Source organism: Chryseobacterium kimseyorum, from assembly GCF_025971945.1.
Classification (GTDB): domain Bacteria; phylum Bacteroidota; class Bacteroidia; order Flavobacteriales; family Weeksellaceae; genus Chryseobacterium; species Chryseobacterium kimseyorum.
Genome location: NZ_JAPDHW010000012.1, coordinates 1 through 57,671 on the forward strand (window position 1 = coordinate 1; position 57,671 = coordinate 57,671).

At 36.4% G+C, this 57,671-nt stretch carries 61 protein-coding genes and 1 pseudogene (1 of these 62 running past the window's edge); 24 read left to right on the forward strand and 38 right to left on the reverse strand.

Annotated features, from left to right (window positions below):
• The 4 genes from OMO38_RS15405 to OMO38_RS15420 all read right to left on the reverse strand — a co-directional run.
• Window positions 1-214 (reverse strand): hypothetical protein (locus tag OMO38_RS15405; protein ID WP_264751077.1); only part of this gene is annotated, 214 nt, incomplete at its 3' end.
• 423 nt (window positions 215-637) lie between these two features.
• Window positions 638-1,402, reverse strand: coding sequence for a succinate dehydrogenase/fumarate reductase iron-sulfur subunit (locus OMO38_RS15410; protein WP_264751078.1), 765 nt, complete (start codon window positions 1,400-1,402; stop codon window positions 638-640).
• A 268-nt stretch (window positions 1,403-1,670) separates the two neighbouring features.
• On the reverse strand, window positions 1,671-1,838 hold the full coding sequence (locus OMO38_RS15415; RefSeq protein WP_264751079.1) for a hypothetical protein: 168 nt from the start codon (window positions 1,836-1,838) through the stop codon (window positions 1,671-1,673).
• A 263-nt stretch (window positions 1,839-2,101) separates the two neighbouring features.
• Window positions 2,102-2,299 (reverse strand): hypothetical protein, encoded by a 198-nt coding sequence (locus tag OMO38_RS15420; RefSeq protein WP_264751080.1) that lies wholly within the window; start codon window positions 2,297-2,299, stop codon window positions 2,102-2,104.
• Between the two features lie 506 nt (window positions 2,300-2,805).
• Here OMO38_RS15420 and OMO38_RS15425 point away from each other — a divergent pair.
• Window positions 2,806-3,402, forward strand: coding sequence for a Crp/Fnr family transcriptional regulator (locus OMO38_RS15425; RefSeq protein WP_264751081.1), 597 nt, complete (start codon window positions 2,806-2,808; stop codon window positions 3,400-3,402).
• Window positions 3,403-3,778: 376 nt separating this feature from the next.
• On the forward strand, window positions 3,779-5,233 hold the full coding sequence (gene ccoG / locus OMO38_RS15430; protein ID WP_264751082.1) for a cytochrome c oxidase accessory protein CcoG: 1,455 nt from the start codon (window positions 3,779-3,781) through the stop codon (window positions 5,231-5,233).
• Window positions 5,234-5,370: 137 nt separating this feature from the next.
• Here ccoG and OMO38_RS15435 read toward each other — a convergent pair whose 3' ends face one another.
• On the reverse strand, window positions 5,371-5,718 hold the full coding sequence (locus OMO38_RS15435; RefSeq protein ID WP_264751083.1) for a CCC motif membrane protein: 348 nt from the start codon (window positions 5,716-5,718) through the stop codon (window positions 5,371-5,373).
• 163 nt (window positions 5,719-5,881) lie between these two features.
• Here OMO38_RS15435 and OMO38_RS15440 point away from each other — a divergent pair, with 163 nt between their 5' ends.
• The 3 genes from OMO38_RS15440 (at window position 5,882) to OMO38_RS15450 (ending at window position 7,452) form a co-directional block, all read left to right on the forward strand.
• On the forward strand, window positions 5,882-6,025 hold the full coding sequence (locus OMO38_RS15440) for a hypothetical protein (RefSeq protein WP_264751084.1): 144 nt from the start codon (window positions 5,882-5,884) through the stop codon (window positions 6,023-6,025).
• 159 nt (window positions 6,026-6,184) lie between these two features.
• The gene (locus OMO38_RS15445; RefSeq protein ID WP_264751085.1) at window positions 6,185-6,589 is read left to right on the forward strand and encodes a hypothetical protein; all 405 of its coding nucleotides are present in this window, start codon (window positions 6,185-6,187) and stop codon (window positions 6,587-6,589) included.
• 206 nt (window positions 6,590-6,795) lie between these two features.
• Complete coding sequence (locus tag OMO38_RS15450; protein WP_264751086.1) at window positions 6,796-7,452, forward strand: 3-keto-disaccharide hydrolase; 657 nt, start codon at window positions 6,796-6,798, stop codon at window positions 7,450-7,452.
• A gap of 104 nt (window positions 7,453-7,556) precedes the next feature.
• Here the strand turns inward: OMO38_RS15450 and OMO38_RS15455 are convergent, their stop codons facing one another.
• From OMO38_RS15455 to OMO38_RS15505, 11 genes are all read right to left on the reverse strand, one after another.
• Window positions 7,557-8,432, reverse strand: coding sequence for a pirin family protein (locus OMO38_RS15455; protein WP_264751087.1), 876 nt, complete (start codon window positions 8,430-8,432; stop codon window positions 7,557-7,559).
• Between the two features lie 316 nt (window positions 8,433-8,748).
• Window positions 8,749-9,333, reverse strand: a complete 585-nt coding sequence (locus OMO38_RS15460; RefSeq protein ID WP_264751088.1) for a Crp/Fnr family transcriptional regulator — start codon at window positions 9,331-9,333, stop codon at window positions 8,749-8,751.
• A gap of 9 nt (window positions 9,334-9,342) precedes the next feature.
• On the reverse strand, window positions 9,343-9,654 hold the full coding sequence (locus tag OMO38_RS15465) for a hypothetical protein (protein ID WP_264751089.1): 312 nt from the start codon (window positions 9,652-9,654) through the stop codon (window positions 9,343-9,345).
• A 154-nt stretch (window positions 9,655-9,808) separates the two neighbouring features.
• Complete coding sequence (locus OMO38_RS15470) at window positions 9,809-11,419, reverse strand: Na+/H+ antiporter (RefSeq protein WP_264751090.1); 1,611 nt, start codon at window positions 11,417-11,419, stop codon at window positions 9,809-9,811.
• A 102-nt stretch (window positions 11,420-11,521) separates the two neighbouring features.
• Window positions 11,522-11,809: a cupin domain-containing protein gene (locus OMO38_RS15475; protein ID WP_264751091.1), complete on the reverse strand. Its 288-nt coding sequence runs from the start codon at window positions 11,807-11,809 to the stop codon at window positions 11,522-11,524.
• 233 nt (window positions 11,810-12,042) lie between these two features.
• On the reverse strand, window positions 12,043-12,390 hold the full coding sequence (locus OMO38_RS15480; protein ID WP_264751092.1) for a cupin domain-containing protein: 348 nt from the start codon (window positions 12,388-12,390) through the stop codon (window positions 12,043-12,045).
• A 233-nt stretch (window positions 12,391-12,623) separates the two neighbouring features.
• Window positions 12,624-12,971 carry a cupin domain-containing protein gene (locus OMO38_RS15485; RefSeq protein ID WP_264751093.1) on the reverse strand — a complete coding sequence of 116 codons (348 nt, stop codon included), beginning with the start codon at window positions 12,969-12,971 and terminating at the stop codon, window positions 12,624-12,626.
• Window positions 12,972-13,097: 126 nt separating this feature from the next.
• Entirely contained in the window at window positions 13,098-13,718 is a 621-nt protein-coding gene (locus OMO38_RS15490) for an alpha/beta hydrolase (protein WP_264751094.1), read from the reverse strand.
• Window positions 13,719-13,723: 5 nt separating this feature from the next.
• Window positions 13,724-14,674 carry a VOC family protein gene (locus tag OMO38_RS15495; RefSeq protein WP_264751095.1) on the reverse strand — a complete coding sequence of 317 codons (951 nt, stop codon included), beginning with the start codon at window positions 14,672-14,674 and terminating at the stop codon, window positions 13,724-13,726.
• Window positions 14,675-14,787: 113 nt separating this feature from the next.
• Window positions 14,788-15,720, reverse strand: coding sequence for a ring-cleaving dioxygenase (locus OMO38_RS15500; protein WP_264751096.1), 933 nt, complete (start codon window positions 15,718-15,720; stop codon window positions 14,788-14,790).
• 222 nt (window positions 15,721-15,942) lie between these two features.
• Complete coding sequence (locus OMO38_RS15505) at window positions 15,943-16,713, reverse strand: glycosyltransferase family 32 protein (protein ID WP_264751097.1); 771 nt, start codon at window positions 16,711-16,713, stop codon at window positions 15,943-15,945.
• 223 nt (window positions 16,714-16,936) lie between these two features.
• Here OMO38_RS15505 and OMO38_RS15510 point away from each other — a divergent pair, with 223 nt between their 5' ends.
• A complete protein-coding gene (locus OMO38_RS15510) occupies window positions 16,937-18,262 on the forward strand; it encodes an alpha-amylase family glycosyl hydrolase (RefSeq protein ID WP_264751098.1) in 1,326 nt (441 codons plus the stop codon).
• 41 nt (window positions 18,263-18,303) lie between these two features.
• Here the strand turns inward: OMO38_RS15510 and OMO38_RS15515 are convergent, their stop codons facing one another.
• Complete coding sequence (locus OMO38_RS15515) at window positions 18,304-19,695, reverse strand: sensor histidine kinase (protein WP_264751099.1); 1,392 nt, start codon at window positions 19,693-19,695, stop codon at window positions 18,304-18,306.
• Window positions 19,692-20,381, reverse strand: coding sequence for a response regulator transcription factor (locus OMO38_RS15520; RefSeq protein WP_264751100.1), 690 nt, complete (start codon window positions 20,379-20,381; stop codon window positions 19,692-19,694). The genes OMO38_RS15515 and OMO38_RS15520 overlap by 4 nt, the downstream gene beginning before the upstream one ends.
• 243 nt (window positions 20,382-20,624) lie before the next feature.
• Between OMO38_RS15520 and OMO38_RS15525 the strand changes: the two genes are divergently transcribed.
• The 3 genes from OMO38_RS15525 to OMO38_RS15535 all read left to right on the forward strand — a co-directional run bounded on the left by OMO38_RS15525 (window position 20,625) and on the right by OMO38_RS15535 (window position 23,048).
• On the forward strand, window positions 20,625-21,953 hold the full coding sequence (locus OMO38_RS15525) for a hypothetical protein (protein ID WP_264751101.1): 1,329 nt from the start codon (window positions 20,625-20,627) through the stop codon (window positions 21,951-21,953).
• 163 nt (window positions 21,954-22,116) lie between these two features.
• Window positions 22,117-22,536: a Dabb family protein gene (locus tag OMO38_RS15530; protein WP_264751102.1), complete on the forward strand. Its 420-nt coding sequence runs from the start codon at window positions 22,117-22,119 to the stop codon at window positions 22,534-22,536.
• A gap of 17 nt (window positions 22,537-22,553) precedes the next feature.
• The gene (locus tag OMO38_RS15535; protein ID WP_264751103.1) at window positions 22,554-23,048 is read left to right on the forward strand and encodes a cupin domain-containing protein; all 495 of its coding nucleotides are present in this window, start codon (window positions 22,554-22,556) and stop codon (window positions 23,046-23,048) included.
• Between the two features lie 322 nt (window positions 23,049-23,370).
• Here the strand turns inward: OMO38_RS15535 and OMO38_RS15540 are convergent, their stop codons facing one another.
• Window positions 23,371-23,655 (reverse strand): hypothetical protein, encoded by a 285-nt coding sequence (locus OMO38_RS15540; protein WP_264751104.1) that lies wholly within the window; start codon window positions 23,653-23,655, stop codon window positions 23,371-23,373.
• A gap of 319 nt (window positions 23,656-23,974) precedes the next feature.
• Window positions 23,975-25,000 carry a rod shape-determining protein gene (locus OMO38_RS15545; protein WP_264751105.1) on the reverse strand — a complete coding sequence of 342 codons (1,026 nt, stop codon included), beginning with the start codon at window positions 24,998-25,000 and terminating at the stop codon, window positions 23,975-23,977.
• 350 nt (window positions 25,001-25,350) lie between these two features.
• Here OMO38_RS15545 and OMO38_RS15550 point away from each other — a divergent pair, with 350 nt between their 5' ends.
• The 10 genes and pseudogenes from OMO38_RS15550 to OMO38_RS15595 all read left to right on the forward strand — a co-directional run bounded on the left by OMO38_RS15550 (window position 25,351) and on the right by OMO38_RS15595 (window position 32,822).
• On the forward strand, window positions 25,351-26,004 hold the full coding sequence (locus OMO38_RS15550; protein ID WP_264751106.1) for a TetR family transcriptional regulator C-terminal domain-containing protein: 654 nt from the start codon (window positions 25,351-25,353) through the stop codon (window positions 26,002-26,004).
• Window positions 26,005-26,094: 90 nt separating this feature from the next.
• Entirely contained in the window at window positions 26,095-27,417 is a 1,323-nt protein-coding gene (locus OMO38_RS15555) for an ABC1 kinase family protein (protein ID WP_264751107.1), read from the forward strand.
• 1 nt (window position 27,418) lies between these two features.
• Window positions 27,419-27,562 carry a DUF2256 domain-containing protein gene (locus OMO38_RS15560; RefSeq protein WP_264751108.1) on the forward strand — a complete coding sequence of 48 codons (144 nt, stop codon included), beginning with the start codon at window positions 27,419-27,421 and terminating at the stop codon, window positions 27,560-27,562.
• A 17-nt stretch (window positions 27,563-27,579) separates the two neighbouring features.
• Window positions 27,580-29,061: pseudogene (locus OMO38_RS20340) on the forward strand (cryptochrome/photolyase family protein).
• Entirely contained in the window at window positions 29,058-29,339 is a 282-nt protein-coding gene (locus OMO38_RS15570; protein ID WP_264751109.1) for a TIGR03643 family protein, read from the forward strand. The pseudogene OMO38_RS20340 and the gene OMO38_RS15570 overlap by 4 nt, the downstream one beginning before the upstream one ends.
• A 29-nt stretch (window positions 29,340-29,368) precedes the next feature.
• Window positions 29,369-30,067 (forward strand): SDR family NAD(P)-dependent oxidoreductase, encoded by a 699-nt coding sequence (locus tag OMO38_RS15575; RefSeq protein WP_264751110.1) that lies wholly within the window; start codon window positions 29,369-29,371, stop codon window positions 30,065-30,067.
• Window positions 30,068-30,112: 45 nt separating this feature from the next.
• Window positions 30,113-30,763, forward strand: a complete 651-nt coding sequence (locus OMO38_RS15580) for a MarR family winged helix-turn-helix transcriptional regulator (RefSeq protein ID WP_264751111.1) — start codon at window positions 30,113-30,115, stop codon at window positions 30,761-30,763.
• A 152-nt stretch (window positions 30,764-30,915) separates the two neighbouring features.
• Entirely contained in the window at window positions 30,916-31,131 is a 216-nt protein-coding gene (locus OMO38_RS15585) for a hypothetical protein (protein ID WP_264751112.1), read from the forward strand.
• Between the two features lie 107 nt (window positions 31,132-31,238).
• Window positions 31,239-32,258 (forward strand): LLM class flavin-dependent oxidoreductase, encoded by a 1,020-nt coding sequence (locus OMO38_RS15590; RefSeq protein WP_264751113.1) that lies wholly within the window; start codon window positions 31,239-31,241, stop codon window positions 32,256-32,258.
• Between the two features lie 201 nt (window positions 32,259-32,459).
• On the forward strand, window positions 32,460-32,822 hold the full coding sequence (locus OMO38_RS15595; RefSeq protein WP_264751114.1) for a response regulator: 363 nt from the start codon (window positions 32,460-32,462) through the stop codon (window positions 32,820-32,822).
• 62 nt (window positions 32,823-32,884) lie between these two features.
• On the opposite strand, the gene OMO38_RS15600 is transcribed toward OMO38_RS15595, so the two are convergent.
• The 4 genes from OMO38_RS15600 to egtB are packed head-to-tail and all read right to left on the reverse strand — an operon-like array spanning window position 32,885 to window position 37,732.
• Entirely contained in the window at window positions 32,885-34,054 is a 1,170-nt protein-coding gene (locus OMO38_RS15600) for a MalY/PatB family protein (RefSeq protein ID WP_264751115.1), read from the reverse strand.
• A 7-nt stretch (window positions 34,055-34,061) separates the two neighbouring features.
• Window positions 34,062-35,630, reverse strand: coding sequence for an ABC transporter permease/substrate-binding protein (locus tag OMO38_RS15605; RefSeq protein WP_264751116.1), 1,569 nt, complete (start codon window positions 35,628-35,630; stop codon window positions 34,062-34,064).
• Window positions 35,627-36,547, reverse strand: a complete 921-nt coding sequence (locus OMO38_RS15610; protein WP_264751117.1) for an ABC transporter ATP-binding protein — start codon at window positions 36,545-36,547, stop codon at window positions 35,627-35,629. Before OMO38_RS15610 ends, OMO38_RS15605 begins: the two co-directional genes overlap by 4 nt.
• A gap of 6 nt (window positions 36,548-36,553) precedes the next feature.
• Entirely contained in the window at window positions 36,554-37,732 is a 1,179-nt protein-coding gene (gene egtB, locus OMO38_RS15615; RefSeq protein ID WP_264751118.1) for an ergothioneine biosynthesis protein EgtB, read from the reverse strand.
• A gap of 420 nt (window positions 37,733-38,152) precedes the next feature.
• On the opposite strand from egtB, the gene OMO38_RS15620 reads away from it, so the two are divergent.
• On the forward strand, window positions 38,153-38,560 hold the full coding sequence (locus OMO38_RS15620) for a hypothetical protein (RefSeq protein WP_264751119.1): 408 nt from the start codon (window positions 38,153-38,155) through the stop codon (window positions 38,558-38,560).
• A 73-nt stretch (window positions 38,561-38,633) separates the two neighbouring features.
• Here the strand turns inward: OMO38_RS15620 and OMO38_RS15625 are convergent, their stop codons facing one another.
• The gene (locus OMO38_RS15625) at window positions 38,634-38,852 is read right to left on the reverse strand and encodes a hypothetical protein (protein ID WP_047442973.1); all 219 of its coding nucleotides are present in this window, start codon (window positions 38,850-38,852) and stop codon (window positions 38,634-38,636) included.
• Between the two features lie 394 nt (window positions 38,853-39,246).
• On the opposite strand from OMO38_RS15625, the gene OMO38_RS15630 reads away from it, so the two are divergent.
• Window positions 39,247-40,068: an alpha/beta fold hydrolase gene (locus tag OMO38_RS15630; RefSeq protein ID WP_264751120.1), complete on the forward strand. Its 822-nt coding sequence runs from the start codon at window positions 39,247-39,249 to the stop codon at window positions 40,066-40,068.
• A 91-nt stretch (window positions 40,069-40,159) separates the two neighbouring features.
• Here OMO38_RS15630 and OMO38_RS15635 read toward each other — a convergent pair whose 3' ends face one another.
• The 13 genes from OMO38_RS15635 to OMO38_RS15695 form a co-directional block, all read right to left on the reverse strand.
• Window positions 40,160-40,858, reverse strand: coding sequence for an SDR family oxidoreductase (locus OMO38_RS15635; protein ID WP_264751121.1), 699 nt, complete (start codon window positions 40,856-40,858; stop codon window positions 40,160-40,162).
• A gap of 152 nt (window positions 40,859-41,010) precedes the next feature.
• Complete coding sequence (locus tag OMO38_RS15640; RefSeq protein WP_264751122.1) at window positions 41,011-42,738, reverse strand: HAMP domain-containing sensor histidine kinase; 1,728 nt, start codon at window positions 42,736-42,738, stop codon at window positions 41,011-41,013.
• Entirely contained in the window at window positions 42,738-43,862 is a 1,125-nt protein-coding gene (locus OMO38_RS15645; RefSeq protein ID WP_264751123.1) for a sensor protein KdpD, read from the reverse strand. Before OMO38_RS15645 ends, OMO38_RS15640 begins: the two co-directional genes overlap by 1 nt.
• A gap of 63 nt (window positions 43,863-43,925) precedes the next feature.
• Complete coding sequence (locus tag OMO38_RS15650; protein WP_264751124.1) at window positions 43,926-45,005, reverse strand: porin; 1,080 nt, start codon at window positions 45,003-45,005, stop codon at window positions 43,926-43,928.
• A gap of 39 nt (window positions 45,006-45,044) precedes the next feature.
• Window positions 45,045-45,611, reverse strand: coding sequence for a K(+)-transporting ATPase subunit C (locus tag OMO38_RS15655; protein WP_264751125.1), 567 nt, complete (start codon window positions 45,609-45,611; stop codon window positions 45,045-45,047).
• An 11-nt stretch (window positions 45,612-45,622) separates the two neighbouring features.
• Window positions 45,623-47,629 carry a potassium-transporting ATPase subunit KdpB gene (kdpB, locus tag OMO38_RS15660; protein WP_264751126.1) on the reverse strand — a complete coding sequence of 669 codons (2,007 nt, stop codon included), beginning with the start codon at window positions 47,627-47,629 and terminating at the stop codon, window positions 45,623-45,625.
• A gap of 123 nt (window positions 47,630-47,752) precedes the next feature.
• On the reverse strand, window positions 47,753-49,441 hold the full coding sequence (gene kdpA / locus OMO38_RS15665) for a potassium-transporting ATPase subunit KdpA (RefSeq protein ID WP_264751127.1): 1,689 nt from the start codon (window positions 49,439-49,441) through the stop codon (window positions 47,753-47,755).
• Between the two features lie 333 nt (window positions 49,442-49,774).
• The gene (locus OMO38_RS15670) at window positions 49,775-49,915 is read right to left on the reverse strand and encodes a hypothetical protein (protein WP_264751128.1); all 141 of its coding nucleotides are present in this window, start codon (window positions 49,913-49,915) and stop codon (window positions 49,775-49,777) included.
• A gap of 97 nt (window positions 49,916-50,012) precedes the next feature.
• Window positions 50,013-50,372 (reverse strand): DUF7674 family protein, encoded by a 360-nt coding sequence (locus tag OMO38_RS15675; protein ID WP_264751129.1) that lies wholly within the window; start codon window positions 50,370-50,372, stop codon window positions 50,013-50,015.
• Window positions 50,373-50,534: 162 nt separating this feature from the next.
• Window positions 50,535-51,887 carry a sigma-54-dependent transcriptional regulator gene (locus OMO38_RS15680; RefSeq protein WP_264751130.1) on the reverse strand — a complete coding sequence of 451 codons (1,353 nt, stop codon included), beginning with the start codon at window positions 51,885-51,887 and terminating at the stop codon, window positions 50,535-50,537.
• A 120-nt stretch (window positions 51,888-52,007) separates the two neighbouring features.
• Entirely contained in the window at window positions 52,008-52,808 is an 801-nt protein-coding gene (locus OMO38_RS15685; RefSeq protein ID WP_264751131.1) for a Cof-type HAD-IIB family hydrolase, read from the reverse strand.
• Between the two features lie 101 nt (window positions 52,809-52,909).
• Window positions 52,910-53,632 carry an NUDIX hydrolase gene (locus OMO38_RS15690; RefSeq protein WP_264751132.1) on the reverse strand — a complete coding sequence of 241 codons (723 nt, stop codon included), beginning with the start codon at window positions 53,630-53,632 and terminating at the stop codon, window positions 52,910-52,912.
• Between the two features lie 632 nt (window positions 53,633-54,264).
• Complete coding sequence (locus OMO38_RS15695; RefSeq protein WP_264751133.1) at window positions 54,265-55,401, reverse strand: 1-acyl-sn-glycerol-3-phosphate acyltransferase; 1,137 nt, start codon at window positions 55,399-55,401, stop codon at window positions 54,265-54,267.
• A 287-nt stretch (window positions 55,402-55,688) separates the two neighbouring features.
• Here OMO38_RS15695 and OMO38_RS15700 point away from each other — a divergent pair, with 287 nt between their 5' ends.
• The 3 genes from OMO38_RS15700 to OMO38_RS15710 form a co-directional block, all read left to right on the forward strand.
• Window positions 55,689-56,279, forward strand: coding sequence for a class I SAM-dependent methyltransferase (locus OMO38_RS15700; RefSeq protein ID WP_264751134.1), 591 nt, complete (start codon window positions 55,689-55,691; stop codon window positions 56,277-56,279).
• Window positions 56,276-56,779 carry a hypothetical protein gene (locus OMO38_RS15705; protein WP_264751135.1) on the forward strand — a complete coding sequence of 168 codons (504 nt, stop codon included), beginning with the start codon at window positions 56,276-56,278 and terminating at the stop codon, window positions 56,777-56,779. Before OMO38_RS15700 ends, OMO38_RS15705 begins: the two co-directional genes overlap by 4 nt.
• Before the next feature lie 196 nt (window positions 56,780-56,975).
• A protein-coding gene (locus tag OMO38_RS15710; RefSeq protein WP_264751136.1) for a hypothetical protein crosses the window boundary here: on the forward strand, window positions 56,976-57,671 show its start. 1,788 nt of this gene lie beyond the right edge of the window; only the first 696 of its 2,484 coding nucleotides appear in the window; its start codon is at window positions 56,976-56,978; the stop codon falls past the right edge of the window.

Genomic DNA, 57,671 nt, shown 5'->3' on the forward strand with positions numbered 1-57,671 from the left:
TACGGTCTGCGGTCGTCTCATTATGATTGGTAACCAACAGTTGAACAATTGAAACGCCATCCTGCATATCGACAATATACATGTCTGAATCTCCAATTTTTGGTTCCTCGAAATAGAATACCTGATAATTTTTTGAAAACCTTGTCAGAAGGTGTTGAGGTCGCTGGAATACAAAATTCCACGACAGATGACTAAAACATAGTAAGTTCTGCATTTATAATGTGATTTAATTGTTAACAATTTAGTCTTAAAACGCATTCTTTACTATGACTTAAATCATAGAGATGAAATCCTTTTATGATCAGGAATTAAGGCTTTATTTAGAGATAAAATATTACTAATTAAACACTTAGATGTGTGAGAGGGATTATTCACAATAGTGGTACATACACTGGACTACACTTTCGGTCACAAAGAACCGTCGAGGCGAGCCATTATTATGGAAGTGGCATTACGCAACTAAAGGTTTTACGCAAAATTCTAAATGATAATTTCAGTACACAATATCGGCTGAATACTGAATATGATGAGAGAAAAATTTCAGGAAAAGAACTGTTATCAATGTGCGTTTCGAGTTTATGAAATATTTTAATTTGAGCTTTTATCTTTAAAAACTGATAAACATGGCAAAACAATTTTATTTATCTAAAAACGCTGACATATACTCACGGTTCATTCTCGCAATATTATCCAGTGAAATATGTTTCGGGCACTCCACTTCACAGGCTCCAATTACTGAGCAGTTTCCAAAACCTTCATCATCCATTGCTTTTACCATATTCAGAACTCTTCTTTTAGCCTCCACTTTTCCCTGCGGTAATAAAGCTAAATGTGACACTTTCGCACCTACAAATAACATTGCTGCGCCGTTCGGGCAACTTGCTACGCAGGCTCCACAGCTGATGCAGGCTGCAGCATCCATGGCTTTATCCGCATCATCTTTGTCAACAGGAATCGAGTTTGCATCCAAAGTATTTCCTGATGTATTAATGGATATAAATCCTCCGGCTGCCATTATACGGTCAAAAGAGCTGCGGTCAACCATTAAATCTTTGATCACCGGAAATGCAGTACTCCTGAATGGTTCTATCACAATAGTCTGTCCGTCGCTGAACATTCGCATGTGAAGCTGGCAAGTCGCAATTCCGGTATCCGGACCATGTGCTCTTCCATTGATAAATAAGGAACACATCCCACAGATACCTTCCCTACAGTCATGATCAAATGCAATGGGTTCAAGATTTTCGGCAATGAGGTTAGCATTCAGCATGTCAAGCATTTCCAGAAAAGAAGATTCTGTAGAAACTTCGGATATTTTGTAGATATCGAAGCGACCTTTAGTTTTGCTGTTTTTCTGTCTCCAGATCTTCAGCGTCAAATTTAATTTTTTCTTTATGTTCATAATAATCGTGTTTATCGTAAAATGCAAAAGTATTTGAGATAAAGCTACAACGCAGATAAATGCTTTACTATGAGGTAAGTCATACAAAGTGCAGTTATTAGTAATTATTTTTACTGAAAAATACAGGATTAGCTGCTTTTAAGAAAATAAATGAATGAAAGCCGTTAAAATGTAAGTTGTGTATTATTATAGAATTATTTGATTTATTTAAGAAAGAGAGCAGCCGTTTGGCTGCTCTCTTTGATTTTTTTTCGGATCTGGTTAGATTTTACTGATCAGGTCTTACAGGCTGAACGTCACCGGTAGGCATTGACTGAAACAGTGATGGAAAGACCATCTGCAGGATAAAATATACCAATATTGTTAAAGGTATTAATGAAAATAATACGATAATTAAGACGTTGGGTCTGTTCTTCTTTGTTGATTTGGGTTCCATAAAATTTTATTTAAATATTTGTGAGTAATGCTCTTAGAATGTATCAACTCAATAATCATTTACTTGATTGCTGAATTGCAGTTGTAATTACTTTAACTTATCAATTTACTGACCAATTTTCACAAAATTATTTTTCTTGTCCTTTAATGAGGTTTGAAGATTTTGAATAACTAGGTTGTCAGTCACTCTGTTCCACTAATCAAATCATTCGTTATCGCAATTGGTGGAAATCAATAATCGTTAATGGATGCATTATTCAGTTGCTAATCTTGATGCTGTGTGCTGTTATTTGGCTCGGATGTCTGGCGACTCAGCGTATCGGAGATTTCGGGCACTGTTTTAATGGTATCTGATCTTTTATCATTGACTGTTTCTTTCGAATTTTTCCCGTTCTGATATTGGGTTTCAGATTTTGTACAGCCTGTCAGGGCAAGCAGGCATAGGGTGACAGCTAATTTCATATTAGTAATTTTTTGGTTGCTTCAAACTTACAACAGATACAGGTACCTGTTTATGATAATAATCACAAGACTGCTTTTTGCAGTTTTAGATATAAATAAACGACTCTATTGTTTGCACTTTACCTTTCAGTACCAAGATCCGTCTTCCTTTAAAAATAAAGTGATCAAAGATTTGTAATTAGAATTTAAATAACGACAAATGTGATTTAAATCATAAGATGCTGTCAACTATCAGTGTAGATTTGTTATACCACTGACTACGATTAAATGTCGTCTCCGTTTTAACAGGGAACAAACAGTCAGCCTCACGATCAAGTCGTCTCATAAATATCAGTAAAGAGACAGTACATTTATTTTTCATGTCAATTTCCACTATTCTTCTCAATGGATTGCTGTTAGCGATGGCCGATTGCATACAGCACATTACGATCACCGTCGTAATCTGATTATTCTTTGATAGCATTAGGTATGGAATCTACTCAACCAACCATAAAAATTTCTTAAACATGTCTATTAGAGAAGATCTTTTGTACGCCGTAGGTGCAACAGAAGAACATTACAGTGCCGGCGATTATATTTTTCGTGAGAGCACTATGCCCCAATTTTATTATCAAGTCTTAACAGGTGAGGTTAAACTCAACAATTATATGGATGACGGCAAAGAATTTATACAAAATATACTGAGAAGGGAAGAATCTTTCGGAACGTCGATGTTATTTATTCATAAAGTATACCCTGTCAATGCGGTTGCGATCTCAAAATGCATCATTATCAAATTACGCAAAGAAAGTTTTTTCAAACTTCTGGAAGATCAGCCTCATTTATATCTTGAAGTTTTTAAATCTCTGTCAGAAAGATTATACAAGAAATTTGTTCTGATGAGAAAAATTTCCTGTCATAATGCCTCAGAGAGGTTGAAAGAAGTTATGCAGCTGATGAAGCAGGAACAGGACAATCAGTCTCCATTTTCGTTTGAAGTACCGCTGACGAGACAGCAGTTGGCATCGCTCACGGGCCTCTGCATTGAAACAACCATACGCACCATCAAAAAAATGGAACGCGAAAAAATCCTCCGTATTAAAGACCGAAAAATTTTATACTAAATTCTTTTACGTGTGATTCAAAGCATAAGAATGTTTGTATTCATTCTCTACATTTGTACAGATTGATACGTAGCAATACGTATAAATTTTTTTTCATCATTTGTGTTTTTACCTTCTCTTCGGAGAAGGTTTTTTTATTTGAGATATTTCACAAAATTTGAAACGGAACAGTATAACTAAAGATTTAAGTCAGCCTTATTATCTTCTTTATTATTGACTATGATTAAGGTCATAAGAGAGTTTCTGGTATAAAGATAGCTTTACTTAAAGACGTTAAGCCTGAAATGATACGATCTGCCAACTTAATTTTTAAAGATTAATTTTTTATAAAAACAGTCAATCAGGCAATAATAAACCACCACAAGTAAAAATACCTATGTCAGAAAAAGAAGAAACAGAATTTAGAGGTGGCCAGGGACAGGTTCTTGACCCTGAAACCTACCGTGACTCTATAGGAACCATGGAGCAGTCTGGCAAAAGAAAATGGATTTTCCCCAAAAAACCAAAAGGCCGCTACACCAATTACAGAAATATTGTGGCTTACACCCTTCTGCTATTTTATTTTGCAGTGCCTTTTATTACGATCAACGGAAATCCTTTTTTGCAGTTTGATTTAATTAACCGTCAGTTTTTCATCGTTGGTCTTCCTTTTTATCCACAGGATTTTTACCTCTTGACTATAGGCGCAATTGTGTCACTCATCTGCATTATTATTTTTACCATCGCATTCGGAAGAATTTTTTGTGGCTGGATCTGCCCTCAAACAATCTTTCTCGAAAGTGTCTTCAGAAAAATTGAATACCTCATCGAAGGTGACCGTAACCGTCAGATGAAACTGGACAGACAGGAGTGGAATAGCGAGAAAATCTGGAAAAGAGCTTTGAAGTGGACAATCTACGTCATTCTGTCTCTTATTTTTACTCACTTTATGTTTATGTACGTTGTTGGATATAAAGAGGTTATCAGAATTGTTTCTGAAGGACCCCTTGCGCATCCGACTAATTTTATTGTCATGATTTTACTGAGTGCTGCATTCTATTTTGTTTTTGCGTGGTTCAGAGAACAGGTTTGTACATTGGTCTGCCCTTACGGAAGACTTCAGGGAGTTTTGATTGACAAAGAAACCATTAATGTTTTTTACGATTATAACAGAGGAGAAAACAGAGCAAAATGGAGAAAAGGTGAAGACAGGAAAGCTGCAGGCAAAGGAGACTGTATCGACTGCTACCAATGTGTGGTGGTCTGCCCTACCGGGATTGACATCAGAGATGGGCAGCAGTTGGAATGTGTAAATTGTACAGCATGTATCGATGCGTGCGATGAAGTAATGGATAAGGTGGGATTGCCAAGAGGATTGGTTCGCTATGCTACAGAAAAGGAAATTGAAACTCAAATTCCTACAAAATTTACGACCAGAATGATGACCTTTCTGATTATCCTGATCGGATTGCAGATATTTTTAGGTTTTATGCTGTACAACCGTCCGGAGATGGAAGTAAAATTTATAAAACCCGCAGGAAGCACATTCTTTGTTAGAAATAATCATATCACCAACACTTACAGCTATACTTTTTTAAATAAAACCAACGAGAAAAAAACAGTAACTATTAAAGTGTTAGAACCTGCGAATGGCCAAATTGGTTACAGTTCTTCCAGCAAAATTGTTGTTCAGAGAGATAAAATTACCAAAGGCTCTGTAACCATCAGCTTTCCGGAGACAGAAATGAAATTATCTAAGCAAAATATCAGCATTGGAGTCTACGATGAAAAAGGCGAACTGCTCGACACGTATGACACTTACTTTGAAGGTCCGTTCAAATTGCAGTTTTAAAAATGATTCAGAAACATTTGCACGATTGAGCTTATGCACAATAAGTCACTTTTATTTGAACATTTATGTTTAAGTTGACTGTAAACTCTTTTTCAAAATACTCTGAATTATTTGGACGTAATCAAATGAATATAAACTTATTTTTTACTTAAATTTTCAAATAAAAGTTTAGGATTTGAAAGTGCATCCATTCCGTACATATTAAGAACTACAATCAGGTAAATTATGTAGGTTGCACTCATCGCAATCCCAATAATACTGAGTGTACGTCCTGTCTTAAGGCTATCGAAGTTATTAAAACCGTCTTTATTTTTAACATATACTGCATAGTCTTTGCGATAGAGTATTAATGCAATAATTCCTGTAGCAATTCCCGGAATACCATAACAGCAGCACAGTGCTATTGAGGAAATTCCTAAAACGAGTACAGCTGTTGCGTAAGGAAGTTTAGATTTTCCTTGGCCGGAAGATTTCGAAAGATCCATTTTTTAGATTAGGTTTAAATAAAATTTTAAAAAAACAATCACTTAATTTCGCCGTCAGTTGCTCTCATTTTGTTGAAAACTTTGAATATAACCGGCAGTGTTTGACATAATTATTTTACAAAGTATCAAATGTAAATGGATATTCCCTCATTTTTCTATGACAATGATCATAAGAAAATTGGTGGATGGAGATTTTGCGTTCGACAGTTATCAAATTATCTTGGCCGAAGAAGCAAGACATATCCGTGTATCATCATTAAATTTGGTCATCTGCAAATTAAAAATTTTGTTAATTCCATCAGGATAATTGCGAGCAACCGCTTAAATATAATTTCCTTTCTGGCCATTGCTTATACAACATTAATGATAGTGCAAATTAATTAATATGAATATTTGTCATTTTCAGGATGTTAAAGTTTAACCTTTATCATTACCTTTACATTCCACCGAACTAATCTTGATTACCATGAAAAAATTAATACTTTTTCTTTTGCTTGCATTTACTGTGATTTCCTGTGGTGAAGAGTGCTACAATGCACCTCAGCCGATCCTTTTTGAGTTCGTTGATGCTAACGACCAGAATCTGATTACCAATGGTACTCTAAATCCTTTTTCAATCAGTGATGAAAATCAAGTTGGAGTACAGCTTACAAAAACTGATGATGGAAAAGTCATCCTGGAAAATGTGGGTGCTTTTAACGGTATAAAAAATTACAAATTTTATTCTCCGAGCAGAATTTTTGATTTTTCAATAGAGTCCTCAGAATTCAAAGGAGGCTGCGATGGTTATGAGATTAATAAACTAACATTTAAAGGTATCAATATTGACGTCAAAGATGAAAGCGGCTACTATAAAATTATCCTGAAGTAGTAACTCACCTGTTCTTTATCACAAATTGCCCGTTTCGGTAAATATTATTTTTATTGTGCACAAATTATCTTACTTATTATTAAGACAAACTGACATCAATTTTATAAAATATTCATTAAAGTTTCTGCAAAATATTTTTAAAACATAATATCTTAGAGTTACCTTTGTCCTACAATTTCCTTTCTAGATTTATTTAAAACTCATCAATGCTCAAAAAAATCACTTTTGTTTTTGGATTTCTTTTTATATTAAATTCCTGTACGGTTCAACAAAAAATAGCATCAGAAAATAACTGGTACGCTTTTTTAAAAACGAATTCAGAGAAACTGGAATCCTCAAAAATCTATGAATTCTCCGACGGAATGATTAGAATGCATGGCGGAAATATTGGCTATCTGATGTCTCAAAAAAGTTATCGCAATTTTGAACTGAGCTTAGAATACCGATGGAATATGGATGAAAAATATACAGGCAAAGGCAAAAAAAACAGTGGCGTGATGTACAACATTCCATCAGATTCTCCTGACAAAGTCTGGCCTAAAGGAATACAGTTTCAAATAAAAGAGAATACCACCGGAGATTTTATCTTTTTAGATCAGATTACGGCTAAGGTAAACGGAAAAGCAACCGAAGCCGGAGCAAGCGTTACCTCTCCCAAATTCACCGATAATGAAAGACCTTACGGTGAATGGAATTCTGTTGTTGTAAGATCATTCAACGGCCACATCAAACAGTTCTTAAATGGAAAATTGGTTAACGAATGTACAGATGCTACTTCTGCTGAAGGACGGATCTCTCTGAATTACGAAGGTTCTGCCATTGATTTTAAAAATATTGTAGTTAAAAAAATATCGAAAAACTAATCGCTGATTTATATAACCCAATACATATGATAAGTTTTCTTTTATTATTAAAAGAGATCAGAACATTACGATTGTAGCCAAAAATTTACTTAAAAAACTTCAAGTTACATTGTCATTGGAACGTCCATCAGTAAAATTTCTGTACCTTCTGTGGTTGATTTAATATGTAATTCTGAAATATCCCAAACTCCGAAGCCGTCCCTTGTTTCCACTGTCTGTCCTTCAATTTCTGCGCTTCCCTTTAAAACAAAAACATAAACGCCGTTTCCTTTTTTTCTGATTTGATAAGTTGTTTCAACATTATTTTCAAAGTTTCCCAGGTGAAACCATGCATCCTGATGAATCCAAACACCTTCATCATCAGCACTGGGAGACAGAATCTGTTGAAATTTATTCTGACTTTTTCCTTTGTCTAAACTGATCTGGTCATATCTTGGTGCCACATTCCTTTTGTTTGGATAGACCCAAATCTGCAGAAACTTCACTGAGCTGTCACTATTTTTATTGAATTCGCTGTGCATAATTCCGGTTCCGGCACTCATCACCTGAATATCTCCACTTCTGATGATTGCGGAATTTCCCATACTGTCTTTGTGTTCCAAATCACCTTCCAAAGGAATACTGATGATCTCCATGTTATCGTGGGGATGCGTCCCGAAACCTCTACCCGCTTCCACTATATCATCATTCAAAACTCTGAGCACACCAAAATGCATTCTTTCAGGATTATGATAATTTGCAAAGCTGAATGTGTGATTGCTTACCAGCCAACCGTGATCAGCCTTCCCTCGGGAATCTGCTTTGTGAATCACAGAATTGTCTTTGATTTTGGACTCTGGATTGGGCAAATGATTGTATCCAATCGGTTCTAGCGGCTCAATTTCGTCGATTTCATTTTTCATTGTATTTCCCAGTGATGCAGTTGCTACGAACATCCCTGTTCCCAATAATCCTTTCTTTAAAAAATCTTTTCTGTCCATATCTTTTGGTAATTAATCTGTTATTGATCGTACAAATCTATGGTGATTGAAATTGCTGGGCATTTAACTAGTTTAATAAATTAAATTTTTTGTCATCCAATTAAAGATTCGACGTAATTAAACAAAAATTCAAGACTTAGAAACTTGTGCTAAAAATTTAAAATTAATTCTAAAACTCCCAAAATCGTGAAAATTCATAGTCAGTTATCATTAGAATATCTGTCTCACGCGGCGGAGAGTGGGAATATTTTTTATTATTGAATTAATTCGGCGAATTCTTTTTCTCGATTTCATAAGGAGAAAAATGATCCGTTTTTTATTTTTCTTTTGTCGCCAAACGCTTTCTGATCGTGCTTACAAATTCTTTAGAAACTCCGAGATAAGAAGCAATGTAATATTGAGCAACACGCTGCGGAATCGTTGGATATACTTTGATAAACTCCAGATATCGGTCTGATGCACTTTTTGAAATAGTGTTCACCAAACGGTTTTGAAGTGTAAACAGGTTTCGCTGAACCAGCATACGGAAAACTCTTTCGAATTTTGGGATTTCCTGCAGCAACTTTTCTTTGGTCGTCGGATTCAGCATAAAAATTTCTGAATCTTCAATTGTTTCGATATACAAATTGGAAGGTTTCTGATCCTGAAACGAAGCGATATCACTGATCCACCAATCTTCGATAGCAAACAGAATCGTCACTTCAAAACCATTATCATCAAGATAATACGCCCTCAGACAGCCTTTATGAATAAAACCTTCAAACTGGCAAACTTCCCCTTCCCGCAACAAAACTGTTTTCTTCGGGATGGTTTCACAAACCAACAGATCAGTGAATATTTTCTCTTCTTCGCTGCTCAGACTGATAAAACGGGTAACGTTCTTGATGATATTTTCAAACATAAATTAAGTTTACGGCTGCAAATTAGGGAAAAGCGCGTAAACTTCGTTCTTTAAAAGTCCGCTTCCACCGCCGTAATGGTCGATCACCTTAACATCTTTATCCAAATTCTGGCAGAAAACTTTTATTTCATTTTCAAATTCCTCATCCAAACCGGAACTCAAAAGCACAATATCTACCTGATTAGCTTTAATATAATCATAGCAGACCGTTTCATCACTTTTGATTTCTGCGTTCCAGCCTTCATTATTTTCGATAATTCTTTTTAATGTATCAAGTATCTCCTGATTTTTTCCAATGACTAAAAAATTTAAGCTTTCCATTTGATATTTGTTGTATTGAAGTTAATTTTCAGGAGCTTCATCCTGCTAGTAATTTATGCTGAGCTTGTAGAAGTGCTATATATTTTTTCCGCCGACAATGCCAACCGCAAAAGAAAGGACGCAATACCTATCGTGGCTAAGGATTTGGTCTGAATTATAAATGTTTGGTACCCGTAATTTTCAGTTCGTTAAGATCCAGTTGTGATTCCGCTTTTCTTACTTCATCCTCACTGAACAGATTTTCACGTTTTATCTTGAACAGTTCTTTTCTCTGCAATGCGAAAATATCCAGCATAATTTCGTGGTATTCATTTAAATCATTCCGTCTGTTGGTGCACATTTCCAGAGATTCAAGGTGACCTTGTTGCTGCAAAATATCGTTTTCGATCGTTTGTTTAAAATTTTCAACCAAACTGTTGGTTTCCAGATTGGACTGGTATTTTTCATTCAGTAGGTCCACCGCAAGATTATCCAATCTAATTTGAATACTCGCCTGTTGTTCGTGGGAAGGCAGGATGTTATCAATTTCACCAATTTTCGTTAATTTAATAATCAGTGGCAATGTCAAACCCTGAAAAACCAACGTCACAAAAATCACTACAAACGTTATAAAGATAATCAAATTCCGGTGCGGAAATTCCGCCTGTTCATTCATCATCACCGGAATGGATAAAGCCGTTGCCAGAGAAACCACGCCGCGCATTCCTGCCCAACCGATTATCAATGGGTTTTTCCAACCCGGACTCGGATCTTTACGCACTTTTTTGCTCAGCCATCTCGGTATGTGCGCCACAGGATAAATCCACAACATCCGAACAACAATTACAATTAAGCTGATAATTAAACCATATTTAATTCCATCCATCAGAGATGTTTCGCCTAATCCATCCACAATATCGGGAAGTTCTAAACCAATCAGAACAAAAACCAATGCATTCATCACGAAAATCAATGTATTCCAGACGCCGGTCATATTCATTCTTGTGGTTCCGGTCTTAAAGATTTCGTGCGACCGGAACGAAATAAAAAGTCCTCCACTCACTACAGCCATTACTCCCGAAAAATGAAAATGCTCCGCCGAAAGAAATAAAATATAAGGTGTCATGACTGTTAACGCTGCATCAATTGCCGGCGTTGTTGGCAAAAATCTGTGAATGGCGTAAAAAATATGCGCTCCTACAATTCCGACTACAACACCCATCCCCGCAACAAGGAAAAACTGACCCGTTGCTTCCTGCATAGAAAATACTCCTGTCATGACTGCCGCCAAAGCAAATCTGAAAACAATTAGCGATGACGCATCATTGATGAGACTTTCACCTTCCAGCATTGCAATCGTCCGTTTGGGAACTTTTAAACCTTTCAAAACTGTTGTCGCTGCAATCGCGTCAGGTGGCGAAACAATTCCGCCCAGCAAAAACCCCATCGCCAAAGTGAATCCCGGAATCAAAGCCTGTGAAGCAAATGCCACAACAATCGAAGTCAGAAAAACCAATCCAAAAGCCAACAGCCCGATGGTGCGTTTCCATTTCCAGAAATCGTTCCACGAGGTGTACCAGGCGGCTTCATACAATAATGGCGGTAAAAAAATAAGGAAAATAATATCAGGATCCAGTTTCAAAACGGGAACTCCGGGAATTAAACTGATTCCCAGTCCTGCCAATACCAAAAATATTGGATAAGCGATTTTGATTCGCTGCGCCAGCATGACCAGCAGCATTACGACCAACAGGAGTCCGAGTATGAGTAGTAAATCTTCGTGCATAGTTATTTGTTTAGAAGTTTGATGTGAGATGCCAGATCTGCAATTTTGTGTTTATATAAAATATCTTGTATCTTGTATCTTTTATCTTTTATCCTTTATCTTTTATAAATGTAAAAAAAGTGAAGTTCTTTCCATTGTTTCAAGGTTTTTAGTTTTGTGACCTTTTCCGGAAACATCTTCTACCAAAAGGATTTCACCGGTCTGAAATTTCCGGATTTCTCCAAGCGAAGTTTCAATTTCCACACCGCCATCCAAAAGTACGATATATTGCTTTTGCGGAGCGTGGTGAAAACCGTAATCATAATCAGCAGAAACTTTTCTGAATGGAATTTCGAGGTCTTCGAAATGTGATTCACCGCGTTCGTCACTGAATATTCTTGTGATTTTCATATTATTTTATTGAAATTTCTTTTGTCTTGAAACAAAAGAAACAAAAATTCAAGACTTGGAACTCTAATGCTAAAAATTAAAATTTAATCCTAAAATTCCCAAAACTTGCGCGAATTCAGTATTCATCCTTCGATTCAAAATTTATGTCGCGCTTCGAACAGTAGGAATTTTTTGACGGATTAATTTTAAATTTTCTTAACGCTTCATTTTCCAATGTCGATTTAATTTCTAATTTATAAATGTAAAAAAAGTGAAGTCCTTTCCTTTTTTTCAAGGTTTGTAGTTTTGTGACCTTTTCCGGAAATATCTTCTACCAAAAGGATTTCACCGGTCTGAAATTTCCGGATTTCTCCAAGCGAAGTTTCAATTTCCACACCGCCATCCAAAAGTACGATATATTGCTTTTGCGGAGCGTGGTGAAAACCGTAATCATAATCAGCAGAAACTTTTCTGAACTGCAGTTTTTTGACATTGATATCTTCTGAGAGAAATCCAATTTCACCCTGATTGATTAATGGAATTTCGAGGTCTTCGAAAAGAGATTCACCGTTGTCGTCACTGAATATTTTTGTGATTTTCATATTATTTTATTGAAATTTCTTTTGTCTTGAAACAAAAGAAACAAAAATTCAAGACTTGGAACTCTAATGCTAAAAATTTAAATTTAATCCTAAAATTTCCAAAACTTGCGCGAATTCAGTTTTCATCCTTCGATTCAAAATTTATGTCGCGCTTCGAACAGTGGGAATTTTTTGACGGATTAATTTTAAATTTTCTTAACGCTTCAGTTTCCAATGTCGATTTAATTTCTAATTTATAAACGTAAAAAAACTGATGTCCTTTCCTTTGTTTCAAGGTTTTTGGTTTTGTGGCCTTTCCCGGAAATATCTTCTACCAAAAGGATTTCACCGGTCTGGAATTTCCGAATTTCTCCAAGCGAAGTTTCAATTTCCACACCGCCATCCAAAAGTACGATATATTGCTTTTGCGGAGCTTGATGAAAACCGTAATCATAATCAGCAGAAACTTTTCTGAACTGCAGTTTTTTGACATTGATATCTTCTGACAGAAATCCAATTTCACCTTGGTTTATTAATGGAATTTCGAGGTCTTCGAAATGAGATTCACCGTTTTCGTCACTAAATATTTTTGTGATTTTCATAGCTTATAGGATTTGGCAAAAGCCAATTGAATTATTTTAATTGATAAAACGGGCTAAAGCCCGTTCCTATTGATTCCAAAATGGTGTTTATTTGTGAAAACATTCGTGTTAATTTGTGTTTAGAAATTATTTAAAAACAATTGAATTCGCCAGTTCAATTTCCTCCTCGTTAATAGAATGTCCGAAATTGGCGTACACTTTTTCTGTAACATCAGCGTTCATTTCTTTCAAAATATTGGCAGTTGCATACACTCTTTCCACAGGAACGTGGAAATCAGGATTACTTGTACCAAGGAAAATCGGGGTTTGAGCAAAATCACCCCTGTAATTTTCACGGTTAATTTTATCACCAATTACCCCACCGATGATAGCCACTGCCCCACCAAATTTCTGTGCGTTTCTTGCCAGAAATTCTAAACTGAGACAGGCACCCTGCGAAAATCCAAAAAAGTAAATATTCTCAGCTTTAATTCCTGCATCCAATGCCGTTTTCACGGTTTTACCTACAGTTTCAATCGCTGAAGACAGCCATGGTTCATTTTGTTCAACCGGAGCAATGAAAGAAAATGGATACCAACTTCCATTCGTTGCCTGTGGTGCCAACAAAGCATAATCTTCAACACTTAAATGTTGGGACAGGCTCAATATATCCTGCGCACTTCCTCCTCTACCGTGAATCATTATTAAGACTTTCTCAGCCTGTTCAAGCGGTTTTCCTGATGTTTTTATATCTAGTGTATGACTCATTTTATCTAAAATTTTTCTGTTGGATAATTAATTTTTGGAAGAATGTCTATCAAATGTTCTCTCTTTTCTTCAAACTGTTCAGGCAACATTAAATCTTCCCCTAGTGAAGCCAGTTCCTCATCGACATCGAATCCCGGACCTGAAGTTGCGATTTCAAATAAAACGCCGCCCGGTTCTTTAAAATATACGGATGTAAAATATTTCCTGTCTTTCACTTCGGTATGTTCCAGCCCAAATCTGTTTAATTTTTCAGTCATTTCAAGCTGAGTTTGTGCATTAGGTGTTGCAAAGGCGACATGATGTACAGTTCCTCTTCCCGCCAGTCCTTTCAGAGAATCAGGCATTGTCAGCAGATCCACATACTTTCCGGGAATATCTTCCGTACCTAAACGGATTCTATTAGATGACTCCGAAATAATTTTGTGATCCATCTGCGTGGTCAAAAGTGCTGCTGTTCTTGTATAATCATTCAGCCAAATTTCAACGTGATGAAGACCTTTGATGGCGTTGTCTTTCGGGATAAATCCATTATCATAGCCTTTTCGCTCATCCTTGTTATTGAAAACCAATTCCAAACCGAGTCCGTCAAAATCCTCCAGATAAATGAAAGCTTCACCCGAAAATCTTTCCTGTGGCTGTTTGTAAGGAATATTAAATTCATCAAAACGATTTAACCAATAATCCATCGCATCCATTGAAACCGAAAATGCGGTTGTGTTAAGCATTCCTTTGCCGTGTCTTCCGTTTGCCAGACCTTTTCCATACGGAAAGGTAGTCATGATGGTTCCGGGAGTTCCAAATTCGTCCCCGAAATAGAAGTGATAAACGTCAGAATATTCAAAATTAACGGTTTTCTTAATCAGTCGAAGTCCTAAAACTCCGGTGTAGAAATCTATATTTTCCTGGGTATCGCCTGTGATTGCGGTTACGTGGTGAAGTCCTGTGATGAGTTTCATAGCTATTGGATTACTGATTTTGATTATTGATTATTGATTATTGATTATTGATTATTGATTATTGATTATTGATTATTGCTAAGATATTGTCTTTGTGAAATTTGGGCGATGACCTATGATAACTTCGGTAAAACCTGTTCGATTTTTTCACGTAAAGCTTCGTGCTGTTTTGGAAGTTTAAGATTTTGTCCCAATTCATTCAAAGGCTCATCCACAGTAAATCCCGGATTATCAGTTGCAATTTCGAATAAAACCCCACCCGGTTCGCGGAAGTACAGTGAGTAGAAATAATCTCTGTCGATTTTTGGTGTGATGCTGAAGCCTGCAGACAGTACTTTTTCACGGAATTCCATCAAGACCTGATCATCTTTCACCCGGAAGGCAACGTGGTGGTTGGTTCCCGCTGCATTTCTGCCAGCTGCAATTTTATCGCTCTCGATAATATCGACAAGATTTGCTGTTTCAATAGCATCTGTTGCAAAACGGTATCTTTCGTTTTCCTGTTTTTGAAGATCATAACCAAAAATATCGGTCAGTACCTTGATCGTTGGATCTGCTTTCTTTAAAGTTAAAGTGATGTTATGGAAACCTTTTAAAGCATTTTCATCTTTAATATCATCCGTGGTCCACACTTTTCTGTCATCAGGACTTTCAGATTCGATGAACTGTAATTGTAAGCCGTCCGGATCCTGGAATGAAATCAATTTTTCACCAAAAATTTCACCTTCCTCAAAAGAAATATTCAATTGCTGAAATCTGCCTTTCCAGAATTCCAGGCTTCCTTTCGGAACTGAATAACCGATATGTGTTGCTAAACCGGAACCATTGGTGCCTTTACCAATTCCTTCCCATGGAAAGAAAGTCAGGATCGTTCCGGGACTTCCTTCTTCATTTCCGAAATAAAAATGATAAGTTCCAGGATCATCAAAGTTCACCGTTTTCTTTACCAGTCTTACTCCCAAAACCTGAGTATAAAAATCTAAGTTTCTTTTTGCGTTGTCTGCGATCGCTGTGATGTGGTGCAGTCCTAATATTCTATTTTCCATTTTTTATCTGTTTAATTTTGATATAACAAATGTATGGCGGATAGAAATGCTGGACATTTAACTAGTTTAATAAATACACCCATTGAGCAAACTCCTTTCGCAAGCAAAAAATCAATTCAAGTTTAATTTATTTTTATGATAAATTATAGCAGGCAATTATTATATAAAAAAAAGCAAACTGAATTTTAACTCAGTTTGCTTCTATACGTGAAACTATTGTTTCTAATTTTCTAAATATTTTTTGATCTTATCTTTTGGAATTAAGTCCAATAAAGTATTAACATCAATTATTTTATGTTCATTAATAATACTTTCAACTGATTTGGCAGCACCTTTCTGATTGATAAGCTGTTCTAAAAGTCCATACACATTCACCATTTTTTTGTGCGTATTCTCCTCGTCACCGCCAAACCAAGAGCCGTTAAAATAGTGACTGACATAATTTTTCGGCAAGTCCTGTGAGAAATACACGGAAGGATAAAGCGTAACATCATGCTTCAGCTTTTGAATAGTATCACTGTAACGGTCTGCGCCGTAATCTTTCTCAAGCATTTCAGAGAAAATATCGGTATTGATACGTTCTACAAAACCCTCCTGTTTATCATAATATGCTACAAAATCTTTCGATAACTGGTGGTTGGGTTCTGCCATCCAGAAAGCGGAATATGGAACTCCTTTTACTTCAAATCCGCAAACGGCCTTTTCATCAAGAAATTCATCGAGAGGAAGTTTTAATTCCATATCGGTGTCCATATAAATCCCTCCATGTTCATACATTATTTTTGAGCGGACATAATCTGAAACGAAAGCCCATTTTTTCTGAGCGAAAGCTTCTTTCACATAATTATTATCTTCCAGTGGCGCATTGGTTTCATTCCATTCAACGATTTCAAAATCCGGATGAATCTTTTTCCATGAGGCAATGCAGTGCTCTGCCAATTCATCTTTTGGATGGTTACCAAACCAACAGTAATGTATTTTTTTAGGAATCATATATTTATTTTTTAATTATTAATCTTGATGGTCACAAAGCGTCTGACACTTTCCAACTGATTGCAAATATTAAACCTTAGTGGATTCTCACTTAAAATATTTTATTATTTTGAAAAAATTATCAGATTTAGAATATATCACTGCAATTACTGATTGAATGGCACATTTATTCCTTTCATAATAGCTGTCTTACAATCACACCAGTATTCATTAAAATATTTCTATGAAACAGAAAACAAATAATCGTTACCAGCCTAAAAAATATGTAGAAATCACCAATCCAGAATGGGTAAAGAATGCTACACTCTATGAACTGAATATTCGTCAGTTTTCAGAAGAGAGAACTTTCAAAGCGATTGAAAAGCATCTTCCAAGGCTAAAAAAAATGGGTATCGATATTATTTGGCTGATGCCGGTACAACCCATCGGTCTTACCAACCGCAAAGGAAGTCTGGGAAGTTACTATTCTGTAAAAGATTATTTAGGAATCAATGAAGAATTTGGAACCGAAAAAGATTTTAGACATCTTGTAGAAGCCATTCATAAAAAAGGAATGTACGTGATCATCGATTGGGTAGCCAATCATACAAGCTGGGATAATGACATGGTTACTCAGCATCCTGAATGGTACATGAAATCACGGAAGGGAATGTTTCAGTCAACTCCCTGGAGAGATTATGATGACATCATCGATTTAGACTACAGCCATCCAGACCTCAGAAAATATATGACGGACGCTTTGAAATTTTGGATTAAAGAATATGATATTGATGGATACCGCTGTGATATTGCGAGTTTTGTGCCGATCGACTTCTGGGAAAATGTGCGTAAGGAATTAGATGCTGTAAAGCCTGTTTTTATGTTGGCAGAGGCAGAAGACAAGGAACTTCACCGAAAAGCATTCGATTCTACATACAACTGGACGCTCTGGAATATCCTTCACCTCATTGCAACCAACGGAATTAGTGTAAAAATGCTCAGTGAAGCCTACATTGCCGAGCACGTTTCTATCTTCCCAAAAGAAGGGATGCGTATGAATTTCATCGACAACCACGATAAAAACTCATGGGAAGGAAATCAGTACAGTAACTTCGGAGATGCATTGAAAGCAGCAACGGTTTTCACTGTGATGATGGACGGAATTCCATTGGTGTACAGTGGGCAGGAAGCAGGACTGGACCGCTCATTAGAGTTTTTTGAGAAAGATCCCATCGATTGGAAACTTCACGAAAATGAAACTTTGTATACCACACTTTTCGAACTGAAACATCAGAATCAGGCGCTTTGGAATGGCAGCTATGGTGGCGAAATGGTCAGAATTATGAATGACCAGATGGATCAGGTCATTTCCTTTGTACGCGAAAAAAATGGAGATAAAGTTCTGGCATTTTTTAATTTAAGCAAAGAAGCAGTCAGTGTACAGTTTGACACGTCTTTCGACACCGGAATTTATACCGATCTTTTTACGGGGCAACAACAGGCAGTCTCTGAAAAGATGTTACTGGCGATGAATCCCTGGGAATATGTGATATTGCATCTTTCAGAATAAAATCAAATAAGATTTATCTTAAATTTTTAAAGATTGAGATGTTAGGAGGACAAATTCGTTTTTGTATGGGAAGGCATTTTCACTTTAAATATACTTCCCTTTAAAAGTTCAGATTCTACTTCTAAAACGCCCTGATGAATTTCAATAATTCTTTTGACAATAGATAAACCGATACCGTTTCCTGAGTTGTAATTTTTATTATTTCCGCGATAAAACAAGTCAAAGATCTTCAGTTGATCTTCTTCAGAAATCCCAATTCCCCTGTCGATGAATCTAATTTCAATTTCTTTATTCTGAATTTCGATTTCAACATTACACTGCTTCTCTTCAGAATACTTACAGGCATTTTCCATCAGATTAAGAAACGCAATCTGCAACAGATAAGGATTTCCATGAAAATCGTAATTACTCTCGTCCTGATCTGCTGCATGATCCATATAATGAATTCCTACCTTGTAATCTGAATTCTTCTGCAACAAATTCACTTTTGCATCTGCTAGAACCTCATCTAATCTCAATTCAGTAAAACTGATTTGTGATTTATCATAACTCGCCCTTGCAAAATCTAAAAGTGCGGAAGATAGCTCTGAGGCGTGGTTCGCATCCTGCAAAGCGTTATCGACAGAAATTTTGTAGTCATCAACCGTTGTATTGAGATCTTTCGCCAGTTCAAGCTCCGAAATCAATGTTGAAAGTGGCGTCCTGAATTCATGCGAAATAGTAGTAACAAACTGTCGGTGATTGTTAAATGATTTTTCCAAACGGTTGAAAGTGGAATTAAATGTCTCGGTCAGCTCATAAATTTCATCCTTCGCTTTAGGAATCACGAGTCTTTTATGAAGATTATGTTCAGAAATGTCACGAATCTGAACGATAATATCTTTTAAGGGTTTCAACGTATAGTAGGAAAACATAAAACCGACAATAAAAATGATAATGATTGAAATAAAATAAATAACAATAATATCTTCCTTAAATTCAGCCACATGAGCTCTGCCAGTAATATCTACCGCACTTCCGATGATGTAATAACTGATGCCGTCAAACTCATATCTCATTGCCATGTATTGGCGTTCCCTTCTCACCCAGGTGATTTTATTCTGTCCACTTTTTATAAATCGGTCTAAATTTTTCTGATTTTGCGAAGAAGGCGGAATATCCGTAAAAAGCAGTTCTTTGTTATGATTATAGACACTGATATCGGCTTCGTTCAGAATTTTTTTATTTCTTAAATGAAGTTCTTTGATCTTAGCACTGTCAATTTTAGCATCAAAAATAAACTCAGATCTCCAGATAATTTTATATCCTAAACGGTCATTAAACTCATCTTCCCTGTTTTTCTCAGAAACATAATACAACACATACGCAAAAACAAAAAGAATTCCTGCAGTGAGAATGGCATAGCTGAGAGCTGTTCTGGTGGCGATTTTCATGAGAGTTTTGTAAAGATAAATCCAACGCCAGGTTTGGTATGAATCAGTTTTTCATTAAAATTTTTATCGATTTTTTTTCTGAGATAAGCGATATAAACGTCAATATAATTTGTGCCGGTATCAAAGTGATTTCCCCAGACATTTTCAGCAATTTCATCACGGCTTAAGATTCGTTCTGCATTGCTCATCAGGAAAAACAGCAGTTTAAATTCTTTCGGAGTCAGATCAATCTCTTGTCCGTTTCTGAAAACACGGTTTGTATTTTTATTAATGGTCAAATCCTCATATTCCAAAACACTGGACTCTTCTTTTTTCGAATGAACGATGGGTTTCCTGAGTAAAATCGCTTTTACCCTTGCATAAAGTTCTCTGATCTCAAAAGGTTTTACCATATAATCATCTGCGCCGGCATCAAAACCTTCAATTTTTTCATCAATCGTTCCCAATGCCGTCAGCATAATAATGGGAAGTTCAGGATGTTTCTGCTTGATCAGTTTGCTCAGTTCGATACCGTTCATCTGTGGAAGCATAATATCTGTAATGATCAGATCAAAACTGATTCTTTCTACCATAACCAAAGCATCTTCCGCATCTTCAGAGATGTAAATTTCATAACCCTGACTTTCCAATCCTCTTTTCATAAGGCTGGAAACGCGCAGATTATCTTCTATGATTAAAATTTTCATGCAGAGAAATATTTAGAAATTAAGCAAAATCTAATGCCCAAAAGAATATTCAGTTTATTCAGATTCCACTGTTCTTTTAAGCTTCTACAAAGGTATCGTATATTTTTATTTAAAGATAAATGAATAATTTTTTTAATGAATTTCTATAGATTTTCTAATAGTTTTCTAACGATGTTCCCGGTTTTCCAAAACTAATTTTGTCCCGTTGAAATCAACCAACAGAATAGTTTAAGAATCAATATTATGAACAGAAAATATTTTAAAGTCGCAGTCATTTTAGTTTCTGCAATGAATGTTTTTTCCAAAGTAGAAGCTCAGAAAAAGAACGATTTTAATAATCCCGCGCTAACTCATTACCTTAATGATGACCACACAAGATTTATTTCTTTAAGCGGCTACGCAGAGTTGTGGGCAAGATATACCCAGCTGAATCCCGGAAGTTTAATCAACAATGAAGCAAAATCAGATGTTTCAGATTTGTCTTTGCGAAGAGTTCGTGTAAAAATGACTTACAAACCGACAGAGAAACTGATGTTTGTCTTGCAGGGCGGAACGACCAACGTCAATGTCAATGCAAAAGGCAGTAACTATTTTGATTTGTTGGATGCTTACGCTGAATACGCATTTAATGATAAAATACAGTTTGGTGCAGGACGTTCTACTTGGAGAGGTTTATCGAGATTTACGACAGGGCCCTTGAATACTTTGCTGTACGATCTGCCGGCTTATGCAACATCCAATGCAGGCGCAACAGACTACACAGTAAGGGAACTGGGAGCTTATATCAAGGGTCAGCTGGGAAAATTTGATTACCGTTTGGTGGTTGCAGATCCGTACACGATGTCTACTTCTGATCCTAAGGTCAATGTGGCTTCTTTCAGCAAAAATTCTCCCAATAAAGACTTCTCAGGATATTTCAGATATGCATTTTTAGATACAGAAAATATTTCGACGCCGTTTAATTCGGGCACGTATGTCGGGAAGAAAAATGTACTGAGTCTCGGAGCAGGTTTCGATTATATTCATGATGCAATGTGGCACCAGGATTTGGATAAAAACACCATCAATGACGATATGAAAAGCTTTGCCGTTGATTTATTTTATGACGCTCCGCTGAATAAAGAAAAAGGAACTTCGGTAAGTGCTTACGGAATGGCGATGCATAACGATTACGGCCCCAATTATGTTCGTTACGTGGGAACCAATAATCCTGCAACTTCAGTGGATGTGACGCAGGCAAGCTTAAATGGTGCCGGAAATGCAATGCCCGTGATTGGAACCGGGAATACCTATTACGTTCAGTTGGGCGGAACACTTCCCTATCTGAATAAGGAGAAGAAAAATCTTCAGCTTCAACCTGCAGTTGGAATGCAGTTATCTGATTTGAAGGGATTACACGACAACGCGGTAATCTACGATGCCGGAATTTCTCTGCTGATGAACGGTATGTCTTCCCGACTTACTTTTGACGCTCAGAACAGACCCGTTTTTACAGGAGATCCAAGCAATAATGCAGTGGTTTCCGACAGACAGTGGCAGTTTGTTTTAAAATACAGAATCGATTTTAATTAAATAACAATCTATTATGCATTGGGAATCTTGTATTCTTTAAATAAGCGAAACGCCTTTGTTTAGCGCAAGGATCATCAACAAACCACTTCGATTATTACAGAATTACAGTGATTGAATTCACTTTACTTAAAATTTATAATGCAAAAAGTTTAACAAAAATAATATGGAAAGAAGAAAATTTTTATTCCGATCAGTACAGGCTTCGGCTTTGCTGCTGGTTTCGGGAAATATGTTCGCATCAGTTTTACCCAAGTTTAATCCTAAAAAAAATAATAAAGTGTACGCACACAATTTATTCTTCTGGCTCAGAAAAGATCTTTCTGCTGCCGAAGTCAAAGATTTTGAAAATTTCTTTGAAGGTCTTAAAAAACTTCCTTACCAGAAAAATCTACGCTATGGGAAACCGGCAGGATCAAGCCCGCGAAACGTTTTAGACAGCACATATTCTTATAACGCTGCTATGGAATTTGACAGTCTTGAAGAGCTCGAAGCCTACGGACAACTTCCCGAGCATTTGGCTTTGGTTAAAAAATACAAACCCTCTTTCGAAAAAATGTTGGTGTACGACACCGTTTACAATTAATAAAGATTATATTTAAAATGAAAAATTTTATCAAAGGAATTTGCCTCGTATTGGCATTAAGCTCATTCGGAATGAAAGCACAGGAAAAAGAAAACAAAAACCTCAGCATCAAAGTCAATAAAGAGGAATCGAAAGAATACATCCCTGCAGTAAGGCTGATGAATAACCCTGACGGCTCATGTACTTTTGAGAAAGGCAGAATTCCTACGCTGAAACATTTAAACACCACTACGTTCTGGATGAGCAATAAGACGGAAGAATGGGAAAAAAATGCTCATCCCGCTCCCAGAAGACAGTATGTAATCACTTTGAAAGGAAATATCAGATTTAAAGTGACAGACGGCTCTACTTTTATCATCAAACCCGGAACTATACTTTTAGCTGAAGATTTAAAAGGAAAAGGACACAGCTGGAATATGGTGAGAAGCAAATCCTGGGAAAGACTTTATATTCCGATTTCAGAAGATGCAGACGATTATTTTGTATCTGATAAAGATAGAGAACGTGATTAGTAATTAAAAACAACAATAAACAGTTGGTAAATGCTCTCAGTAAATGAGAGGAGAGAATATTGATTTAAAAGAAAAAGAGATTTGCCCAGCCGGTAAATCTCTTTTTATTTTATTTTAATGACTTATTTAATGCTATTTTGGCCTTTATTCTATTGAAAATCTCGTCACTTCGAGTAGATTTTGAAAAAACCGTATTGAGAAGTCTAGGCTTAACTATTCGTCTTTCATTCCCGGGTTCTCGATACATTTTTCTTTTCTTTGCGTCCAAAAAACACCTGAACTGACGGAAACTACACTTTCTGAGATCTATTCGCTTTTGATTTTAAAACGCCTTCAGTTGCTCATCGTAATATGAAATTGCATCATCAATCACAGAAGTGATTCTCGGAAAATTGTTGTAGCGTTCCCCAAAAACTTCCAGTCCGGTAAATTCTGTAGAGATATTGCTGGCAAAAATACTTGTCAGATTGATCGTTCTCAACACCTGACTTACCTGAATCAAAGTATTGATTTTATTGTCAACAGATAACTGTGGCGTCAGGTGTTTTCTTAAACCTTTCAGTTCATCCAACTGCTCCTTCGTTACCTTTTTATTCTTCTTTCCCATGAGGTAAAATTACATCTTTTCGGTTGGCAAAATTTTTATTTAGTGTTAACAAATTGTTACGGGAAAAGCGTTGATGAAAATTAGATTCTTTACTTATCTTCACTTTAAAATTATTAACTTAAGTAAAAAATATTCAGTCACTGACGGCGAACATTCGCGAAAAATTTATGGCAGGTGGTTATTTACCCAAGCTTAAATAAATTTTCAAACATTCTGTTCTTCAATTATTACATTAAATATTTAAATAAAAAAAAACCGCCAATAGATTCTAATGGCAGTCTTGAACTTTATGCTCGGTAATTCCCGGATTTATTATTTTCTATTTCGTTAAAAATCTAAATTTATTAAGATTTTTCAGAGCGATACCAGTTCCACGAACGACAGCTCTTAAAGGATCTTCAGCTACAAAAACCGGTAAGCCTGTTTTTCGATGAAGTCTTTCTGACAGCCCGTTAAGCAATGCACCGCCTCCTGCCAGAAAAATTCCTGTTTTATAAATATCAGTGGCAAGTTCGGGTGGAGTTATGGAAAGGGTCTCCATGATGGCATCTTCAATGCGGATAATGGATTTGTCGAGCGCTTTAAAAATCTCTCTGTAATTAACCATAATCTCTTTTGGTTTACCGGTAAGAAGATCTTTTCCACGGACAGAAATATCTTCCAAAGGAAAATCCAGTTCTTCCAGAGCAGAACCGATTTCTATTTTTATTCTTTCGGCAGTTCTCTCACCGATATCCAGATTATGTTGAGATCTGATAAAATAAGAAATATCATTGGTAAACACGTCGCCCGCCAACTTTAAAGATCTGTCTACCACAATGCCGCCCAAAGCGATAACCGCAATTTCTGTGGTTCCACCTCCGATATCTACGATCATATTTCCTTCCGGACTTTCAACATCGATTCCTGCTCCAATTGCAGCGGCCATTGGCTCGTAAATCAATATAACTTCTTTTGCATTTACTTTTTGTGCAGAATCCCGAACTGCCCTACGTTCAACTTCAGTGATTCCTGACGGAATACAGATAACGATTCGCAGTGCAGGCTGTATTAATTTACCCTTGATTTCAGTAATCTGTTTGATAAATTCTTTAATCATGTGCTCTGATGCATGAAAATCTGCGATAACACCATCCTTCAGCGGCCTTATGACTCTAATATTTTCGTGTGTTTTGCCCTGCATCAGTTTTGCCTGGGTACCGACAGCAATGGCTTTACCGGTAAGGCGGTCAATCGCAACAATCGAGGGTTCGTCAACAACAATTTTATTATTATGTATGATCAGGGTATTGGCCGTTCCTAAATCAATTGCAATCTCTTCCGTAAACATATCAAATATCCCCATCGTACATAAATTATTAGGTGCCAAATGTACGCCTATTACTTTTATCTACCTGCCAAAATAAACTCTTCAGGTAGTTAAACATACGTTAAAAAAATTGTGGAAAATATAGTTTAGAGAGCGATTTCCGAATAACTAATTAAAAAAATTATTAACTCTACTGCTTCCATTCAGGTGTTGTTTCTACTTTAATAATATGATATTCAAATTTTTAAAAAGTTTGATGAAAAACAGACATGCCATCATAGAGTTTTCTATTATTGAAAAACTAAATGTATTGTATTTAAATTTAATATACTATATTATATTTATTAGTAAACTTAATTACTAAATTTGTTTAATAAAATTTAAAAATGGAAAAAGAAAATCTGATTACTCAGGACAGAATATTTGAACTTTATGGAGATTATATCCTGAATCATGGCGAAAAGCCAAAAAGCATTTACCGTTTTGCGAAAGACAATGAGTTTGAGGAAAGAGACTTCTACGACTATTTTGCAAGCTTTGAACAGATCGAAAGAATGATGCTGGTTAATCTTTTTGATAAGTCCGTGGACTTGGCATCTGAAGTGAACAGTTCTAATGAAATCAGTTCAAAAGAACAATTGCTCAATGTTTATTTTATCTTCTTTGAAAATATGACCATGAACAGATCATTGGTTTTAATGATTCTCGGGAACGATAAATTACAGTCAGCAAAAATTTCAAAACAACTGAAGGACACGCACAGAGAATTTATAAGAACATTGGATTTTAATGACTGGCAATTAATAAAGAAAGCTAAAAATGATGTGAAAAATTTTCACGAAAAAGCGAGAGAAGAAGCATTGTGGCTGCATTTTATTTCATCGATCGAGTTTTGGAAAAAAGACACATCGCCTGCGTTTGAAAAGACAGATCTTTATATTGAAAAAACAATTGATACCGGATTTGAACTTATAGACAATGAACCACTGAGAAAACTGGTGGATTTAGGCAAATTTCTATTTAAAGAAAAATTTAAATAGTGAGCTAAGATCATCATTTCCGATAAAAAGAGAATCAGAATTCGTGGAACTGGATATTCTGTCCGACCATAGTAAACAATAAATATATAGATGAAAACACTTAATACAATACCGACCGGTAAATTAGAAAGAACGAGCAGTTTGCTGAAAGCTGGAGCAAAAGTGGGTGTAAACTACATCAAATATTACGGAAATAAAATTACAAAAGATAAAAATGAAGTTGATGCGCGAAAGACATTAAATGAAGACAATGCCTCAGACATTTACGATTCTTTAAAGGAGCTGAAAGGTTCTGCTCTGAAAGTTGCACAGATGCTGAGTATGGAAAAAAATATTCTGCCACAGGCTTATGTAGAGAAATTTTCTCTGTCGCAATTCTCTGTACCTCCTCTTTCCGGGGCGCTGGTCAAGAAGACTTTCAGAAAATATTTTGGCAAAAATCCTGAAGATATGTTTGATGAATTTACAACAGAATCTGTCAATGCTGCGAGCATCGGCCAGGTGCACAAAGCAAAGAAGGATGATAAAAACTTTGCTGTAAAAATTCAGTATCCAGGTGTAAGAGAAAGTATTTCAAGTGATCTGAAAATGGTAAAACCGATTGCGATGAAAATGTTTAACATAAAAAAGGAAGGTTCTGAATCTTATTTTCAGGAAGTGGAAAATAAACTGTTTGAGGAAACTGATTACGATCTTGAGCTTAAAAGAAGTCAGGAAATTTCTGAAAAATGCAGTCATCTACCCAACATTCAGTTTCCGAAATATTATCCTGAATTTTCCTGTGAAAGAATCATCACCATGGATTGGTTAAACGGAAAACATTTTTCAGAATTTACCAAAGAAGATCATTCTCAGGAAGATTTAAACAAAATAGGTCAGACTCTTTGGGATTTCTACATGTATCAGATGCATATTTTGAAGCAGGTGCATGCAGACCCTCATCCCGGAAATTTTCTTATTTCTGATGACCAAAAGCTTTTGGTAATCGACTTTGGCTGTATCAAAGAAATTCCAGCTGATTTTTACAGACCTTATTTTGAGCTGGCTAAAAAGGAAAATTTAAATAATCCCGATATTTTTGGTGAGAAATTATATCAGCTTGAGATTCTGCGTCACGATGACTCGCCGCAGGAACAGAAGTTTTTTACCAAATTATTTTACGAGCTTCTGGAATTATTCACAAGACCGTTCAATGCTGAGAATTTTGATTTTTCTGATGAATCATTCTTTCAGGAAATTGCAGATCTTGGGCAGCGTTATGCAAAACTCAGCGATATGAAAGGAATGAATACCAACCGGGGTTCTAAGCATTTTATCTATCTGAACAGAACATTTTTTGGTCTCTACAATATGATGCACAATCTGAAAGCTAAAGATATTACCATCAATCAGTATAAAAAATTTATTATTTAAAATGCCCAATGCTTTACCATCCAAGATCTGCGAGGTTTGCGGACTTTCTTTTAACTGGAGAAAAAAATGGAAGAAAAACTGGGACGAAGTAAAATATTGCAGCGAAAGATGCCGGAAAAATAGAAAATCGAAATCTCCTGAATAATTAAATCTTAATAAGTGATGACGTCTAAAAAATCTTTAACTGCACAATTGATATTTCCGCATCAGCTTTTTAAGGATGCGGATTATCTTGATAGGAGTCAACCGGTTTTCTTGATCGAAGAATTTCTGTTTTTTAAACAGTATAAATTTCATCAGCAGAAAATTGCACTTCACAGAGCGAGTATGAAGTTTTACGAAGATTATTTAACTCAAGCAAAATTTAAAGTTGAATATATTGAAAGCACTTCCCCGCTTTCTGATATTAGAAATTTAATCAAACACTTACAGAAAGAAAAGTTTGACAGAATTCTTATCACGGATGTATGTGATCACTAGCTTGAAAAAAGAATTAAAGAAACCCATCTTGAAGTGGAAATTCTCGAATGCCCACTATTTATTAATACCAGAGATGATCTGAAAGAATATTTTGAAGATAAAAAATCTTACCATCAAACCGATTTTTATAAGCAGCAGAGAATTTCGCGAAATATTCTGATGAAAGCCGGAAAACCTTTGGGCGGAAAATGGACTTTTGATACAGAAAACCGAAAGAAATATCCTAAAAATAAAAAAACGCCATCAGTTTATTTTCCTGAGAACAGTAAGTATTATGATGAGGCGAAAAAATATGTCGGGGAAAATTTCAGTGAAAATTATGGAAGTCTAACCGCTTATCAGCTGTATCCAGTGACGTTTGAAGAAGCTGAAAATTGGTTTAATCAGTTTTTGGAAAACCGTTTCTCAGAATTTGGAGTTTATGAAGACAGCATCCTGGAACATGAGCATTATCTTCATCACAGTGTGCTTTCGCCGTTACTCAATATCGGGCTTTTGACTGCTGATGATGTATTGCAGGATTCAGTCAACTATGCAAAGGAATTTGATATTCCTATAAATTCTTTAGAAGGATTTGTGCGTCAGATTTTGGGCTGGAGAGAATTTGTGCGGGGAATATATCTTTATCAGGGAACTTATCAACGGAACAGAAATTACTGGAAACACGAAAATCCACTCCCTGAATCTTTTTATACGGCAAAGACAGAAATTAAACCAATTGACAGTACGGTTCTAAAAATATTGAAAACAGGCTATGCCCATCATATTGAAAGACTTATGATTTTGGCCAACTTTATGAATCTTCTGAAAATCAATCATGATGAAGTTTACCAATGGTTTATGGAAATGTTTATCGATTCCTACGACTGGGTGATGGTTCCAAATGTTTATGGCATGAGCAGCTTTTCAGATGGTGGAAAAATGAGCACAAAACCGTACGTCAGCGGAAGTAATTATATTAAAAAAATGAGCGATTATTCTGATGGCGGCTGGACCGAAAAATGGGATGCGCTCTTCTGGAATTTTGTAAACGATAACCGTCAGTTTTTCGAAACCAATCCCAGGCTGGCAATGATGGTGAGAACATGGGACAAAATGCCGGAGGAGAAAAAATCTGAACATCTCAAAATTGCGAAACAAACCATTAAAAATTTAACAAGATGACGAAAGAATTTAATTTAGAAGAAAAAGACCGGATTATTGAAATGGCTTGGGAAGACCGAACTCCTTTCGAAGCGATTGAATATCAGTTTGCAATTAACGAATCTGAAGTGATTGAACTGATGAGAACCGAACTGAAACCATCAAGCTTTCGGCTTTGGAGAAAAAGAGTGAATTCCGGAGTGAGCCAGAAACATTTAAGAAAAAGAAACCCTGAAATTGAAAGGTTCAGATGTTCCAGACAGAGAACAATCAGCCATAATAAAATTTCTAAACGGTAATAATTTAGTTAATTCTAACATTTAAACAGATGAAAAACATTGTCATCATTGGTTGCGGACAGGGAATTGGATTTGCTTCTGCAAAACTTCTTTCAAAGGAAAATAAAGTTATTGGCATCTCAAAAAGCGAAAACACTGAGATCAATGAACTGGATATTGAATTTCATCAGATGGATATTCTCACCGGAAATCTTGATGAAATAGATTTTCCTGAGGTTGTTGACGGACTGATTTATGCACCGGGAAGTATTAATCTGAAACCATTTAACCGTTTAACAGACGATGATTTTAAAAATGATTTTGAGATCAATGTATTAGGCGCCGTGAAAACAATCCGAAAACTTCTTCCTCATTTTAAAAAATCAGAAAGCGCATCTGTTGTACTGTTCAGTTCGGCCGCTGCAAAACTGGGAATGCCTTTTCACGCATCGGTTTCTGCCAGCAAAAGTGCCGTTGAAGGTTTAACGAAAAGTCTCGCTGCAGAATTGTCAACTCATAAAATTAGAGTGAATGCAGTTGCCCCTTCTCTTACAGATACCAATCTAGCTTATCAACTGCTGTCAACTCCCGAGAAGCGCGAAGCTTCCGCCAAAAGACATCCTCTGCAGAGAATTGGAAATGCGGAAGAAATTGCTAAAATGACAGCATTTTTACTTTCGCCGGATGCATCCTGGATTACGGGACAAATCATTGCAGTTGATGGTGGAATGAGTAATTTGAAATTATAATTTTCATCAAAAAAAACAAAACTAATATCTTTGCCAAAATCAATTATGCAAACCGACTTTTTTATTAATCTGCTTCAGCAAGTCAAAGAATTTGAAAATTCTGATGCCTGCAAACCCAATTCTACAGTTGAGGATTTTCGGGTGTGGATGAATGATAAAAAGTATTCAGCTGAAAGCCCCACCAAGCTTTTTAAAAATGAAAATCATCAGGTATCATTCACAGAGAACGAAATTTGCAAGCAGATTCTTCTGTTGGGAAGGTACTCGAAACTGCTGATCAGAAAAGGACTGGGAGATTTTCCCGAACTGGCCAATGAAGAATTTACCTACATCTACCGCCTGAAAGATGAGCCTCATTTAACAAAAATTCAACTGATTGAGAAAAACGGTCATGAAAAGCAGACCGGAACACAGATTATTAAACGCCTTTTGGATGCAGGATTTTTAGAAGAAAAAAATGATGAAGATGATAAAAGAAGTAAAAGAATCAACCTGACAAAAATAGGCGAAAAAGTATTTCACAAATCCGTTGCAAAAGTCAATCAGACATCTAAGGTCTTATCTGCAACTCTAAATGATAATGAGAAAAACAATCTGCTGAAAATGCTTCAAAAACTGAATGAATTTCACGCTCATGTTTACTCCAATTATAAAGGAGCAGATATCGACAAAATCAGTGAACTGACTGGTGGCTGATTGTATATTTCTTTATTTTTTTATCTAAAAATCTGTGACACTAAGAATTACAATCATCTTTAAAATAATTAGTGCTATCTCTTTCGAACGGTCGGATGATTGTGATATAAGTTTATCTTTGCAGTCACTGACAAATTAAACATAAAAGGACTATGGATTCTGTAGAAATGGAAAATACAATACTCGAAATAGTAAAGAAAAAGCATGATGACACAGGTGGAAATAATGGAAATTTTTTCGGCGATTTTGATCACATCCTGAATATGCCAATTCCTGAAAGAAATGCTTTTCTGCAAAATATGGTTAACAGAAAACTGATTGTTATCCGTGAAGGCGGAAATGCCAAAATGATAATGCTTCCCAAATAAAAAAGGTGCATCAGATAGAAATTTAATACTAATCACTTCATACACTGTTATTGTTAGTTACTTTTTGTAACTTTGCAATAGTATTTAATTTTAAAAATTAATCTCTTATGAAGAATTCTGTATCCTACTCTATTTTGGAACTTGCAATTGTATCGGCAGGAAATACATTTAAGCAGACTCTGAACAATTCACTGGCATTGGCAAAGGTCGCAGAAGACTTTGATTATAAGAGATATTGGTTTGCCGAGCATCACAACTCAGAATCGGTCGGAAGCAGCGCCACATCTATCCTAATTGGATATGTTGCAGAAAATACAGAAAAAATAAGAGTTGGTTCAGGCGGAATTATGCTTCCTAATCATTCACCTCTGATCATTGCAGAACAGTTTGGAACTCTGGCACATTTGTATCCTCACAGAATTGATTTAGGTTTAGGCAGAGCGCCCGGTACAGATACTCTGACGGCACAGGCGATCAGGATAGATTTTATGAAAGCCGCACATTCTTTTCCTGCAGAAGTCGAAAAAATTGAAAATTACTTTTCAGTAGAAAACAAGACATCGAAAGTACGTGCTGCCATCGCTGAGGGAACCGATGTCCCGATTTATATCTTAGGCTCGAGCACAGACAGTGCGCATCTCGCAGCAGGTAAAGGTTTACCGTACGCTTTTGCCAGTCATTTTGAATCTACCCATTTACTCAATGCTCTGAATATTTACAGAGAAGAATTTCAACCTTCGGACGGTTTGCAACAACCCTACACCATTGCCGGCGTTAATGTTGTGATTGCTGACACTGAAGAAGAAGCCGAAAGACTGTACACCTCACTGATCAGAATGTTTTTCGGTGTGCTGACAGGAAATTCTCAACCTCTGCATCCGCCAACTGAAATGACAGCAGATTTGAAAGATGTGGTACAGCATCCAAGCCTGCATCAAATGTTGAAATATTCATTTGTAGGGACTAAAGAAACCGTGAAAGTGCAGCTACAGGAATTTATATCTGAAACAAAAGTGGACGAACTGATGATGGTTTCTACCATTTATTCTATTGAAGACCGAATAAAATCTGCGAAATTTTTCGCTGAAGTAATGATGGAAATTAATAACGAAAAGCCTTTGTTGTAATGTTTTTTTCAACTTCTTATTAAATTTTCTGGTCTTAATGATTTTTTAAAGTTTTAAAGTCCAATCATTCAAATTTCAGTAAAGTTTTTTTGTGTAAAATTATCAGATTTTGACTTTAAACAGAAGAAATAATGAATTATAAATGGGCGTAAAAAGATGCACAAATATTTTCTATCTTCGTAGAATTATTACTTATCTGACATGAAGAAAAAAGTTGTACTCGTACAGGATAATAAAGAGATACTTGAAATCATGGATCAAGTACTGGAAGAGGAAGGATTTGATGTAACAGGATCTCTGACAACTGAGCCTATTAAAAATATTGAAAACATAGACCCAGACGTGGTTATTGTCGATGATCACATTAAAGGTTCGGTGAAAGGCTCGCAGGTTATTAAAGAATTAAAATCGGATCCTAAGACTGATGACATTCCTGCAGTTCTCACTTCAACATCAACCAATCTGGCATCTGAAGCTGCAGCTTGCAAAGCCGATGACTTTATTGCAAAACCCTTTGGGATTGACGAGATGATCGATGTAGTCAAGAAAAATACTGATCTGTAATCAGACCAGTTATTTAGAATTTAAAAAGATTTTCTTAAAATTTTACCATTTGTAAATTAACATTAAATGTTTCTCTTCAAGCCGTTTTTAAGTTTGGTCAATCCATCATAAAGCAGACTCCGTGGACAGGCAATATTCATTCTCAAAAATCCTTCGCCCGCTTTGCCATACATTGTTCCTGAATTGACCCACAGTTTCTCGTCTTCCAATAAAATTTTAGACAAGTCATCAGACGTTTTATTCAATGACTGACAGTCTAACCAGACCAGATAGGTTCCTTCTAAAGGAAGAACTTTTATTTCCGGAAGATTTTCTTTGATGAATTCTAAGAGATACTGATAATTTTCACCAAGATAAATTTTCAATTCGTCTAACCAATTATTTCCGTTTTGGTAAGCAGCAATCAATGCGGTGGCAGCAAGAGGATTTGGGTAACTCGTCTCCTGAATTTCAAAAGTTTTATGAATCTTATTTAAAATTTCAACGTTTTGAGAAATGACATACGAAATCGGCAAACCCGCAAGATTAAATGTCTTACAGGGCGAACCGCAAGTCACAGATTCCAGGTCGTAATTTTCAGCGACGGATGCGAAAGGAATATGTTGATGACCTTGATAAACCAGGTCAGCGTGGATTTCATCTGACACTACCATTACCTGATGTTTAGAGCAAATTTCCGCCATCTTTTCCAGTTCATTTCTTTTCCAGACTCTGCCCACAGGATTATGAGGATTACACAGTAGCAGAACTTTTGCCTTCGAATCGGCTGCTATTAATTCCAAATCATTAAAATCAATTTCGTAAGTTCCGTTGTTGTAAATAAGATTATTTTCGACCACACCAAACTCACAGTTTTCGAAGAAATTATAAAAATGATTGTAAACAGGCGGCTGAATAATGATATTTTCCTCAGGTTTCACAAAAGTCCTCAAAATCGCGGAAAGTGTGGGAATCATTCCCTGACCAGGCAGAATCCATTCTTTTTTGATATTAAACTGATGAGTCTCTTTCCACCAATGGATAATGGCGTCAAAGAAATTGGCTGGCACAAGACCGTAACCAAAAACACCTTGAGACACTTTTTCCACAATTGCTTCTGTAATTTCCTGTGCAGTTTTGAAGTCCATATCTGCGACCCACATTGGTAAAACGTCGTTCTTTGCCAAATCCCACTTTACCGAATCGGTTCTGCGTCTGCTGACGATTTCATCAAAATTATATTTTTCAGTCATTTAAATTCTATTTTGAATCCAGGTATTTTTTAAGGTCAGAAATGCTTTTTACTTTCAATTCCTCTGCCTGTTCTTTCCGCATCATCAGGGCATAAGAATTATTAAAACCTAGCGGTTCCAACCATTGAATTCCATACTGTTTCCTGAATTCTGAATCTACAAATTTATACGTTTTATCGGCACTTTGCGAAACGTTTTGGATGGATTTTGGTGATGGTTTTAATAAAACTAAAAGTCCCGTTCCCGTATATTCAGGATAAAAATCGATGGCGTCGTTCATCAATGCATCGAAACAGATTTTCGTTCCGCCCAATCCGGTTTTGGTTTCCACTTTATAATTAGTGTAGCCTTCAATCAGCATTTTATACATTTCTGTGAGGATGTACTGCTCGCCGAAAATCTTTGAACCGATTCGAACTGTTCCCGAATTTCCGTTTCTAGAAGGTCTGTACAGTTTATTTTTCATTAAAAAATCCTTGGCAATTTTTTCAGGCGTTTGGTTGAGATAATCGGAACGGTAATTCAAATCGGTCATTATCGAATCATTGAATTTTCCTGCAACTAAGTTCAGAGTCTTTTCCAGCTCAGGAAATTTATCCAATGTTTTCGTCTTGATAATCGGTGCCGCAAAATAGGGTGGAAAAATCTTTTTATCATCCTCCAAAACATACAAATCAAACGCTTTAATTCTGCCGTCAGTAGAATATCCGCTGATTAAATCCAACTCATTTTCGTAAGCGGCTTTGTACATCACGGCATCATTCACAACTTTAGGATTGACATTTAAACCATACACAGAACGCAAACCTAAATCTCCGTCCTGTCTTCCCATAAATTCTGGTGTAAAGCCTGCTTTTAACTTATTTTTATCTGAAACGGAATTCATTAAATAAACAACTCCAAATACCAGTAAAACTGCAGGAATGATGTACTTTAATTTCTTTAAAAACTGATAGCCGGATTTCTGGAGAACAGCAATCGTCTGGTCGAGCAAAATCGCCAATAGTGCTGCAGGAATGGCACCTGCCAATATCATATTGCTGTTGTTTAAAGAAATTCCGCCGAAGATAAATTCACCCAAACCACCAGCTGCAACAAATGAAGCCAGGGTCGCCACTCCAACATTGATAACTGCAGCGGTGCGAATTCCTGCAATAATTACAGGCATTGCCAGCGGAAGTTCAACTTTGAAAAGCATTTGCTTCCGGTTCATTCCCATTGCTTTTGCCGCTTCGATGACTGTAGGATTCACACCTGTAATTCCTGTGAAAGTATTTCTGATAATCGGTAAAAGTGCATAAATCAGCAAAGCAATGATGGCTGGAGTTGCGCCGATTCCAAATGCTGGAATCATAAATCCTAATAAAGCGATACTTGGAATCGTCTGTAAAATCCCGGCAAAACCAAGAACAGGATTTGATAATTTTCTTTTTCGGGCAATCATAATTCCCAGTGGTAAACCGACAATGATTGCTAAAATTAAAGACAGAAAAGTCAAGCCCAAGTGCTGTACAACCTGAGTCAGTAATTTTTCGTGCTGCTCGATGACGAACTGCCAAAGACTTTGCTGCGTCATACGATTTGTAATTTTCGGTAGTCGTTGAATGCCTTAATCATTACTTCATAAGCATCTGTATTTTTATGGTCAGAACTTAATTTCTGTAACGCATTCCAGACGCTGGTTTCTCCTGTAAATTGAAATTCATTGATTAAATTCTCTGAATCAATGAAGGATTTGACATCATTCAAAGTTGCGACTTTGTATTCCAATAACAGTCTGTTTTCGGCAAAAAAATCCTTTACAAAATCATTCTTGGGACGATACAATATTTCTTGTGGACTTCCGGTCTGAATAATTTTTCCCTTATCCATTAAACAGATTCTTTGTCCCAGTTCAAAAGCTTCCTGAACATCATGCGTGACAAGAATAATGGTTTTATTTTTAAGTTCTTCCAGCGATTTGAATTCCGAATGAATATCAGCTTTTGTAATATTATCCAACGCTCCGAAAGGTTCGTCCATCAAGAGAATCGGTGAATTGGCAATCAGAGCACGGGCAATTCCCACTCTCTGCTGTTGACCACCACTTAGTTCATTGGGAAAACGGGAAAGAACATCTGCAGGAAGGTGAAGTTTGTGCAGGAGTTCTTCGGTTCTGTTTTGAATCTTTTTCTTGTCCCATTTTAATAATTCCGGAACAACGGCAATGTTTTGCTTAATCGTGTAATGCGGAAACAATCCGGAATGCTGCATCACAAAACCAATTCCCATTCTCAGCTCTTCCACTTTCCGGTCACGGATATTTTTTCCGTCAATCAAAATATTTCCCGAATCGGCTTCTATCAGACGGTTAATCATTTTTAAAGTGGTCGTTTTTCCGCAACCACTCGTTCCCAGAAGCACCAATATCTCTTTATCATTGGCCTGAAAAGAAATATTATCCACTGCTGGTCTTCCGTTGAAAATTTTTGAAACCGATTCTACTGTAATCATAAGCAGTTATTGAGCAAGTCTGATTCCGGTAAACTGCCACTTTAAGCCAGTCTGAAAGAAATTGCGGTATGTATTTCTGCTGTGTCCGCTTGGCGTTGCATCTGAAGCGCCACGCAAAACCATTTGATTGACCATAAATTTACCATTGTACTCTCCTACTGCGCCGGCTTCTTTTTTAAATCCTGGATAAGGCAAATAGGCAGAGTTCGTCCACTCCCAACGGTTTCCCCACTCAAAATGATTGGAGGCAACTTCCCACTCAGCTTCGGTTGGCAGGCGCATTCCTTTCCAGGAGGCGAAGGCTGAAGCTTCATAAAAGTTGATGTGACAAACGGCATCATTTAAATCTAATTCTTGAAGTCCATTTAAAGTATAATTCATCCATTGCCCGTCAATCAAGTGCCAGTACAGAGGAGATTTAGCTTCATTCTGTTTCACCCAATCCCAGCCTTCGGCGTGCCAATGTCTGAAATCATTATAGCCTCCTGCATGCATAAATTCTAAATATTCTCGATTGGAAACTAAGCGGTCAGCAATTTCAAAATCATTAAGATACACTTTATGTCTTCCCATTTCATTATCAAAACTGAAACCTTCTCCTTGAAAACCGATTTCATAAACTCCTTCATCAAAGTGAATCATTTCGATAGTTTCAGAATGTTCTTTCTTCGAAATATCTTCATTTTTATACGCCGGAAAAAGCGGATTGTGACCTAATATATATTTGATATCTGTTAACAACAATTCCTGATGCTGTTGCTCGTGATTAAGACCAAGTTCGAGTAAAGGTTTGATTTCTTCCGTTAAATATTCGCTTTGGAGAAATGCATCCATTTGCTCATCAACATATTTTCTGTATTGATAAATGTCAGAAACGGAAGGACGGCTCAAATTTCCTCTGTCGGTACGGATAACTCTTGCGCCAATCGTTTCATAGTAGCTGTTGAAAACAAAGTTATACTGAGCATCAAAAACCTGATAACCGGGAAAATTGGGTTCCAAAATAAAAGTCTCGAAAAACCAGGTCGTATGACCCAAATGCCATTTCGGTGGACTTACATCGACGATTGGCTGAACCACATAATCCTCGATTTCCAGAGGCTCGCAGATTTTTGTAGAATACTGACGGATTTCTGAATACTTGATAGCTAAATCTGTTATCGCTGTCCTGGTTTTAGTTGTCATTTTTATAGTTTTAGTATTTTATTTGATTTTGAATACCTAACGCGTTTCACTTATTTCAACAAAATATTCCGAACAAAGTCTGCATCTCCCCTTAATTATTCTATCATCTAAAAAACTTTTTTGATGACAGATCATCGTTTTCTGCTCAAACAATTTTTTAAACTTTCACGGCATTTATTTAAATTCTTGCTGTGTTTTATAATCGAGTATAAGTTCGTAACCTACATTTTGCGTCTGGTCATTTTTAACTTACAAGTATCTTGCCGCCCGTATTTTTTTGAGGGGCTTTTTAAAATTTAATCATAACTAATTTATAAAAAATAATATTATCCTCAATGGTCTGAATTTTGAAACTCTGTTAATGATAAAGTTTTACTTTTTAAACTTATTAAAAAATCACCAATCAAAATACAGAATATTATGTACAAGAAAATTTTAGCAGGCTTAGGCGGTGCCATTGCATTAAACATTTTGCACGAAACCATTAGAAAAAATTTCAGTAACGTCCCGCATATTAATGAAGTTGGGGAAGAAGCGCTTTTAAAATTAACTGATAATACACCCATCAACATTACAGGGGAAAACAGTCTTTATGCCGCAACTCTGTTTGGCGATGTAGTGAGTAACGGTATTTATTATGCGACCACTGCAACCAAAAATGATCTGACATCTGGTCTGCTGGCTGGTATTGGTGCAATTGCGCTTCCGAAAAAGATGGGTCTGAACGATGAACCTGTGGCTGAAAATACGAAGAAAAAGGTAATGACTGTTGGCTATTACATCTTCGGAGCGTTGGTTACTAAATTTATTTATGACAGAATTAAATAAAACTTTTCAAAATCTGACAAAATAAAAACTCGGTTGCAGGCAACCGAGTTTTTTATGTGATTAAATTTCTACATTAAGCTGAGTATGCAGACCTGTTGAGAAAAATATTTTTACCTGAAATTTTATTTTTGGTTAAGCTGTAAATAATCTCTACAGAGAAGCTTGAAAATTCGTATAAAACATAACGTGAGTTGCTCACAGTGTTTTCATTAATCATCCTGCCCTGTCTCAATACCATGTCATATTGTATCTCATCCGGCAGATTTGTAAATTCGTAGTAAGAAATATTCATAGCTGTAGTTTTTAATGATTAAATCAATTATGTTTTAACTATATACAATTTGTTTACCAAAAATTAAAAATATCGCAAATAGTCGAAACTTTATTTGATTTTTATAATCCATCTAAATTAATAATAAAAATTTGACTACGGTTTAAACTTAAATAAAGCATTACAATCTGAAAATCACCAATACAAAAAGTCCATATTAAGATTAAATTATGATAGAGAACAATGCGTGACACCTTTATAATGATATTTTACGACGTCATAATTTAAAAGATTAAAAATGTACGATATTAAACTAGATTAACGAGAAACAGTTTGCAACCTCCTACATTTGCTAAAGAATTAAGACAACGGAGTTTTAAAATAAATCAATCACAACATTAAAAAAAACTTAATTATGAGCACACTTACATTAAAAGACGGAACAGAGATTTTTTACAAAGACCAAGGCGAAGGACCGGTATTAATGTTTCATCACGGATGGCCTTTATCATCTGATGACTGGGATGCGCAGGTCATTTTCTTCCTTCAAAGAGGTTATAGAGTGGTGACACACGACAGAAGAGGTCACGGACGTTCAAGTCAGAACATCTATGGTCACACCATCGAACAGTATGCTTCAGATGCAGCTGAACTGGTAGAATTTCTTAATTTAAAGGATGTAGTTCACATCGGTCATTCTACAGGAGGCGGTGAAGTAATCAGATACGTCAACAAATATGCAAACGGAAGAGCGAAAAAAGCAGTTTTAATCAGTGCAGTTCCACCGATTATGGTAGCTAGCGACAGCAATCCTGACGGGGTTCCAATGTCAGTCTTTGATGGTATCAGAGATCAGACTTTGAACAACAGACAGCAGTTTTATATTGATTTGACCATCCCTTTCTACGGATACAACAGAGAAGGTGCTGATGTTAAAGAAGGAGTTCAGAGAAACTGGTGGAGACAGGGAATGATGGGTGGAATTGTCGCTCATTATGACGGAATCAAAGCATTTTCTGAAACTGATTTCAGAGAAGACCTGAAAAATGTTGACATTCCTGTTTTGGTTCTTCACGGCGAAGATGACCAAATTGTACCTTACCAAAATGCCGCTCTGAAATCAATTAAATTATTGAAAAATGGAACGATAAAAACGTATCCTGGTTTCCCTCACGGAATGCCCACCACGGAAGCAGCAACGATTAATAAAGATCTTTTGGAGTTTATTGAAGCTTAATTTTAAAACAAATTAAAATATGAAAGGGTGAATCTGTCGGTTCACCCTTTTTTCTCTATGATTCTCTAAACAAAATCAGTTTAAAAAATTTTTAAGGATTTGTTGCCCATACATCTACTTCCGGTAAAAAGGCAATATTACTGATGGAGAGCATCGAAGCGATAACCTGTGCGATTTCCAGACCTTTGAGTTTTCTTTCCGTATTAACCGATTCGAAACCTATTTTTTCGGCAAACTCTGTAATCACCTCACTTGGATTCACCTGCATGACACGGATGTTGTGCTTTCTAAGTTCCATCTGCCAACACATCGTCAGTCCGGAAATAGCTGCTTTGCTCGAAACATAAGCTGAGCCGTTCATAAAACCCTTAACTGCGCCCATGGATGAAATATTGATAATGTTTCCTGAATTCTGCCTGATAAAATACTGAGCAGCCAGTTTACCGCAAAGAAAGGTGCTTTTGGTATTCGTCTCCCAAATACGCATAAAATCTTCAGTTGAAGTTTCGGTAAGAGAGCTTATAAAACCAAGACCTGCATTGTTGATTAAAACATCCAGCCCGCCAAGTTTTTCAATCGCAAAACTGAATAAATGTTCTACATCTGTTTCAATGCTTACATCAGCTTTTACACCGAAAACATCCAGCTCTTTTGCTGCAGCATTTACTTTTTCTTCGGTGCGTCCACAAATTACAACTTCAGCACCCATTGAACGTAATAATTTTGCCGTTTCAAATCCGATTCCTGTTGTTCCGCCTGTGATGATTACTTTTGAATTTTTAATTTCCATATTAAATTTATTGTGATGATTTAAATATTAAATTCTCTTTGTCTTTGCTTAATTTATTCAACAAAGATCGAAAAGACAGCGCGTTTAAATGTAGGCGAAATCAGGAATTTTGTATCCGAAATAAAGTTTAATGAAATTGCAAGTCATTAATTCTACGCTTTAAGACTGAAATAAAACGTACTTCCCTCACCAATTTCACTCTGTACTGAAATCTCGCCTCCCTGAGCTTCAATAAATTCTTTGCTGATGCTTAAACCCAAGCCTGTACCGTCAGCTTTCGTTCCTGGAATTCTGAAGTAACGGGTAAATACTTTGTCGAGATACTGCTCTTCAATTCCATAGCCATGATCTTTCACAGAAAACTTTATCTGATCTTCCTTTTTTTCAACATTGATTTCTATCATTGAATTTTCGTAAGAATAACGGATTGCATTAGAGACGATATTGCTCAAAACCCATGACGTTTTCTCATAATCTGCATTTACTAAGTCAACATTTTTATTTATTTTAAATTTAATACTAATCTGTTTATTATCTGCCGCTGACTGATTGGCCGCGATCACACTTTCCACCATTTTACTGATCTCCGAAGGCCGTATATTCAGCTGTACGACACCAGTTTCCAATTGGGTAAGATTGAGAAGTTCACCCGTAATTTTTAAAAGTCTGAGCGTATCTTCTTTAATTCCTACCACCAGCTTCTGCTGTTCGTCATTAAGGTTTCCTATTCTATCATTTTCAAGCAACTGCACACCCATCTGAATCGATGAAATTGGAGTTTTAAATTCGTGAGAAACGGTTCCCATAAAATGAGTCTTGGCAAGATCAAGTTCTTTGAAAGGAGTTACATTTCTCAGCATAATGACCTGTCCAATAAAGCGTTTACTGTCTTCTCCTGTAGGTAATACATTAATGTCTAAAATTTCTTTTTCAAAATAATTTTCTTTTCCCTCCACAAAAATTTTCAGCAGTTCCGGTTCGGTTTTTTTCTGAAGCTGGGGATCAATAATTTCTCTGATAAGATCACGCACCAGATCGTTCCCGACAGCAACATCCTGAATTAATTTCCCTACAAACTGTTCTTTTTTCAGCCCGCTGATTTTTAAAGCTTCATCGTTTACAAAAAGAACTTTTCTGTCTTCATCAATCCCGATTACCGCATCATGCATATTGTCAATTAATGTTTCGATACGCTTTTTACCTTTCAGAATTTTATCGAGGCGGCTTTCAGAATATTCCTGAAGTTTTTCTGCCATTGTGTTGAAAGATTTTGCCAGCTCACCGAACTCACTGTTACCTTCAAACCGTACTCTTTCACGATAATTCTGTTTTGCAATCTGATGAATGCTGAAGGTAAGCTCACGTATCGGATTGGCAATATTGGAGGGAAGATTAACCATTAGTGTAAAGGCAATCAGAAAACAGAGAGTTCCAGCTATAGAAATCACGGCAATTGCATTTTCTGCTGTCGTGTTTGCAATTCCACTTTTGATCTGAATTGCGTTCATATTCAGCTGCATCAGTTCGGTAATATCTTTTCTGATGACTGATTTCAGATTTTCATCATTCCTATCTTTATTTAAATCTGAAAAATGACTGATGATATTTCGTGTAGCTTCTTTTTCTCCGCTTTCAGTAATATTCTGGCTTTGAAGATTAAGATTTTTTTGGAATTCCTTCATTGCAAATGGCTGCCGGTCTATTTCCTCAAGAGACAAAAGCATATTTCTGGAGTATTGAAGGGTGTTGTAGTTGGCAACAAGAATATTCTGCGTGTCTTTTTTCAGCTGATAGATAAACCATCCTCCCAATACAGAAAGTAAGATAATCATGAAAAACAGGAGACCGACTCCTGCATTAAGTTTTGTTTTTATTTTCATCAGGACAAAATTACTAAATCTACGTTTTGTTTTGAAAGTCTTTTGAGTAACGAGTTGAAAGTATCTGTCGCCAGAATAATTCTCCAGATATCGATGTGAGGCTTTCCGATGCATACAGTGGTGACTTTTCTTTCCTCGCACTGCTCCATAATGGTCATAGCAACATTTTTACTTTGAATTTTGATAATCTCGGCTCCCAATTCTGTTGCCAACCGAAAATTATTAATTAAATGTCTCTGTTTACTGAGCGCAATTCTGTCGGGAGATTCTCTTGGAACCTGCACATAAAGCAAAAACCACTGACTGTTATAATAATTTGCGAGTCTTGCTGTCTTCCGGATAACGTTCTTAGCAGTTGTTTCGTTTGAACTGATGCAGGCCAGAAACCTTTCTTTTTTTAAAACTTTCCCCGTTACAATTTCAGTTTCCACTTTTCTTGTAACTTGAGATGCGACTTCTTTCAGAGCCAACTCGCGGAGCTGAAGGATATTTTCATTTTTAAAAAAGTTACTGAGAGCAGACTGCACTTTGCTCTGATCATAAATTTTTCCGTCTTTGAGACGTGAAATCAGTTCATCGGCTGTCAAATCAATATTTACCACCTCATCTGCTGCAGAAAGTACAGTATCAGGAATACGCTCCATCACCTCTATTCCTGTTACTGCTTTTACTTCTTCGTTAAGACTTTCGATATGCTGAATATTGACGGCACTGATCACGTTGATGCCCGCATCCAAAATCTCCATGACATCCTGCCATCTTTTTTTGTTTTTGCTTCCTTCAATATTGGTGTGTGCGAGCTCGTCTACAATGACAATCTCAGGACGAAGTACGATGATCGCAGGAACATCGAGCTCTTCCAGCTCTTTTCCTTTATAAAATAATTTTCTCCGTGGAATTACTGGTAATCCGTTAAGTAAATTATGGGTTTCTTTACGGTTGTGGGTTTCTATATAACCTATTTTTACATCAATTCCATTTTGCAGGAGAACGTGAGCTTCCTGAAGCATTCTGTATGTTTTGCCCACGCCGGCGCTCATACCGATGTAGATTTTCAGTTTCCCCCGCTTTGAGGTGTTGATCAGCTGCAAAAATTCCTGTGCCGATTTTCTGGGTTCGTCCATTTTAGATATAAATAAAATTTACAAATCTCTCCGCACAAAAATGGCAGAGAGATTTTGCATGGTTTAAAATGAAACAGCGATTGCTGTGACTGCAGTAAGACTGTTTTTAGAAGTATCGTTGTCACGCATCATAAAGATAGCGTCTTTACTGTTCAGATTCCGGATCTCTGTCCGCCAAACAAGATTTGGAAGAATATTGTAATCTGCATTTAAAGAATAACCGAAAGTTTTAAAACCGTTTTCTGATCCTGTCGAAATAATAACTCCTTTCTCATCCTGATAATACTCGCCTCTTGCTGTGATGCTGAATTTTTCTGTTGGTGAATATTTAGCAATTAAAACCGGCGTGTACCAAATATTATACTGCTCGCTTCCTTTTGCTTTCTGTTCAGCTCCAATATCGAAACCGGCGGTAATGCCAATTTTTTTGCTGATCTGATAAATTCCGTATAAATTGTGGAAATAGCGCATTTGTCTGAGACTGTCAGGTTTATCGTTTCCTACAAAAGATCCGCTGTTCAGCGTAAGTTTTTCATTAGGTTTAAAAATGATCTGATGTCCGAAGGCAGGAGTTGTGTTTCCATCTACTCTTTTTATACGCTGCCATCCGTTTAAAACAAGTCCGCTTAAAAACCATTTTCCGCTTTCCGAAGTGTATGAAATTTTAGCGCCGGTCTCAAAATAAGGAGAATTGTCTGCAAAAAGACTTCTCGTTAAAGTCCAGTTATCTTTTCCGACTGCGCTTTCAAAACCAAGATGAGAAGAGAAAATTCCAGCATCTACCCAGAGATTATGTTTTTTAGAAATTTTCACTCCAGCATTTGCTTCATAGACATTCTTCATCACTCCTTCTTCGGCAGCATAATTTGCATTCATATACGTTCCTGCAGCTATTGCAATATTCGCCCGAACCTGTTCTGTACTGTAAGCCGCTTTAATAAAAGCTAAATTAATATTAACCTCATTATTTCGGTTGTGACTGTAGACAAATGACGGACGAGTATTATTTTTAGGGTTATTAAAATCTGCCTGATAATAAACTTCTGCATACCCACTGATGGTAAGCGGTTTTCTGAGTGAATCATTCTGAGCTTTTACGGATATACTCAATACCGCTAAAAGTCCAAATATTATTTTTTTCATTAAATTCTAATTTAAATATTTTAAGTTATTCTTTTGCAATTACTTTTTGGCAAGTTGATCCAGCGCAATATTCAGCTGTAGGACATTTATTTTTTCAGGACCGAACATTCCGAGGAAAGGTTTCTCAATATTCTCATCAATCAGCATATCGACTTTTGACTCATCTAAATTTCTGACTTTCGCGATTCTTTTAGCCTGAACCTTTGCAGCCTGTACAGAAAAATTAGGATCTAATCCGCTCCCACTTGCCGTTACCAGATCAGCAGGAATTTGAGATTTTACAAGTCCCTGATTTTTAATCATCAAAGTATCGATACGTGCCTGAACCTGATCAAGATATTCTTTATTTGAAGGCGCTTTGTTACTTCCACCCGATCCTGCAGAATTATAATCAACAGCAGAAGGTCTAGAGGAGAAATACTGATCTACGGTAAAAGACTGACCAATGTTTGAATAATATGTTTTATTGCCAGACTCTACGGTTTTTCCTCTCCCGTGATTAGGTGAAAGTTGAGCCATTGCGAAAATCAATGCCGGATAAATAACTGCAAGAAGTACAATGCACAATGTTGTTAATTTAATGGCAGGTAAAATATGTTTTTTCATTTTTAATAATTTTAAAAGAATAATGAAACTATAAGATCGATGATTTTAATTCCTATAAATGGAATAACAACACCGCCAAGTCCGAAAATCAATAGATTACGTCTCAGCAAAGCTGATGCACCGATCGGCTTGTACGCTACCCCTTTCAGAGCTAAAGGAATCAGAATAGGAATGATGATCGCGTTAAAAATAACTGCTGAAAGAATCGCACTTTCCGGACTGTGAAGATTCATAATATTAAGTCCCTGCAAAGCTGGAATCGCAGTGATAAAAAGTGCAGGAATAATGGCAAAATATTTTGCAACGTCATTTGCAATACTGAAAGTGGTCAGCGTTCCTCTAGTCATCAGCAACTGTTTCCCGATTTCTACAACCTCAATAAGTTTCGTGGGGTCATTGTCGAGATCAACCATGTTTCCAGCTTCCTTTGCAGCCTGAGTTCCGCTGTTCATTGCAACACCCACATCGGCCTGTGCCAAAGCCGGAGCATCATTGGTACCATCTCCCATCATGGCAACCAGACGTCCTTCAGTCTGTTCTTTCTTGATGTAATTCATTTTGTCTTCAGGTTTCGCCTCTGCAATAAAATCGTCAACCCCAGCTTTCTCAGCAATGAATTTTGCAGTAAGCGGATTATCACCGGTTACCATTACTGTTTTGATCCCCATTTTTCTGAGACGGTCAAAACGTTCATTGATTCCTGGTTTGATAATATCCTGAAGTTCGATTACACCCAGAACTTTTTCGTTTTCAGAAACGACAAGCGGAGTTCCACCGTTTTGTGAAATTTCTTTTACTTTATCATCAGTTTCCTGCGGAAAGGTATTTCCCGCACTAAGAACGATATTTCTAATCGCATCGGTTGCACCTTTTCGGATACGAAAGTTTTCATAATTCACTCCGGAACTTCTTGTCTCAGCAGTGAATTTTATGTATTCGGGATTCTCCATTGAGTATGTAGAAGGATCAATACCAGCCAGTTCAACAATTGATTTTCCTTCAGGAGTTTCGTCGGTCATTGAACTTAGTACAGCAGCTTTTATCAGTTCTTTTTCGTCCACATTGTGGGCGGCATAAAAATGAGTCGCTTTACGGTTTCCAATGGTTATGGTTCCGGTTTTATCCAGCAGAAGAACATCAATATCACCTGCAGTTTCCACCGCTTTTCCACTTTTAGTGATCACATTGGCGCGCAGTGCTCTGTCCATTCCGGCAATACCGATTGCGGATAGAAGTCCACCGATCGTTGTAGGAATCAGACATACAAAAAGTGAGATAAATGATGCAATGGTAATGCTTACATTGGCATAATCTGCAAAAGGCTTTAAGGTGATACAGACGATGATGAATACTAAAGTAAATCCTGCAAGCAAAATCGTTAATGCAATTTCATTGGGTGTTTTCTGTCTTGAGGCACCTTCTACCAATGCAATCATTTTATCTAAAAAACTTTCGCCAGGCTGAGTGGTTACTTTTACAACAATTCTGTCTGAAAGAACCTTTGTACCTCCTGTTACAGAACTTTTATCTCCACCAGACTCCCGAATAACGGGAGCCGATTCTCCGGTGATGGCACTTTCATCAATGGTTGCCAAACCTTCAATAATTTCTCCGTCAGACGCAATGATGTCTCCGGCTTCGCATACAAAGATGTCATCTTTCTGTAGTTTTGAGGAAGAAATAATACTTCCGTCACGTAATTTAGCCGGAGTTTCTTCTCTCGTTTTACGAAGACTGTCTGCCTGGGCTTTTCCTCTCGCTTCCGCTATGGCTTCAGCAAAATTACCGAATAGAACTGTTAGTAAGAGAATGATAAAAACCGTAAAATTATAGGCAAAACTACCCTGAGATTTTTCTCCTGTTAAAGTCCATATACTTACGATGAACATAACGAGAGTTCCAATCCAGACCAGAAACATAACTGGATTTCTGAACATGGTTTTGGGGTTGAGTTTTATAAAAGACTGCACAAGAGCTTCCTGCATCAGTTCTTTTTGAAACAATGATTTATTATTCATTTGGAGATATTTATTTTTATATGTAGGTCATCCCAATAGTCGGGACAGGTAATGCGATCGCCGAATCTTTATTTGGTTTTGTTTCCAAAGCATGGCGACTTCAGTTTATTTTCTTTATCTATTTTATTTCAGTGAAAAATATTCGGCGATCGGACCTAATGCGAGGGCCGGAAAAAATGCCAGTGCTGCAATGATGGCAATCACTGCGAAAATCATGAGTCCAAAAGTTGATGTGTCTGTTTTCAGCGTTCCTTCACCTTCGGGAATGTACTTTTTCTGAGCCAGTAAGCCCGCAATCGCAATTGGACCGATAATCGGTAAAAAACGACCAAGTAAAAGCACAATTCCGGTTGAGATATTCCAGAAAGGATTGTTATCGCCTAAACCTTCAAAACCACTTCCGTTGTTGGCTGCAGATGAGGTAAATTCATACAGCACTTCACTGAAACCATGAAATCCTGGATTGTTGAGCGTACTTGTTCCCACGTCCGGAAAAGCAGTTGCAATAGCGGTTCCCGCTAAAATTAAAAAAGGATGGAAAAGCGCAACAATCATTGCAATCTTCATTTCTCTTGCCTCAATCTTTTTACCTAAAAATTCCGGAGTTCTTCCCACCATCAGACCACTGATGAATACCGCAAGGATGATGTAGATAAATATGTTTAAAATACCCGCTCCGTCACCACCATAAAACGCATTGACCATCATTGCCAACATCTGTGTCATTCCGGAAAGAGGAACAGAACTGTCATGCATTGAGTTGATTGATCCTGTAGAAATTACGGTTGTTACAATACTCCAAAAGCCTGAAGCTGCCGCGCCGAAACGGATTTCCTTTCCTTCCATTGCGCCGAGTGACTGATCAATTCCCATTGATGAAATTGCAGGATTTCCATTCATTTCCATGGTAATTGTCGGGACGGCCAACAGAAGAAAACCTGCCGTCATCACTCCAAAAATCATATATCCAAATTTTTTCCTTCTGATAAAATGACCGAAGGCAAAAACCATAGCCATAGGAATGATCAACTGCGCAAACATCTCCACCATATTGGTAAAATAGGTAGGATTTTCGAACGGATGAGCACTGTTGGCTCCAAAGAAACCACCTCCATTTGTTCCGATATGTTTGATAGGCACAAATGCCGCGACCGGACCGGTAGAAACTTCAGCGCTGTTTCCCTGAAGCGTTATTACTTTTTCTTTTCCTTCAAATGTCATCGGTACTCCTTCAAAAAGAAGTACTGCACCCATGAGTAATGAAAGCGGAAGAAAGATTCTTGTATTGGACTTCAGAAAATAATCGTAGAAATTCCCCAGTTTTTCGGTAGATTTTTCACGGAAAGCTTTGAAAATAACGATCGCTGCCGCCATTCCAGTTGCTGCGGAAACAAACTGAAGAAACATCAGCCAGATCTGTCCGAGATAGCTTAAACCTGTTTCACCGGAATAATGCTGAAGATTACAGTTGACTAAAAATGAAATGGTTGTATTAAATGCTAAATCAGGTGACATATCCGGGTTTCCGTCTGGATTGAGTGGAAGCCAGCTCATGTTCATGAGGACGAGCATACTGATGAAAAACCATAAAAAATTAATCGTCAGAAGTGCACTCAGATGCTGCTTCCAGTTCATCTCGTTTTCAGGATTGATACCTGAGATTTTGTAGATCATCGATTCTACGGGTTTGAAAACGGGATCAAGAAAGGTTTTCTCTCCCGCATATACTTTAGCAATGTATTTTCCAAACGGTATCGCCAAAATAAGCGTTACCAGAAACATGGCTATAATTCCAAAAATTTCAGTGTTCATAGTTGTTTAATGAATTAATGCAAATTTTTTTACCGTAAAAATCAGGTAGATAAAAGCGATTACGAAGCAAATCCAAAAGATCAATACGCTCCACTCTTTTATTTCATGTAAAATCTTACGGCTCATTTGATTATTAGTTTGATTTAAAATTCTTCCGGTTTTACGAGTACATAAATCATGTAGAAGAATATGGCTATTGCTGTTATAAATAATAGGGTCATGCGAGTTTTTAATTTTTAAATCTTTTCAAAATATTCCACCAAAAAGAAAAACAGAGCGAAGAGTACTGCTCCCGAAGCCAATAAAATAACTGTGATCATTTTCTTTTTTCTTTTAATTAAACTGAATAATTGCCGCTGCTACAAACACTCCGAGAATAACCGCTACGTTAATTGTTATCATTTCAAAATCGTGTTTTCCACGAATTGATTTCCATTCCTTCCAGCTTCCGATTTTTCTGATTTTTGATTTCATATATAAATTTTTATTGTTTTTAAAAGTCCTCCCGATTAGTCAAGACCGTCTATGCAGTCTGCATTTCCGAATCATAGCGACTTTAATTTTTTAAATTTTAAATTCCTGATTTGTATACCTGATGAAAATAGTTTTCCTGTAAGGGTGGCGACATTTTACTGAAAATCATTTTTTTGTACGTCGGTTCGCAGCAGAATGTAAAACTGTCCAGAGAATAGATGAAGATGTTTTCTATTGCATTTTTCAAAGCCACATCGCCTTTGCTGTAAAGCTTATTCATTTTGAGAATCGACTTAATCAGAATTTTCTGATCGTTTTCTTTAATCAGCCTTCTGATCTGTTTCGTAAAGACGCTGATCACCATAAATGGTGAATTGGTCTTGTAAGATTCTTTAAAGTCTTCCTGTGTTTCCGGGATCGTTTTGATGATCTCCGTAACGGCATCTGTATGATTCATTTTTTAAATTGTTTTGAATCAGTAATGCCAAGATTTATTCCTTAAAGAAAAATTACAGCACAACAATTTGCACTTCAGTAACTTACACTAAAACCAATCATTTAGAAAACACAAAAAACCCTATCAAAATGATAGGGTCGTTATCAGAATGGAAGCATTCTTTTATGAAATGCTGTACTCCTCGATCTTTCGGTACAGAGTGGCAATGCCAATTTCTAGAAGTCTTGCCGCTTCGGCTTTGTTTCCGTTGGTATGTTTTAGAATTTTCTGTATCTGCATTCGCTCGGCACTTGCCATAGAAAATGCAGACATCATTTTGTTCTGTGACGACTGGTTCTGTTCCTGTTTTGAAAGGATATCTACAGGAAGACTGTCAGTTGATAATGCTGATGAATCTGTGAGAATTACGCTCCGCTCAATGACGTTACGCAGTTCGCGGATGTTTCCTTTCCATTGATGGTTTTTTAAAGCTTTCAAGTAATCATCCGAAAAGTAAGTGATATTTTTTCCCATTTTGTGAGAAAAAGTCTTCAGAAAAAAGCCGGCCAGAGATTCAATATCCGCTACTCTTTCCCGCAAAGACGGTAGTTTAATTGTAAAAATATTGATTCGGTAATACAGATCCTCACGAAAGTTTCCGCTTTCAATTTCCGTTTCCAGGTCTCTGTTGGTTGCAGCAATAATGCGGACATCAATTTTGGTGGGTTTACTGTCTCCCACTTTCAAAAATTCACCGGATTCCAAAACTCTAAGGAGTTTTGCCTGCAGATCAAGAGGCATTTCACCAATTTCATCAAGAAACACAGTCCCCAAATTGGCTTCCTCAAAAATACCTTTAGAATCTTTTACGGCACCTGTAAATGCGCCTGCTTTATGACCGAAAAGTTCATTTTCAAGCAGTTCTTTTCCGAACGCTGAGCAGTTTACTGCGATAAAATTTTTCTTATTTCTGTTACTCGCATGGTGTATTGCCTGTGCAAAAACCTCTTTTCCGGTTCCTGTTTCTCCGGTCAGAAGAACTGTTGCATCTGTTACAGCCACTTTCTGAGCAGATGAAATTGCATTGGTGATCTCATTAGATTTACCAATGATGCTTTTAAAAGACTGTTTAGAATCCAGTTGTTTCTCGAGCTGCAGAACTCTTTTATTGAGTGCCACTTTTTCAGCCGCCTTATAAAGTAACGGAAGAATCTTTGTATTGTCGTCGCCCTTGGTTATATAGTCGAAAGCTCCGTTTTTGATCGCCATTACGCCATCCGGAATATTACCGAAAGCGGTAAGCAAAATAATTTCAACGCTGGGAAACTGATCTTTCACCGTCTTCGAAAAGTCTACTCCACTACCATCGGGAAGTTTAACATCGCAGAGCACAATATCAATATCCGTAATTTCAAGTCTTTTAAGTCCGCTTTTAAGATTTCCTGCCTCAAAGACTTCAAAACCTTCGAGACTGATAATGCGTGATAAAAGTGATCTTATTTTCGCTTCATCATCAATGATTAAAATAGTATTCAATGGGAGTGTTGTCTTAAATTATTAGAAAAACTGTTTAGTTCGGTGCGTAAAAATATCTGCAATATTTTGTCAAAGATAGATATTACGCGATAATTTTTCCTTTTAATTTAAATCAAAAAATCAGTTAAGATTCAGATAATTTTTAATGGTCTGCAAAACACCGAAATTATTATTGCTTGACGCTTCGAATTTCGCAGCTTCTTTTACAGATGGATGCGCGTTTTCCATCGCATAAGAATATTCTGCTTTCTTCAGCATTTCAATATCATTCATGTAATCACCGAAAACCATGGTCTGCTGCGGACTAATATTAAGGGTTTTCTGAAGTTTTTCCAGAGCATTGCCTTTGTTGATATCTTTGTTCATAATATCCAGCCAGAATTTTCCGGAAACCACGACCTCAAGATTGTATTGTTGAAATTTCTCCAAGGCAGGATACAAATGCTCTTCAGATCCCTCCGGATGGTAAACAGCAATTTTAAAAATACTGTCATCAAGTGCCAATGTGAGATCATCCAGCTTCTGATTTCCTGTATAGAACTGAGCGATGTAGGTGATAAATTCCTGATTATCTGTTTCGTAATACGCTCTCTTTTTTCCAGAGATAACCACTGTGGCTCCGGGAATTTCTCGCACAGCATTGATAATTTCCGCAACATATTGGTCATCGAGTTTATCAGCAAACAGCTCTTCATTTTTATAAATCATGTAACCACCGTTTTCAGCGATGAAAGCCATTTCGCTTTCTATTTCACCGAAGTATTTTGTGATTCCCAGCATCTGTCTTCCGCTTGCAGGAACAAAAAGAATGTTTCGTTTTTTCAGTTCTTCATAAATTTCAGGAAACTCGGGGCTTACCTCATGTTCAGAATTAAGAAAAGTCCCATCCATATCCGTCACTATCAACCTAATATCATTCATATATTAATCATTAAAAATCAAATATAGGGGATAATAATTTGTTTCATTGCTTGAAAACAAAACATAACAATATTTTAACAGAGAGATTTATACTGCGAACATTACTTTATGAGTTTGTTATTGCTCTTTTTGTAAAGCTTTGCATCAAATTTATAATATCTTGCCGCACGGTGCGCTACATTCACTTCTATTTCCTCCGACGGAATGATGTAGTTAAATGAAGAAACTTTTTTATGAAAATTTTTAATGTCAATATATTTTTCGTTCAACGCAATGTACAGCTGATACAGCTGTCTTATTGTGAATTTCTTAGGCAGAAGTTCGAAAATAATTGAAAAGTCAGACTCGATCCATTTTCTGATTTCTATTAACGATTCATTGATGATTTTATTATGATCAAATGGCAACGACGGCACTTTATCAATCGGGCACCAGTCTACGGTGTCATACTTTGTGCTGTTGATTTTGTGATCGATTTTACATAAAGAAAGATAGGCCACGGTAATAATTCTGTCGATATCCCGCTTGTATTCCTTCTCCATCCACTGAATATCAAGTTCGTTGCTGGCTCTTTTAGGATCTGCGAAACATTTAAACTGTTTCAAAACCATCTTCTTGATACCTGTGAGCTCATGCAGTACACGTTGCGCAGCATCATCAACACCTTCATCGCTTAAAATAAGGCTTCCGGGAAGTCTTTTCTGACGTTCCGGAACATTGCTCAGGTGTCGCTGAACCAATAAAATATTCAGTTGATTTTCGCGGTCAAACCCGAATACGACGCAGTCGACAGATACATAAGTGTGGATAAAACTCGAACTCATGTGACAAATATAAAAATTCAGATGAAATAAAAAAACAAAAAAGTGACCGCGGGTTTTACAATGCAAAAACAGATTTGAGAATTTCGAAGATTTGAATTAGACCAATTTTAAGTGATGGAGTGTAATTTTTATAAATATTGTTCGTCGTTTCTTTTAAAAAGTCACTTCAACACCCCCTAATTCTCCCTCAAATTTTGATTTTATAAACCTTTTTTTAAAACTAGAAAACAAATAATATATAAAAATATAACTAACTAAAAATCAATACGATAGGATAAATTTACAGCAGAAGAATTGATAAATTTCTACGTAAAAATTTATAAATCAGCACCACAAACGTTTGGATCCATCTGTTTTCTCATCTATCTTTACTAAAGAAATTAAAAAGCGATACAGCTTTGAGATTACTTGAAAATATACGTGAATTACAAATAATTGACTTATAGATAAACTTCACACCACACAAAATCTTTAATATTGAAAAAGGCAAAGCATTTATGTTTTGTCTTTTTTTTGTTTGGGTAGATGATCATATAACTCTTCAAGCCACCAGTTAAGTAGGTAAACTTACACTGATAGAAAGATTTATTTAAAGATGATTAAGAGGTGATTGATGAAGCTCACTGTAATGCCTACTGATTAACCGTATATTTGATTTTATTCGCGACAGGATTCGCATACATTGCTAAAAAACCTTTTCTCAAAATTTCATCATCGATATCGATACGCATTTCAAGTCGGCGTTCAAACAGCTGCTTTTCTTTTTCTGTATAATTTTCTGAGTATTGATGGGTATCGTACAGTAAATCGTATGCAATAAAATTGGTTGGCCACAGCTGATAATTCTGGATGATCGACTGATCAATGATCTGCGCTATTTCCTGAAGTTGTTTGTTTTTATTGTCAGATTTAGATTCCAAATCATCGAGCTCAGCACAGAGAACATTTCCTGCGTGAAGGTGAATGCGCTTTTTCTGACCCAGTACTCCGCTCATCATAGTGGTAAAATCTTCATCTTTAGATTTCACATAGACCTCATCCTTTTGTTTGGCGACCAACTGGGGCATTTTCAGAACATCGGTAGGATCATACTCATAGGAAATCGACAGTGGAACAATTTTTAAATCTTTGAAAAAAGCAGAAGGTGAAACATGGTCTGAAGCCATGGCAAGCATTTTTAATACACCCTGCTGTGTAGCATCATTTCCGTCTTTGGTGCGGCCTTCGCGCTGTGCGATCCAGACAGAACGGTTTTCGGTTTTCAGGAGCTGGTAAATATATTCAGACATCAGTTGAGAACTTTTCAGCTGCTCACGGAGAGGCAAACCTCGCTGTACCAAAAAATTACGGTTCAGCTTCGCTAACACATGGAGAAAAGTCTGTTTCACAAGATTATCACCAATTGCTGAAGAAGTCATGATAAAACCTTTTTCTAAAAGCACCAAATTCAAAAGTGAGGTATCTAAAACAATATCCCTGTGATTGGAAACGAAAAGGTAGGCTGTATTTTTATCAAGATTTTCAAACCCTGAAGTAGTCAGTCCCTGAGAGCTGGTCTCTAAAATCTTATGTATGGTATGCGAAATAAAATTCTTCTGAAAATCACCAATTGACTCAGTTTTCTTTAAGTTTTCTGCCCAAATATTTTCATCTGTTTCCGGAAAGGTAAAATTCATCAGCGCTTTCATCATTGGATGGCGGACTATACTTTGCACAGCTTCATTGACTTCACTATCATCAAACGGTCTGATATCATCGAACTTCGACATGAAATTATTAAGGTTTAATTCAGTTTGCAAAAGAACAAAAAATTATTGAAGACTCCCTATTAACTTTTAAAGACATTTGTATGTAATGAATATGTGTGCTTTTTATGATAAGCAGTCTCAGGAAATTCAAAGCATTTTTCCTATGTCAACTTTTTTAAGTATTTTAGATTCACTGAAAATGGATATGCTGAATTTAAAAGTTGAATACATTAAAACTTTTATGAACTGTCTTCTAACCTTTTCTGTGCACGATTGATGAAAAAATATTACACAAATGTTTCGAAAAAGTGAATAAACAGACTGCTAATTTTTACAATAAATTTTCAATATTTTATCCACTGATAGACCTTTTCCTGAAACCTCAGAAAAAGAGGTTATTTCATGAAATCAACAGGCAGCCTTTTGGAAAATTACTCGAAATCGGCGTGGGTAACGGAACTCATCTGCCTCTATATAAAACTCATGCTGTCACAGGAATTGATACTTCTTTGAAAATGCTTGAGATTGCAAAAAATCACGTGGCGGACAGCACTCAACTCCTTCAAATGGACGGTGAAAATCTTTTGTTTGAGGATGAAACATTTGACTATGTGGTTTTATCTCACACTATTGCAGTAGTTGACAATCCCGGCAGACTGTTGAAAGAAGCATACAGAGTACTACAGCCAGATGGAAAAATATTTATTCTAAATCATTTTACACCCAATAATTGGCTAAAATATGTTGATTATTCTTTCCAACCATTCTCAAAAATACTTCATTTTAAATCAGTATTCCATATTGAAAGTCTGAATTCCATAAGCAAATTGAAGCTTTTGGAAGAAATCAGATTTGGTACATTTTCATATTTTAAACTGTTAATTTACTGTAAAGCATGAAAAAAAACTACATCATCATTCTGCTTGCTTTATTGATCAGTCTTTTTATCTATCTGTTCTACCGGACTGAAAATACCGTTGTTACCAAACTTGCTATTTCTCTACTTTCCCGTGAACGTTTTGAAATTTTAAAAGACAGTATTGTCAGTACGGTTACTCTTAATGAACATATTATTAATTCTTTACCGGAAGGACTTTGGGTTTTCTGCATTACGCTAACTTCGAAAAATCTATATCTGAAAATCAACGATATAAAATTTGATTTACTTTTTTTACCACTTATATTTTCAGTCGGCCTGGAATTTTTTCAGCTTTTGGATCTAACCAACGGAAGATTTGATTTCTGGGACATCGGTGTTTCAGTAGTTTTTTGGGCGATTGCCCATTATTGTATTAGGTTTAATGATGAAGAACAAAATGGGCTCAAACCCTTTAACAAAAGAAGTATAATCTGTACTGCAACCTATTTCATTGTCTATCTTGCTCATGTGTGGAAGTAATCGATGAATATAAATTTATTGTCACTCAAAATTTTCGATTTTATTATTATTTTTCTCATGTGAATAATTCTTTTGATCATTATGATTCACATCTATCATTGTTTAACTAAAAATGATGCAAAAATCACATTTATAACAGCAACTTAAGCGAATTGGAATACGTTTTGTTTAGCGTAATCATCTGAACTACTCACCGATGAAAAAAAACAACTCAAGTCCGAAAACCAATCGCAAAAAATGGTTTTGGGGAATTACAATAACTGTTCTAGCGCTTATCGCAGTGTTCCCATTTGCACTCGACTTTTACCTTCAGAAAAAGCTACCGGATCTGATCAATAAAAAAACTCCTTACAAACTTGAGCTTAAAAATTTTGATCTCAGTTTACTGTCTGGTGATTTTACCGCAACCGACCTTAAAATTTCGACCAAAAATCCTGAAGATAAAAAGATAACGCAGATTAAAGGTGGAATAAAAAAGATAGAAATCCGCGATTTTGGCGTTTGGAAAGCACTTTTCAGCAAGTCTTATCATGCTGATCAGTTTCTACTGTATGATTCTACTGTGGAAATGAGATTGGCACCGAAATCTGATAAAGAAAAGAAATCTTCAAAAAAAACCGATATCCATATCAATAATATCGTATTGAGTAACGTGTTTGCTGACATCATCAACGCAGAAGGCAAGCCTGTATTTAAAGGGAAAAATATCAATATTAAACTTAAAGATATTCAGCAAAATGATGATGAAGCAAAAATCCCTCTTGCATTTAAAGAATTTAAAATAGATGCGCAGGATGTGAAAATCGGTGTCAACGACTTCTATCAAATTAATTCAGATAAAATTTTCGCGGCTAATAAAACTTTAGATTTAAGAAAATTTCATTTGGTTCCA

Coding starts and splice junctions, on each gene's coding strand:
- OMO38_RS15410 (WP_264751078.1), bottom strand. CDS start 1,402: ATGAACATAAAGAAAAAATTAAATTTGACGCTGAAGATCTGGAGACAG.
- OMO38_RS15415 (WP_264751079.1), bottom strand. CDS start 1,838: ATGGAACCCAAATCAACAAAGAAGAACAGACCCAACGTCTTAATTATC.
- OMO38_RS15420 (WP_264751080.1), bottom strand. CDS start 2,299: ATGAAATTAGCTGTCACCCTATGCCTGCTTGCCCTGACAGGCTGTACA.
- OMO38_RS15425 (WP_264751081.1), top strand. CDS start 2,806: ATGTCTATTAGAGAAGATCTTTTGTACGCCGTAGGTGCAACAGAAGAA.
- ccoG (WP_264751082.1), top strand. CDS start 3,779: ATGTCAGAAAAAGAAGAAACAGAATTTAGAGGTGGCCAGGGACAGGTT.
- OMO38_RS15435 (WP_264751083.1), bottom strand. CDS start 5,718: ATGGATCTTTCGAAATCTTCCGGCCAAGGAAAATCTAAACTTCCTTAC.
- OMO38_RS15440 (WP_264751084.1), top strand. CDS start 5,882: ATGATCATAAGAAAATTGGTGGATGGAGATTTTGCGTTCGACAGTTAT.
- OMO38_RS15445 (WP_264751085.1), top strand. CDS start 6,185: ATGAAAAAATTAATACTTTTTCTTTTGCTTGCATTTACTGTGATTTCC.
- OMO38_RS15450 (WP_264751086.1), top strand. CDS start 6,796: ATGCTCAAAAAAATCACTTTTGTTTTTGGATTTCTTTTTATATTAAAT.
- OMO38_RS15455 (WP_264751087.1), bottom strand. CDS start 8,432: ATGGACAGAAAAGATTTTTTAAAGAAAGGATTATTGGGAACAGGGATG.
- OMO38_RS15460 (WP_264751088.1), bottom strand. CDS start 9,333: ATGTTTGAAAATATCATCAAGAACGTTACCCGTTTTATCAGTCTGAGC.
- OMO38_RS15465 (WP_264751089.1), bottom strand. CDS start 9,654: ATGGAAAGCTTAAATTTTTTAGTCATTGGAAAAAATCAGGAGATACTT.
- OMO38_RS15470 (WP_264751090.1), bottom strand. CDS start 11,419: ATGCACGAAGATTTACTACTCATACTCGGACTCCTGTTGGTCGTAATG.
- OMO38_RS15475 (WP_264751091.1), bottom strand. CDS start 11,809: ATGAAAATCACAAGAATATTCAGTGACGAACGCGGTGAATCACATTTC.
- OMO38_RS15480 (WP_264751092.1), bottom strand. CDS start 12,390: ATGAAAATCACAAAAATATTCAGTGACGACAACGGTGAATCTCTTTTC.
- OMO38_RS15485 (WP_264751093.1), bottom strand. CDS start 12,971: ATGAAAATCACAAAAATATTTAGTGACGAAAACGGTGAATCTCATTTC.
- OMO38_RS15490 (WP_264751094.1), bottom strand. CDS start 13,718: ATGAGTCATACACTAGATATAAAAACATCAGGAAAACCGCTTGAACAG.
- OMO38_RS15495 (WP_264751095.1), bottom strand. CDS start 14,674: ATGAAACTCATCACAGGACTTCACCACGTAACCGCAATCACAGGCGAT.
- OMO38_RS15500 (WP_264751096.1), bottom strand. CDS start 15,720: ATGGAAAATAGAATATTAGGACTGCACCACATCACAGCGATCGCAGAC.
- OMO38_RS15505 (WP_264751097.1), bottom strand. CDS start 16,713: ATGATTCCTAAAAAAATACATTACTGTTGGTTTGGTAACCATCCAAAA.
- OMO38_RS15510 (WP_264751098.1), top strand. CDS start 16,937: ATGAAACAGAAAACAAATAATCGTTACCAGCCTAAAAAATATGTAGAA.
- OMO38_RS15515 (WP_264751099.1), bottom strand. CDS start 19,695: ATGAAAATCGCCACCAGAACAGCTCTCAGCTATGCCATTCTCACTGCA.
- OMO38_RS15520 (WP_264751100.1), bottom strand. CDS start 20,381: ATGAAAATTTTAATCATAGAAGATAATCTGCGCGTTTCCAGCCTTATG.
- OMO38_RS15525 (WP_264751101.1), top strand. CDS start 20,625: ATGAACAGAAAATATTTTAAAGTCGCAGTCATTTTAGTTTCTGCAATG.
- OMO38_RS15530 (WP_264751102.1), top strand. CDS start 22,117: ATGGAAAGAAGAAAATTTTTATTCCGATCAGTACAGGCTTCGGCTTTG.
- OMO38_RS15535 (WP_264751103.1), top strand. CDS start 22,554: ATGAAAAATTTTATCAAAGGAATTTGCCTCGTATTGGCATTAAGCTCA.
- OMO38_RS15540 (WP_264751104.1), bottom strand. CDS start 23,655: ATGGGAAAGAAGAATAAAAAGGTAACGAAGGAGCAGTTGGATGAACTG.
- OMO38_RS15545 (WP_264751105.1), bottom strand. CDS start 25,000: ATGGGGATATTTGATATGTTTACGGAAGAGATTGCAATTGATTTAGGA.
- OMO38_RS15550 (WP_264751106.1), top strand. CDS start 25,351: ATGGAAAAAGAAAATCTGATTACTCAGGACAGAATATTTGAACTTTAT.
- OMO38_RS15555 (WP_264751107.1), top strand. CDS start 26,095: ATGAAAACACTTAATACAATACCGACCGGTAAATTAGAAAGAACGAGC.
- OMO38_RS15560 (WP_264751108.1), top strand. CDS start 27,419: ATGCCCAATGCTTTACCATCCAAGATCTGCGAGGTTTGCGGACTTTCT.
- OMO38_RS15570 (WP_264751109.1), top strand. CDS start 29,058: ATGACGAAAGAATTTAATTTAGAAGAAAAAGACCGGATTATTGAAATG.
- OMO38_RS15575 (WP_264751110.1), top strand. CDS start 29,369: ATGAAAAACATTGTCATCATTGGTTGCGGACAGGGAATTGGATTTGCT.
- OMO38_RS15580 (WP_264751111.1), top strand. CDS start 30,113: ATGCAAACCGACTTTTTTATTAATCTGCTTCAGCAAGTCAAAGAATTT.
- OMO38_RS15585 (WP_264751112.1), top strand. CDS start 30,916: ATGGATTCTGTAGAAATGGAAAATACAATACTCGAAATAGTAAAGAAA.
- OMO38_RS15590 (WP_264751113.1), top strand. CDS start 31,239: ATGAAGAATTCTGTATCCTACTCTATTTTGGAACTTGCAATTGTATCG.
- OMO38_RS15595 (WP_264751114.1), top strand. CDS start 32,460: ATGAAGAAAAAAGTTGTACTCGTACAGGATAATAAAGAGATACTTGAA.
- OMO38_RS15600 (WP_264751115.1), bottom strand. CDS start 34,054: ATGACTGAAAAATATAATTTTGATGAAATCGTCAGCAGACGCAGAACC.
- OMO38_RS15605 (WP_264751116.1), bottom strand. CDS start 35,630: ATGACGCAGCAAAGTCTTTGGCAGTTCGTCATCGAGCAGCACGAAAAA.
- OMO38_RS15610 (WP_264751117.1), bottom strand. CDS start 36,547: ATGATTACAGTAGAATCGGTTTCAAAAATTTTCAACGGAAGACCAGCA.
- egtB (WP_264751118.1), bottom strand. CDS start 37,732: ATGACAACTAAAACCAGGACAGCGATAACAGATTTAGCTATCAAGTAT.
- OMO38_RS15620 (WP_264751119.1), top strand. CDS start 38,153: ATGTACAAGAAAATTTTAGCAGGCTTAGGCGGTGCCATTGCATTAAAC.
- OMO38_RS15625 (WP_047442973.1), bottom strand. CDS start 38,852: ATGAATATTTCTTACTACGAATTTACAAATCTGCCGGATGAGATACAA.
- OMO38_RS15630 (WP_264751120.1), top strand. CDS start 39,247: ATGAGCACACTTACATTAAAAGACGGAACAGAGATTTTTTACAAAGAC.
- OMO38_RS15635 (WP_264751121.1), bottom strand. CDS start 40,858: ATGGAAATTAAAAATTCAAAAGTAATCATCACAGGCGGAACAACAGGA.
- OMO38_RS15640 (WP_264751122.1), bottom strand. CDS start 42,738: ATGAAAATAAAAACAAAACTTAATGCAGGAGTCGGTCTCCTGTTTTTC.
- OMO38_RS15645 (WP_264751123.1), bottom strand. CDS start 43,862: ATGGACGAACCCAGAAAATCGGCACAGGAATTTTTGCAGCTGATCAAC.
- OMO38_RS15650 (WP_264751124.1), bottom strand. CDS start 45,005: ATGAAAAAAATAATATTTGGACTTTTAGCGGTATTGAGTATATCCGTA.
- OMO38_RS15655 (WP_264751125.1), bottom strand. CDS start 45,611: ATGAAAAAACATATTTTACCTGCCATTAAATTAACAACATTGTGCATT.
- kdpB (WP_264751126.1), bottom strand. CDS start 47,629: ATGAATAATAAATCATTGTTTCAAAAAGAACTGATGCAGGAAGCTCTT.
- kdpA (WP_264751127.1), bottom strand. CDS start 49,441: ATGAACACTGAAATTTTTGGAATTATAGCCATGTTTCTGGTAACGCTT.
- OMO38_RS15670 (WP_264751128.1), bottom strand. CDS start 49,915: ATGAAATCAAAAATCAGAAAAATCGGAAGCTGGAAGGAATGGAAATCA.
- OMO38_RS15675 (WP_264751129.1), bottom strand. CDS start 50,372: ATGAATCATACAGATGCCGTTACGGAGATCATCAAAACGATCCCGGAA.
- OMO38_RS15685 (WP_264751131.1), bottom strand. CDS start 52,808: ATGAATGATATTAGGTTGATAGTGACGGATATGGATGGGACTTTTCTT.
- OMO38_RS15690 (WP_264751132.1), bottom strand. CDS start 53,632: ATGAGTTCGAGTTTTATCCACACTTATGTATCTGTCGACTGCGTCGTA.
- OMO38_RS15695 (WP_264751133.1), bottom strand. CDS start 55,401: ATGTCGAAGTTCGATGATATCAGACCGTTTGATGATAGTGAAGTCAAT.
- OMO38_RS15705 (WP_264751135.1), top strand. CDS start 56,276: ATGAAAAAAAACTACATCATCATTCTGCTTGCTTTATTGATCAGTCTT.